The following is a 57,671-nucleotide window of genomic DNA, read 5'->3' as shown; positions in this document are numbered from 1 at the left end:
AGGGTGAAGTATACTACGGATACCAACAGCAGCTGACTGCCGGCGAGCGCAAGTCGCTCGAGCGGCTGAGCGGCGAAAAGTTCGAGGTCAACCTCGAGGAGGCCGAGATCAAAGTCGCGGCCCGCACGGTGCTGGGCGAGGTGCTGGGGATCAGCTACTCGCTCGACCCCAGAATCGCGGGCAAGGTATCGATCACGACGTCGAAGCCTACGCCGGCCGCGGAAATCCTCACCATGTTCGAGTCCGCGCTGCACAGCAGCGGCGTGGCCATGATGCGCGAAAGCGACCGTCTGCGGCTGATACCTGCGAACGAAGCGTTCGGAGCCGCCCAACTCGATCCGGGCACCACCATCCAGCCTGGCTACGCCGTCACGGTGTTTCCCCTGAAAAACGTTTCCGCCAGCACGATCCTGCCGCTGCTCGAAAACTTCGTCGCCCGTCCCGGCATGGTGCGCGAGGATCCCAGCCGCAACGCGCTGATCTTCCAGGGGACGGCGGCGGAGCGGACTGCGGCGATCGAAGCAGCGCGCTCTTTCGACCAGGACTGGCTGGCCGACCAGTCAGTCGGCATTTTCCCTGTCAACAATTCCAGCGCGGCCACCATGATGCCCGAGCTGACCCGCGTGCTCGACATCGGGGAGGGCGGTCGCGGACGCAACACGATCAGGGTCGAGCCGATCGAGCGCAGCAATGCGATTCTGGTGGTGGCGAAGACGCGCAACCAGTTGCAGCGCGCGGCGAGCTGGATCGAGCGGCTCGACCGGATCGACGCGTCTGCCTCCAATTTGCGGGTGTACAAGGTCCAGCACCTGGAGCCACGGCGCCTTGCATCGATGGTCAACGAAATATTCAACGGCGCCCCGGCATCGTCGGCTTCAGAAGACCCGGCCTCGCAGTTTCCGCCCGGCTCGCAGGCTGACGGCCAGAATCAGGGCGCAAACGGTTCGCAGGCGGCCACTGCGACGCCGGATCAGCGCATGGCGGATAGCCTGCCGGCCCCCGCTGGCGAAACCGACCAGCCTATCCCGGGCGGTGGTGGGTCGCAAAGCGGCGTGCGCATCGCCGCGAACCCCGAAAACAACACCATTCTCATCTACGGGCGGCCCGACCAGCAACGGCTGATCGAACAGGCGATCACCGCACTCGACCGGCCGCAAGAGCAGGTCGCTATCGAAGCGACGATAGCCGAGGTCACCCTGACCAACGAGCTGCGCTATGGCGTGCAGTTCTTCCTGAAATCCAATGATATCGGCGTGGGCGGCAACCACGGATCGGTCGGTCTGTTCCAGGAAGCCAGCAAGGCCGTGCTGTCGCGAACGCTTCCGGGCTTCAACCTGCTGCTTGGCCCCGACACCGAGCCGCGCGTTGTCATCGATGCGCTGCGCGGCGTTACCGAGGTCAAGGTGCTTTCCTCGCCCTCGGTAGTGGTGCTCGACAACAAACCCGCCTTGCTGCAGGTCGGTGATGAAATACCGATCGTCACCCGCACCGCGCAGTCCGTCACCGATCCCGAAGCGCCGGTCGTCAACAACGTCGAGTTCCGCGATACCGGCGTGATCCTGAAGGTTCTGCCCCGGATCACCGGGAACGGCACGATCAGCCTCGTCATCGAACAGGAGATCAGCTCGGTCCAGCGCAGCCAGGCCCAGTCCCTGACGCCGACCATATCGCAACGAAAGGTCAGCTCGACCGTATCGGTCACCAGCGGCCAGACCGTGATGCTCGGCGGACTGATCAGCGAACGCCAGCAGCGCGGCCGCGACGGTGTGCCGGTGCTTGGCGATCTGCCCGTCATCGGCGACGCCTTCCGGAGCAACCAGAACTCCGCGACGCGGACGGAGCTGATCATCCTGATCCGGCCTCAGGTCATGAAGGACGGCATGGATGCGCAACATGTGGCGGAGGAGATGCGGTCGCAATTGCGGCTGATGAACGAGCCATCCAGAAACGTGCCGCTTCGGCGGCCGGCCAAGACGATGATCGAATGAAGATTCTGAGGGCGCGGCGTCGGTCTACCGCCGCCGTCGCAGTCGCGCTCGCCGCCGCTACCGTGCCGGCTGTCATGGGAAGCCCCGCATTCGTCGTCGCTTCGGCGCTTGCGCTATGCCTTCTGGCCGCGGCAATCGCGGTCCATGATCTTGCGTCTTTGCTCATTCCTGACCGCTACACGGCCGGCATCTTGGTCGTCGCGCTCGCCGACTGGTGGTTCGAGGCGAACGATTTCGCCGCGCTGGCCTGGCGCATCGGGCCGGGGGGCGCCCTGATGCTCCTGCTGTGTCTGTTCGACGTTACGTATGGGAGGCTGCGCGGCCGCGACGGCATAGGCTTCGGCGACATCAAGCTGATCGGTGTATCCACCGTCTTGGCCGGGCTGGCCGGCGTCGGCGCCCAGATCCTGCTTGCTTCGGTCGCGGCTTTCATCTTCAGCGTCATCCGCGCGGTTCGCTTGCGCCGCCCGCTCCGTGCCGCGGCGCGCGTTCCGTTCGGAACGTTCCTCGCGCCGGCACTGGTCATCATCTGGGCGTGGCTGCCCGCCGCATGGTGACCACATTGCTTGAGCCGGGGAGCGAAGTCTTGATTTCGACGGGATCGTGGCGTCACCTTTGGTGGCGAAGCATGGGGCCGAAATGGGCCTTGCGGCAGTGGGCATGAGCTCGGCAACGAGCCGGCGGGGTGCAATCCTCGTCAGCGTCCTGTGGATCATGATTTTTCTGGGATTCCTTGCCGTCATACTTCGCGTGCAGATGACCGGGGTCGTGGCCAGTGTGCGCGTCACGGAGGACAAGGCGTCGGCGCGCATTCTGGCTGAAGCCGGGCTGTCGCAGGCCGCGGCCGAGATCCGCGCCGGCCCGCCCGACGGTGTAGTCACGCTGAGCGATCAGATATTGTCCACGATCACCCTGCCGGCCGGGGTCGCTTCCATCTCTGCGAGAAATGAAGCGTTGCGGATCGATCTCAACACCGCCGAGCGGCCGCTGATCGTTGGCGCGTTGCGAGCCGCCGGCGCCGCTCCCGGAACCGCGGAGGATCTGGCGACAAAGATCATCGACCACCGCGCCCGGCCGACTCCGCCGAACGGACAGCCGGCCGGTTCCGCTCCGCAGCAGGCTGGAAACGACACAAAGCTGTTTCAGACGGTCTCCGAATTGGCCGCCTTCCCGGGAATAACGCCCGACATGGCCATCGCCATCGAACCCTATGTCACCGTCTCCTCCGGATTGGCCGGCGTTCGCCTGGAAGCGCTCGATGATGGACTGCTGGGCGACATTCCTGGCCTGCCGCCGTCGGTGCGAAAGGCGATCAAGGATTTCCACGCCGGCCGTCTGTCGCGCGAGCAACTCGATCAGTCGCTGGCGGGGGTGACCTTCAACACGCTGAAACCGGCACCGAGCTGGCGCGTCGATCTCAGGACGACCCTGCGGTCCGGCTACAGCGAATCTTTCGAGGCATTGATACTTGTATCGAACGCGGACGAGGCACCTTACAGAGTGCTTGACTGGCGTCGCGCGGCAATTGAGCTGGAATGAATGCCCGTGGATGGGGCGCGACCGGTCTCAGCAGGAGTGCCAGGCCAGCCTGGCACTCCCAGCGGAATATCCCGACCGCGGAGCATCAGAGCCCCCCGGACACCGTGATCAGGGTGCCTGTCATGAACCCCGCGCCAGGAGACGCAAGCATCAGGGCCGCGCGCGCGATGTCTTCAGGCTCCGCGATGCGCCCCATGGGGGTTGCCGCCGCAATCCTCGCTGGTCGCTCGGGGTTTCCGCCTTGTGTGTGTATCCGCGTGTTGGTGGTCCCAACACGTATGGCATTCACACGGATGCCCTCCGGCGCCAGTTCTTTCCCCGCGCCGATGGAGATGGATTCCACTGCACCCTTGCTTGCGGCATAATGCACATATTCGTTCGGGCTGCCGAGGAAGGCGGCGAGCGAAGACATGTTGATAATCGTCCCGCCTCTGCCGCCCTTGCGGTTGGACATGCGTTTCGCGGCCTCCTGTATACAGTACATGACGGCGAAGACGTTGGTCCTGAAGGTGTTTTCCAGCACCGCGGGCTGCAACTCATCGATTCTGCAGGCTTTCCCAATGATCCCGGCATTATTGACCAGGCAGGTCACTCGCCCCAGTGCATCGTCGCAGGCACTGAACAGGGCCTCGATGTCCTCCCTCTTGCCCACGTCTCCCTGTACCGCGATGGCGCGGGCGCCTGCGGCGTTGCAGTGCTCAACGACTTCGGATGCAGCGGCAGCATCCGAAAGATAGTTTATGCAAACATCGTAGCCTTCAACGGCGAACAGCCGCGCCGTTGCGGCACCGATGCCGTGGCTTGCGCCCGTTACGATCACGATCGGTCTCACGGAATTACCTCCTCGCTCCTCCTTTGAGGGCATTCGCAGCCTAGAAAACGGTCTCAAGGATCGCGGCGTAGTCTTCCTTGGTCAGCGAACGTGGATTTGTGGGATGGCTGTGGTCTGCAATGGCTCGCTCACACACCCAATCGATGACGTGCCGGGGAACCCCCAGTTCGGACAATCTGGGCGTAATGCCAAGACTACGGTTCAACGCGTCCAGTGCATCTGCGAGCGTTGTATGTTCAAGTCCCGCCAGGCGCTCGAGGTAGTCGACCTTCTGAGCCACGGCTTCAACTTCCACGTTCCACCGAAGGACGGTCGGCATCAGGATGGCGTTGAGCGTCCCATGATGGAGCTTAGCCTCCTTGAGACCGCCCAATGCATGGCTAAGCGCATGGACGGCGCCAAGCCCCTTCTGAAACGTCATGCCCCCTTCGAGGGCACCCATCATGAGTTCGGTCCGCGCCTCCGCGTTCGCGCCGTCTGCGTAAGCGACAGGCAAAGCCTTCCAGATCCGTTGGAAGCCGTCGGTGGCAATTGCCTCGGCAGGCGGATTATAGCGGGGGGAAAGGTACGTCTCGATACAATGCGACAGTGCGTCGAGCCCTGTCGAGGCCGTCAGAGCCGGGGGGAGCCCCATCGTCAACCCCGGGTCACAGATCGCCCTGCGCGGGATGAGGTGCGGGCTGATAAATCCGAGCTTCCGGCCGTCATCCAGTGTGATCAGTGCCGCGCGTCCAACTTCGGACCCCGTACCCGCCGTTGTCGGGATGGCCACAAGCGGCGCTACCGCGCCGGTGATGCGTGCCAGCCCGCCCAGGATCGCTGCATAACGCTCAAGTTCACCATCGTGCGTGGCAAGCAGCGCCACGCCCTTTGCCAGGTCGATCGGAGAGCCTCCGCCAATCGCCACTACCCCATCGCAGCCGCCTCGCCTGTATAGCGCGAGACCGGCAGCAACTGCGCTCTCAGTCGGGTTGGAGGGAACGTCCAGGAAGATCGGCGCTGTTCTCAGGAACTCGAATACCGGACGCTCAAGCAAACCAGCGGATTTGATGCCGTGATCGCTGATCACCAAAGGGCGGGACACGCCGAGTTCGCCCAAAATTTCTGCCAGTGACTCGGCCGCTCCAAGCCCGAAATTGATATTTGTAAGGTAGTTTATGTTGTTCACGCTGCCACTCTCCTTGACATTCCGCACATGCATCGCTGCAGCCACCGCCTGGCATTCGGCACATTCGTGCAGCCGGTGAATGCGAACGCGCGACCTTTTTGGAATCGCTTCGTCCATAATATGGACAATATGCCCAAGCATTGGGTGGAACTGCACACTTGTCAAGCTCCCCCTTTTGGTTGCGGCGTTCCCGCCGCCTTGACAAAGAGGTCGCGGGCCCCTATCAAAGTTTTGGGCAGGTTGACCACATTATGGTCACATCGATGGCGACCTTGGAGGACGTGGTACAGGAACCGCTGACATGCCGATTGCGCTGGAGAAACTGGCCAGCCGCCGCGAACTCGAAGCCAAAATCAAGTCCGCGGCTCACTATCGGCGCATTGCGCAATCCAAAGGCCTCCCGTGCGAAAACCCTGATTCACCTGCGGCCATTCGTGCCGGCAGTGACACCCCGAACCGGAAGGAAAGCCTTTGTCGAAACCCGCCGCCACCGTGTTGATACCAGGCTGGATGCACGAGCATGCCCGCTGCATGCTCGGAACGCATTTCAGCCTGGTCGAAACCCCTGACTGTGACATTCACGCCCGTTTGTCCCCGGAGGTGCGGGCGTCAATTCGTGGCGTGGCCTGTCGCGCCAGAATCGATCGGCAGTTCATAGACGCCCTTCCCAACCTTGAGATCATCGCCAGCTACGGCGTTGGCTACGACGCGGTGGATGCTGCCTACGCACGAAGCAAGAATATCGTCGTCACGAACACCCCTGATGTCCTGAACGAGGAGGTCGCCGATCTCACGTTGGGGCTCCTTATCAGCGTCGTGCGTGAGATACCCAGGGCGGCAGCCTTCGTTCGCGGGGGCCACTGGAAAGCATCGGACTACCCGCTTAGCCGTCTGACACTGCGGAACCGCAGGGTCGGCATCTACGGAATGGGGCGGATCGGTCGCTGCATCGCCCGACGAGTTGAAGCGTTTGGGCTTCCTGTTGCCTATCACAGCCGGCGCCCGGCGGAGGGGGTCGCGTATGATTACTTTCCTTCACTGCTGGAACTTGCCAGTGCCGTCGATGTGCTCATCTCCATCGTGCCGGGCGACCCGTCGACCGCAAACAGCGTGAATGCCGAGGTGCTGTCCGCCCTCGGGCCCGAGGGCGTGTTCATCAATGTAGGCCGCGGAACCGTCGTGGACGAGGATGCACTGATCGGCGCCCTGCGCACAGGAGCCATTGCGGCGGCCGGCCTCGACGTGCTCGCGGATGAACCCAATGTCTCCGAAGACCTGCTGGCGCTCGATAACCTGACGATCCTGCCGCATATCGGGTCCGCGTCGGTCAGTACGCGCACCGCAATGGCGGACCTCGTGGCCCAGAACGTGATCGCCTGGTTCCAGAGTGGAGCGGCGATCACACCCGTACCCTAGACAGCCTCCGATCAGCCGCCGAGGCCTCCTGCACTGTCAGCGGACGTTATGATCCATGCACGTTAACCCAACAGGCAAGCATCCGATCGACAGGCCCTGAAGCGCCGCGGTGAGGCGTTGACAACCCATTAATAGTCTGCCCAATATGCATTGTTGGACATCGCGTCCACATTGTGGATTTTTCTGATCGGTCGATGCTTGGGGTTTCGGTCAGATTCGCGGTGTCACCATCGGTCAAGCAGAAAACGGAGGAGTGACTCTCATGAACCTATGGAAAGGCGGATTGGCCGTGGTGGCCGCGCTGGCGATCGGGGCGGTATCGTCCACCGCGGCGCTCGCACAGACGGTGTTCACCTGGACGCCAAAGCCGGTGGCGCTGGCACCATACAAGGCCCCGAACAAGCCACACACGACGATAGCCGACGTGCGCGCCAAGATTTCTCCCGCCAATCAGTCCAAGACTTGGCACCAGGAGATCGTCAGCGACGCGCACCTGCGGGCTTCATGGGTTCAGTTGGCGGTCGGTGATCAGTCGCCGGCCATGTTCATATCGGATACCCGCGCGGCCTTCATTGTCTGGGAAGGTTCGGTCGAGTTCACGATCGGGAGCGAGGCGCCGTTTACGGCCACCAAAGGCTTTATGGTCCAGGTTCCCGCGCGTACGCAGTTCCAGATGAAGAACGTCGGCGCGGTGCCGTCCTTGCACTTCGAGGTCTTCACCGCGGACGCCAAGATCACTTACCCGCAGGCGGCGGCAACCTTGCCTAAGCCGCAGCCGGGGATGACCTGGGCGTTGACGCGACAGGATCCGGGTGCAGAAGCCCTTGGGACGGGCAATTCTACTTTCAGGGATTTCCTTGCTTCGCCCTCGGGCGGCGCGTTCGTAACCGCCCCTGGCTTGTTCGTTAACGCCATCCGCGGCCAGGCGTTCAACTGCAATATGCAGTCCCCCACGGCGCTCGGACACAGGCACATCAACTATGGTGAATTCTGGTTCATCATGGAAGGTCAGATCCAATACAACCTCGAAGGCCTGCCGGGCTTCGTCTCGGAGGCCGGCGACATTGTCTATGTCCCGGCCGGCCGGTGGCACTCGGCGGCGAACTATTGTCCGGGGAGTGACACGCGGATTGCCATCAATCCCTTCCCGACCGGTACGCATAACTGGCCGCCGACTGCCAGCCAGCCCAACCCACCGATGCCCCCGATCTCGGGCAAGGGATGGCTTGATTGATGTTGCCGGTGGCCCGTCCTCATCGTGAGGGCGGGCCGTTGGTCTGACCTGACTTTGGCGCGGGGGAGCATCGGCCGGGGTGTATTCGCGGGGGCGCGTTCATCGTGGCCGTAGAATTGATCACACCGCCCGTCGGAGGCTCGTCGGCGCCGTAGCAGAAGCGGCGTACCGTCCGCTTCAGCAGCCAGGGACGCCATATCGTTAGTCTTGGCCGAATAGGCCATTCTCGTACCGCCGGTCCTGTTCCTTAGTGGTTGCAGTTCCTGCATTCTGGTTCCTTTGAACCAATTCTTGGGAGGTTGAACTATGAAGAAAGTATTGTTTCTGACTGCGGCGCTGCTGGGAGGGCTCTTGGCCGCCGCTCCGGCCATGGCTCAGAACCCGCGCCTGGGCTACGTGCCTACGGAAGACCATCCGGTCGGACAGGCTTCGCGCTATTTTGCGAAGCTGGTGGAAGAGAAGACGGGCGGGCGCATCAAGATCGACACGTTCGGAAATGGCGTGCTCGGCAGCGAGCCCGAGATGCAGGCGTCGGTTCAGGCCGGCTTCATCGATATCATGGTTGGCCCCACGCCCAACCTGGTCGGCGTCGTTCCGCAATTCATGATCTACGATCTTCCGTTTTTCTACAAGGACTTCGCCGCGGTCGATGCCGTCATGGACGGCGCGGTCGGCGAGCAGCTGTTTGCACAGCTGAAGGAAAAGACCGGCATCGTCGGTCTGGCGTGGTGGGACAACGGCTTCCGCCACATGACCAACAAGGTTCGTCCCGTCAAAACGGTGGACGATATGGCAGGGATCAACATCCGCGTCATACCCAACCCGTTGTTCATTGCGACCTGGACGGCTTTGGGAACCAATCCGACGCCGCTTCCTTGGCCTGAGCTGTACAGCGCGCTCGAAAATGGCGCCGTCGATGCCCAGGAGACGCCGTACGCTCTTATCTACACCGCAAGGTTCTATGAGGTGCAGAAGTATCTGACCAAGACGGGCCATGTCTATACGCCGTTTGTTCTTCTCGCGAGCCAGAAATGGTTTGGAAGCCTCTCCGAGGAGGACAAGGCAGCCGTCATGGAAGCTGCGAAGGAATCGGCAGCCTTCCAACGGGATCTTTCTCGCAAGGAGGCAGGGAAATTGGAGGCGGAGCTCGCGGCGAAGGGCTTCGAGATTTCCCAACCCACGCCTGAAGCGCTCGCAGCCATGACCGAACGCGTTGCGCCTGTCGTGAAAGAGTACAGCGAAAAGATCGGCGTCGATCTGGTCGAGCAGGCGCGCGCCGCTATGGCGGCAGTTGCCAAGCCATAGAGGTCTTATGGCGCCGGAGCCAGGTTCGCCTGCTCCGGCGTCCATTTGCAGAAGCATCGTGCGTCCGAGTCAGTTTGAAGCCGCAAGCAGTGTGCGCGGCTTACGACACGTCGCAGACGCCAAGGTTCAACAAATTGACGATGCCCCCGCGCTCCAATCCGGCTTCCGGCATCCGGCGCGACCGGCATCGATATCTCTCACCTCTAGTTGGGGACAATCAAAATGAAGAAGACGGCACTACTCTCATCCAAACGTTTCGCTTCGACACTTCTGGCCGCGACGGCGATGGCGCTGGTGTCTGCGCCGGCCTGGGCCGACGACAACTTCGCTAACGTCTCGCAGACGGGCAGCGGCAACACTGGCATGGTGGTCCAGGGTCCCGGCGACGAGAACGAAGTCGGCACCGCGACGGACGCGGCCAGCCAGAACGGCTCGGGTAACAACCTCGATGTCGGGCAGGCCGGCAACCGCAACCAGGTGGGTACCCGCGGCACCGGCCTCGACCAGACAGGCGACGGCAATGTGCTGGTCATCGACCAGCTTTCCGACGGCAACCGCGTCAACCAGATCAACCAGAGCAGCGCAAGCGGCTCGGGGAGGCTCAACAGCGCGACCGTCACCCAGCAGACCGCTTCGGGCGAGCCTGTGGATGGGCTCTCCACCGTCACCGGCATCGCACAGACGCATGTCTCGGGTGCTGCCAACACTGTGGCGATCACCCAGACCAGCGAAGGCGCCGGCGGCAACATCATCGGCACCGGCAACGCTGACTCCGTCAGCGGCGGAGTCACGCAGACCGGCGGCGGCAACGACGCCAACCTGAGCCAGACCGGGGCAGGCAACCGCATCGGCGCCTCGGTCCAAGACGGTCAGGGCAATGCGACGGCCATGAGCCAGGATGGCGACGGCAACGCGATCGACGGATCGCAGGTCGGCGATGGCAACACCGCGGACGCGTCGCAGGTCGGCAACTCGAACGGCACGACCGGCTTCGGCACCTTCGTCACCACCTCGTCCTCGGTGACGCAGGGCCTGATCAAGCAGGAAGGCAACGGCAACAGCCTGCTGCTCGACATTCTTGGTGACGGCAACCAGTTCGGCATCGACCAGTCCGGCTCGGGGAACGACGCGGTGGCTCGGGCGACCGGCAACGCCAACGAGTTCGCGGTGGGCCAGACGGGCGACGCGAATATCGGTCGGATCGCGATCGGAGACCGGGACGGCGCCAGCGACGAGAACCTGGTGGTCCTGAACCAGGACACCGGCTCCTCGTTCGGCAATGAAGCCGAGATCCTGGTCGACGGAAACGGCAACACGGTGTCGGTCGATCAGCTCGGCGCGACCGGCTACAATGATGCGGGCGTCGACATCCAGGGCGACGACAACGACGTGGCTGTCGACCAGAACGGCAGCAATCAGGGCGACGTGTACGTCGTAGGAAACGCCAACGACGCAACGCTGGACCAGGACGGAGCCGTCAACAGCGCGCTGCTCGAGATCATCGGGCACGACAACGAGTTCGACGGTGACCAGTCCGGCGATTACAACGAGGCGACGGCGCGGGCGACCGGCAACGCCAACGACGTCACGATGAGCCAGACAGGAGGCACCAATATCGGCCAGATCCTGATCGGCGACCGGAACGGGGGCAGCGACGACAATGTCATGGCTCTGAACCAGGACAGCGGCGCCTCGCTCGGCAATCAAGCCGAGATTCTCGTCGATGGAAACACCAACACGATTTCCGTCGACCAGCTCGGCGTGACCAGTCTCGATTACGGCAACAACGTGCTCGTCGATGTCTTCGGCGACACGAACCAGGTGACGGTCGACCAGGTCGGCAGGAACGAGGGCTTGGTGTCGGTGGTCGGAAACCTCAACACCGCATCGCTCGACCAGACCGCCGACTTCAACAACGGGCAGATCGAGATCCTCGGAGACAGCAACGAGCTGGCCGTGGTCCAGTCCGGCACGTTGAACGATGCACTGGCTCTGGCGACCGGCAATGGCAACGAAGCGCTGATCAGCCAGATTGGCAGCTTCAACACGGCCCTCATCACCTTCCAGGGTGACACGAACGGCGCCAACGGCTTGACTGGCGTTGCGGGAGCTCTGGCCGGCAGTTCGGGCGGCCTCCTCGTGGCGGGCAGAGCTCTTCAGGACTCGTCCTCGGCCCTGACGGGGAACAGCCTGACCTATGAGGCCATCGGCAATCTGAACCAGTTCGCCTTTGCTCAGATCGGTGGCGGCAACTCCATCACCGGCCTCGTCGGCAACGCCGGCGCATCCAATGGAAACCAGGTCGCCGTGTTGCAGAACGGGTCGAACAACGTGACGTCGTTCACCCAGAACGGTGGCGGCTCGAACAGCCTCTCAGTCTCGCAGTAAGCACTATCGGCCGGGCGGGAAGCCGCCCGGCCGACGTCTTCGAGCAACATTCAACCGCGTGACAGGGGTTACACGATGACATTCAAGCTGACACTTGCGACCACCACGGCGGTCGGACTTCTCATGGGGGCGGCACTCGCAGGCGAGAACGAGGCCTATATCGACCAGGTCGGCGACGGTAACTCGGCCTCCATCGTCCAGGGCCAGTCGAACGGTTCAGCCGTCGGCAACAGAGCCGGACATACGACGCAGCGAATCCGGCAGGACGGCACCGACAACGAGCTGATCATCAACCAGACGCATGACTCGAACGTGAACAGCCCGCCGCGCAACCAGATCAACCGGGCAGGAGCGCCGGGCGACCAGGCGGGTCTTGGCATCGACCAGATCGGAAACTCCAACTATCTGCGAATCGATCAGACGGGTGCCAACCAGGCCGTCTTCGAGGTGCAGCAGAATGGCGGCACGTCTGCGACGACCTCTTCCAACAACGCAACGATCACCCAGAACGGCGGCTGGTCGGCACGCGTCTCCAACTTGCGGCAGACCTTCACCGGCGGCGCCGCGGACGGTTCCAACGACGTCACCATCACCCAGACCGGCCAGTCTTCGCGCGTGGGCAACACCAGCAGCGGCCCGCGCAATGACGGCAGTGGCGCGCACCAGACCGGCTTCGGCAACCAGCTGACCGTCAACCAGACTGGCAATTCCCAGCTCGTCTACACGGCGACGCAGATCAACAGCGCCTCGAGCGGCGGCACGAACGTCGGGTCGGTGACCCAGGGCGGCGGCAATGGCAACCAGATTCGCGAGCTGAGCCAGACCAACACCGGCGCCCTGGACAACACCGCGAGGCTGACCTTCTCGGGTGCCGGCAACGGGGTGACGTCCGGCGTCTTCACCGGGGTGGCGCTGGGCGTGGGGATCTCCCAGTCGCGCATTCGCCAGACCGGGGAAGGCAACGACCTGAGCTATGTCGCGACCGGCGACGGCAACCTGTTCGGCTTCGTCCAGGACGGGCTGGGTAACCGGATCGTCGGCACTGTGGACGGAAGTGCCAATCAGGTCGCGGTATCGCAGGAAGGCGACGTCAACAGCGCCGAACTCGAGATCCGCGGAGACAGCAACCAGTTCGGCATTGCCCAGATTGGCGAGGCAAACGAGGCGCTGGCGTTTGCGAACGGCAACTCCAACGAACTTACACTGAGCCAGATCGGAATCGCCAATCTCGGCGAGGTCCTGATCGGATCCCGGACCGCCGGCAGCAGCGACGACAATGCGGTGGTCCTGAACCAGGACAGCCTCGCTTCGTTCGGCAATGTCGGCGAGATCGACGTCGACGGGAACGCCAACACGATTTCGCTCGACCAGCTGGGCGTGATCGGCAGCAACTACGGGACCGTCGACATTCTCGGCGACGAGAACGCCGTGGCGGTGGACCAGGACGGCAGCAATACGGGCGAGGTGTTCGTCACCGGAAACCTCAACGTCGTTTCGCTCGACCAGGAAGCCATCTCCTCCTTCGGTAATGAAGCCGGGATCCGCGTCGATGGAAACAGCAACAACCTTGTCGTCGATCAACTCGGCGCGGCCGGCTCCAACGAAGCGACAGTCGACATCCAGGGCGACCAGAACGACGTGGCGGTCGACCAGGAGGGCAGCAATACGGGCGGGATGGTCGTCACCGGAAACCTCAACGGCGCAACGCTCGCCCAGGACGGCGCCATCAACAGCGCGCTCATCGAGATCTACGGGGACGGCAACCAGTTCGACGTCGATCAGGACGGCACCTTCAACGACGCGGTGGCGCTGGCGAACGGCAATGCCAACGAGGTCACGCTGAGTCAGACAGGAGACGTGAATACCGGCTCTGTCGACATCTTCGGCGACCAGAACGATGTAGCGATCGACCAGAACGGCAGCTTCAATACGGTCAGCATGACCTTCCAGGGGGACTCGAACGGCAGTGGCAGCCTGACCGGCGCCGCGGGATTGCTGGTCAGCACGTCTGGCGGTCAACTCGTGGCGGGCAGGGCGCTTCAGGACTCGTCCTCGGCGCTGTCGGGCAACAGCCTGACCTATGACGTCGTCGGCAATCTGAACGAGTTCGCCTTCGCCCAGATCGGCGGCGGCAACACGATCGACGGGTCGGTCATGGGAACCGGCAACGAGGTCGCGATCGTCCAGGCGGGGAACAGCAACTATGCATCGTTCAGCCAGATCGGCAGCTCAAACAGCATCGGCGTCTCGCAGTAGGGTTGCCAGGCCGCCCCGCCAGCACGTCCCGTAAAAGCGCAGTGAGGCCGGGCGCAGGCGTAATAGCGATCCTGTCATGTACGTGGGGGAAAGCGGCAGGGTGGCGGAAACGGTGCCTGGAAGTGTTTGCAAGAAACGCCGTTATGGCGGTTTTCATTCGCAAGGTGTTGGGGGAGATGAGATGATGAAGACTGCTTGTGCGGCGCTTCTGACCGCTGGCGTTGTTCTGGCTGCCGCGGGCGGTTCGGTCGCTCAGGATATGGTCTACACTCCGGTCAACCCCTCCTTCGGCGGCAGCCCGCTGAATTCGTCTCACCTGCTCGGCCTCGCCAACGCCCAGCGTACGGCCACGGCCCGCACGCCAGGCCCGGGCACGGATTCGACGGATCCGAGCGATCCGGGCTCCACCGACGCGGACCTCTTTATCCGCCAGCTCCAGAGCCGCCTGCTTTCGGGGCTCGCGAGTCAGGTTACCGAGGCGATCTTCGGTGACAATCCCCAGGACTCGGGTACGGTCCGTTTCGGTGAGACGACCGTCACCTTCGAGCGGACCGTCGATTCGATCCGGCTGATCATCACTGACCCGACCGGCGTCACCGAGATCGTGGTGCCCCTGCTGGTCGCGACAAACAACACCGTGAATTCCCTCATGCAGGGCGCTGGTGGCCTGGAGTCGGGCAACGCTCTGTCCGGCGGATTGAACACCGGCGCCCTGAGCGGCGACCTGACGTCGAGCACGTCGCTCAGCCCGGGGCTCAATTGATTTCGATGCGGGATGGATCAGTGCGAGTGCGGGCAGCGGCCTCACGGGAGGCCGACATGCCGAAAAGCCGGCGCTTTGGGACAAAGATCGCAAGGGTCGCCGTCGTAGGCGCACTCGTGTCAGTGCTTGGCGGATGCCAGGCGGTGCCGACCGAAGGCGTTCTGCAGCCTGTTTATACGCCTGTGACGAAGCAGAGCCACAGCCTGCGCACCATCCCGGCCCCTTCGAAGCGAATTACCGTCGCCGTCTACGATTTCCCCGATCTCACCGGCCAGTACAAGGAACGCGAGAACGTCCAGACCCTGTCGCGGGCTGTCACCCAGGGCGGTGCGCCCATGCTGATCAAGGCCTTGCAGGATGCTGGCGAGAAGCGCTGGTTCACTGTGCTCGACCGTGCCCGCCTTGACGACCTGCTCAAGGAACGGCAGATCGTCACCGAGATGCGGCGGCTCTACCGCAACGAGCAGCGTATCGACGCGCGGGTCCTGCCGCCGCTCGATCACGCGGGCATCATCCTCCAGGGCGGAATCACCGGTTACGACACCAACACCATGACGGGCGGCATCGGCGCGCGCTACCTGGGCATCGGCGGCGATGTGAAGTGGCAGCAGGACACTGTGACCGTCACTTTGCGGGCCGTTTCGACGAACACGGGCGAGGTGCTGTCCAGCGTGGCGGTCCACAAGATGATCGCCTCCTACGCGCTGCAGGGCGGTGCATTCCGCTATGTCGCCCTGGACAAGATCCTCGAGGCTGAGGCGGGCGTCACCCAGAACGAGCCCAAGCAGATCGCCGTGCAGCAGGCCATCGAGAAGGCGGTGATGGGTATGATCATCGAGGGCGCCGAACTCGGTGTCTGGTCGTTCGAGGACCGGGATGCAGGACGCGAGCTGATAGCCGACTACCGCAACGAGAAGTATGGCACCAAGCTGACCGCGGCCGCTGAAATCGTGCCGCCGCCCAAGACACGCAACGCCGCGGACGTCGTCGAGACGACAGCCGCATGGCCGCGCGCGGCGGCTGCGCCGCGACGCACGACTCCGGCTCTGGCGGCTCCGCCGCCGGGCGCGCCCGTCCCCGCGGCTCCGCCTCCCGCAGCGCCGGACGAAACCGTCGGCTCGCTTGAGCCGGGCGTGGCCGTTCCCGAGGCTTCGCCTGCGGTCGCCGGCGCGGCGACGGCGCCAAACCCTGCCGCGACTCCGAAGGCGGCCCGGCAACGTGACTATGTGGCCTCGATAGCGCCGGTGCGTTGACGATGCTCATGGGCCCTCTCAATCCGTTCTCCAACGCAAAGGGCGGTGTGGCGCTTACCCTCCTGGCGTCGGTGCACGGCGACAGCAACCAGTTCGGTGGCGTGGCGCCTCAGGCTGGTTCTGGCAGAGCGCCGTCGTGCTCCAGCAATGACCTTGTCTTCGGTCGGACCGGAGAAAGCGACGTTGCTTCAACTTTGATCGATCCCGAGGCCCGAATATTAGGCAGCACTTGCGATGATCTCCCCACATTACGAGGGGACTGTAACAATGAATCTGCATTCTGTCTTTGTTGCGGGCGTCGTCTTGGCGTCGGCGCCTGCCCAGGCCGGCAACGAACTGGTTATCCTGGCCCAGCACGGGTTGTCCAATTCGCTCATGCTCGGCGTGAGCGGCAGCCTCAATGCGGTGTCCGTTCTTCAGGCCCACCACGGTCTCGGCGCGGCGAACGTGATCGACGTCAACATCGAGAGCGATTTCAACGGCGGCCCGCTTGGCCCGTCCTTCATCGGAGCGATCCTCTCGGCTGGCCTCACGCCCGGTTCGATCACACAGAGCGGATTCGACGACCACATCATCGCCAGCGTAACCGGCAGCTACAATCTCTTCGCTTTCGCGCAGGAGGGCAGCGGCGACCGGCTTACAGCCTCGATCTCGGGCATGGCAAATCAGGCAGCCGTCACCCAATCCGGAAGAAATAACGTCGTGGGATTTTCACAGTCCGGAAACGGCAATACGGTCAGCGTCTCGCAGACATCCTGGTGACGCAACACAGGGAGCTTGTTCGCATCATGCGCAAATCTACGGCTGTTCTGGCGAGCGCTCTCGTCTTATGTTCCTCTCCGGCCTTTGCTGGCGACAATAACGTCCTGAAGATCATCCAGACCAGCCCTCCTGGCGCGCTCGAGGGAAACGTCCTGTCGTCAGACCAGTCGCGCGCCACCGGTTCGCTTGTCGCCGGCCCGACGCAGCAGATGATCGATAACGCGCTCGGCGGCACGCTTGCTGTCGGCGACCTGTACCGGATGGACCAGGCGACTGCGCCGTCCGCGCTTCAGACAGGCCAGGGCAACACCGCAACGCTGACCATCGAAGGCGATGGTGGTCAGTTGTTTCTTCTCCAGGACAATTCGGCTGGCGGGACGTTGGGCAATTCGGCTCAGTTGAGCGCATTTGGAGCCGATTCCCTTGGCGCCGTCCTGCAGCTCGGCGATGGCAACGATGCATCGCTGACCGTAGGCGGTGGCGCAACCGGTCTGATCGTGCAGAACGGCAGCGGCAATGCCAACTCACTCACCGTGGGTTCTGGTGGCAGCGGCGAGATAGTTCAGAACGGCAACGGCAACACCTTCTCCACGTCCGTGGCGGCCAACACCGCCGTGACCATCACGCAGAACGGCAACAATCTTAGCCCGGTAGGCGTGACAGGCATGCAGGTGTTCTCGACGGCGCCGGGAACAGTTTCGATCACCCAGACCGGTTTCTAGCGATGCGCGGCGCGGCTGCACTCGTCGTGGGTCTTGCCGCCGCCTGCGGTGCAGGCGGCGCGGTGGCGCAGCACGGAGGCGCCGTCGCGGTCCCCTCCATCGCCATCGTGCCCACGGGCGCCGGGGTCCAGATCACTGCATCGGCCGTCGGCCTTGGCGTTGTGGAGATCGAGGGCTCGGTTGAGATCGACCGGACGGGCGGCTCGGGCACGATGACCACGCGCCAGAACCGCACACTGAGGCTCTCCGCCGGCCAATCCCAGGACATAGCCAGGACTGCGCTGTCTCTCGCCAAGGGCGACCACATCTCCATCAGGGTTGTTCTCCGGCAGGACGGCAGGGTCGTCGGCCAGGCCGAGGTTTCGGCGGGCGAGCCCTGAGGAAGTCGCTAGCTCCCTAATTTTCGACTTTCGCGCAGCGGAGAGGGCATCATGAAGGTTGCGAGATTTTTGACCGTCGTTCTGGCCGTGGCGGGCATGTCGTTCCCGGCCACGGTGGTACGGGCGCAGTCCGTGGACCAGTTCGTTCAGGCATTCAGCGGCACCTGGCAGCTCGTTGATGCGCGCTATTCCAACCTTCCCTCAACTTGCCACATGGCGCTGGGGTCGACAGCCGATGCGAACGGCCGCTTCGCCATTAAGGGGCTGGGCTGCCGCGGCGATGCCGCTCTGGTCAGTTCCTGGGGCGTGAGCGAGGGTCAGATGGCCCTGTTCGATGCGGCCGGAGCGGTGATCGCCCGTCTTGGCGGCAACCAGCGGCGGATCAGCGGCACCAGCGTATCGGGCGCTCCGCTGATCTTCGAGAAGGTCGGTGTTGCCGGAACGGCGGCCATGCTCAAGACTGCCAAGCGGGCCGGGGGCTGCTTCTATTCGGGCTTCACCGGCAAGTGCGCGGATGCGGCACAGGCCGCGCCTCCCGCGCCGGAAGGCGCCAGCGTCCAGGTCCTGGTTAACCTGAACGTCCGCGCCGAGGCGCGCGACGACGCCGAGGTGGTCGGCGTGGTTCCGTCGCAAACCTGCGTCACGACCGAACTGTGCATGACGGCGACCGACGGCGCCTGGTGCCGCGCCAAGTTCGGGGAGAGGACCGGATGGATGCGCAAGTTGGCCTTGCGCCAGAACCGCTGGGCCATCGTCACCTTCGACAACTCTTGCCCCAAGCAGGGCGGCTAACTCTCTATGAGGTCTTTCGGTACGCGGACGTGAACATAGTAGATGCCATTTCGGATGATTGTGTTTGGTATCTTGCGCATGTCGTCCATTCCTCGACTGTATCACAGCGTGTGTGACAGTCGAGGTGGGTCAAACCCTTGGAAAATAACGCTTCAGGAAAATCAGCGGCTTAGTGAGCGACCCGAGACATAGGTGACGTTTTGTACCGGACACATGGGTAACACTTTTGGCTTTTGGCCGGAGGTGTTGATGCCGTGGAGAGAGTGTTCGGTGATGGAGGAACGTCTACGCTTCGTGGCCCGTCTTCTGGACGGGGAAGGCATGAGCGATGTGTGCCGGGAGTTCGGCATCTCGCGCAAGACGGGCTACAAGATCTTCAATCGCTACAAGGATGAGGGCCTTGAGGCACTGACGGACCGCTCTCGGCGGCCGGTGCGCTATGCCAACCAACTGCCGGTCCAGATCGAGCGGATGATTGTGGAAAACAAGCAAGAGAAGCCGCACTGGGGCGCCAGGAAGATCAGGGAGTTGCTGATCAGGAAACTGGCCGGCGACGTGCGCATTCCGGCCAAGAGCACGGTTCATGCCGTGCTCGACCGCCACGGCCTTGTGAGCCAGGCCCGCAAGAGGAACCGGGCGAACAAGGCCGCGGGCACGCAACTGTCACAGGCGATGCGGCCCAACGATCTCTGGTGCGCCGATTTCAAGGGCGAGTTCAAGCTCGGCAACGGCCGCTACTGTTACCCCCTGACCGTCACCGACCAGGCTTCACGCTATCTGCTGGCCTGCGAAGCCCTTGAAGCGACAAAGGAGGTTCCAGTCATCGAGGCTTTCGTCCGGCTGTTCAAGGAACGTGGCCTGCCGGAAGCGATTAGAAGCGACAATGGCCTTCCCTTCGCAAGCCCCAACGGCCTCTACAATCTATCGAGGCTGTCGGTGTTCTGGCTGAGGCTCGGCATCGCCATCGAGCGCATCCGGCCTGGCAACCCGCACGAGAACGCTCGCCATGAGCGCATGCACCGCACGCTCAAGGCCGAAACGACCCGGCCGCCGGGCATGAACACCCTCCAGCAGCAGGCCAGGTTCGATGCTTTCATGAGCGAATTCAATGACGAGAGGCCCCACGAGGCCATCGGCATGAAGGTGCCAGCCGAGCTCTACAGAGGCTCTTCAAGAGCCTATCAAGGTCTACCCGAGCTGGAATATCCCTTCCATGACAAGGACATCCTCGTCACCGCCTGCGGCCGCATCTGCATGCACAGGAAGAAGATAAACATCTCCACCGTGCTCGCCCGCCAAAGGCTCGGCATCAGCGAAGTCGACGACGGCATTTGGCTCGTCTCCTTCATGCACTATGATCTGGGGTATATCGACTTGGAACAGAGGACCTTGCAGACCATCGACAACCCGTTCGGCACGAGGTTGTCACCCATGTCTTAGGTACATTCTGTTACCTATGTCTCCGGGCCGTACATAGGGGGAAATGGTGCCAGAGGCGGAATCGAAGTGTAAGCTATGTATTTGATTTTAATTAGAAATCGTCAGTAAGGGTATTGATCGATACCCTCAAAATTACCCAATCTAAAATCATACCGGTGCTTCGGTTCCATTATCCACAGAAAAAGCATGGCAAGATGATATAGATGCTATCATTTCACCAGCTCTCGCAATCGGATTTAATCACCCTCTCGCCTCGGCCTCCAAGATACCGGATCCTCCACCCACCGATTGATATCGGATTCGCGCCATCCCGCACCGTTTAAGCTGATCTTGACTTGGGCCGGGAACGTGCCTTCGGCGATCTTGCGATACATGGTTGAACGGGACAGGCCGGTCCGGGCAAGGACAGTTCTGCTGCGGATGATGCGATCGGGTTCGGGCATGGCTCGCCTGTCTCCTCCTGAGTGCCTCTGATATTTGATGGTTCACACGAAACAGGCTGCATCGGTCAGGCAAGACGCATTCCCGCCCCACCGCGATGTGGCGTGGAAACGGAGGCAAATCGGATGGTCAGATTCCGATGCCTTTGCCTCGGCCGAGCCCGATGCCATAGTTAAAGGCGAGTTCCGCCCCGAGACGACGGCCGGATTCGATCCGAATGCCGAGCGCCTTCTTATGATTGGCCAATAGGGATTCAAGCTGAGGATCGCGTTCGAGGCTCTTGGCCATATCGGACATGGCCGAACGCGTTGACTTGTAGCCGGACATGTCGCCGGCCTGATATTGCTCCTGTCCCGTCCGATCGAGCTTTTGCCAACGTTCCACAAACCGGTCGGCGCGGCGGCCTGGGTCGATGTCCATCCCGGTGCGGATTTCCGTTTCAAGCTGGAGAGCGAGCACGATGCGGTTGACGCGGCCGGCCCCCGCCTCGCGGACAAGTTCGGGATTCTTCACATAAGCCGCTTCGGCATCGCGCCAGCCATGTGGCCGCACCTTCTCGAAAGCGGTACGGGCATCCCTCAATTCGCGCATCTGCTCGGGACTGGCCTGGCCATCCGCATTTCGAGTAGTGAGGATCGCGTCGATAGCGCGCGCGTGACGAACAAGCGACTGGGTGCGAGCGCTGCGCAACGCCGCTTCCGCGTCCACCGGCATATCCGTGTCGCGCGACACTCCCGTGGCGGGAGTTCTCCTTTCGGGCGTGGCGCCAACATCTCCGATCCGCGCCCCAACATTTTCCCTTCCCGGCCCAGATCCACGGTCCTGCCTGGGCTCGCCGTCTCCGGGCGAGTGCAACCCGTCGACCAGCCCGCCGATCCTGTCGCGCAACTTCTCCGGAATGATCCGGCGCATGATCTCGACCACGCGCTCGCGGAACGTGATGCCGCGCCGCTCGGCATAGTGTTGCGCCGGGTCGAGCTGCTCGTAATCCGACGCCATGTCCTTGGCGCGGTCGCGTGACAGCGTCTGGACGAGGCGTTCGTGGGTTGTAAAGTCATCGCCACCATAATGCAGGTCCATGATGTCCCGATGCCGCGACAGGGCGACGTAACTGCCATGCGCATCCATGCCCGGCGTGGCGAGCACATGGGTGCGGTCGACGGTCATGCCCTGCGCCTTGTGAATGGTTGCGGCATAGCCGTGGTCGATGTGCGCGTAGTCTTTCAGGTCGAACCGTACCGAGCTGCCGTCGTCGGTCCGCACGGCCATACTCTGTGTGCTGACTTCCTCCACGATGCCCAGCGTACCGTTCTTGACGCCGAGCCCGCGCTCGTTGCGCAGGAACATGACACGGTCGCCGCTCGCGAAGGCCCTTGCACCGCGTTCCACATTCACCTGAACCTCGTCGCCGAGATCGCCAGCAGCGCGCATGCGATCGCGCGCGGCCTGGTTGAGGGCGCGCACCTCGTCGTTTGTGTGGGTGAGGATAATCCGGCTTGCCTCTGGATGCGCCCGCCTGTCGCGATCCCAGCGCTCGACGAGTTCCCCTCGCGCTTCGTCGCGCGTTGCAGCTTGATGCACCATGCCTTGCGCGTCGTAGGCGCTGACCGCAGCGCCGATCCTGCCGGTTGCCAGATCGCGCGTTGCATCGCGCTGCCAGTCCTCGCGCTGCCGGCGCACCTGGCCGATTTCGACGCCGCCGTGTCGCTCGTGGATAGAGCGGAATGCAGCGCCGGCTTCGATTGCCTGTAGCTGCTGCGGATCGCCGACGAGGACGACTTTTGCGCCAACGTCAGCCGCATGGGAGAGCACGCGCTCCAACTGGCGCGTGCCGACCATGCCGGCTTCATCGATCACCAGGACATCGCGCGCGGTGAGCAGATCCCTGCCCTGTCCCCAGCCATGCTCCATGCTGGCGATGGTGCGTGACGGGATGCCTGATCCGCCTTCCAGATTCTCGGCGGCAATGCCGGAGAGTGCGGCACCTCGAACCTCGTAGCCCCCCGCTGCCCATGCCTGGCGCGCAACGCCCAGCATGGCGCTCTTGCCCGTTCCGGCAAAGCCGACGACGACACCAAGACCGCGACCGTCGGTGATATGCGCCAGCGCATCGCTCTGCTCGCCCGTAAGGACAAGCCCGCGTTGCGCAGCCTGCGCCAGTGCTGCCTCGCGATGTACGTCATTCACCGCATGACGCTCGTCCAAATCGATACGCTCTGCCGCGCGATGCAGGCGCTGTTCGGTGTCGATCATCTGCCTTGTGGTGAAACGGTCTTCGCCGCGTCCGTCCTTGCCGAGTTCGACCAGATCGGGCGCGTTGCTGATGGCTGCCACCACCTCGTTGAACTGCTCCATTCCGTCGCTGTGGCGATGCGAGAACTTCGCAATGTCTTTTCGGATAAAGGTCGACTGCTGATGCGTGATGGCATCCAGCGCCACGGATGGATCGGCAATGATGCGCGCACCATTGTTGCGCGCGATCTCGCGATGCAGTTCGGCGCGATCCGCTTCAATGTCGCCAGCAGCAAGGCCACTGCCCTCGATGCGTTGGGCCGGTGCACCAATCTGGGTTTGCGGCTCGAGCGCAATGCCCTGCGCTTCCAGACTGCGATGATCGATGCGGGCGTCGATGTCGAGTTCGGCCAGACGCTCATTGGCCAGCTCGGCCCACCGCTCGCGCCAGCGCTCGACCAGTTCGGTGCGGTTCCAGTCTCGAACCTTTGGACCAAAACCATTCTGGTCCACGGCCCGCATGGTGAGCATGACATGAGCATGAGGTTTGGGGCTGCCATCCTCCGCCCTGTCCCAATGCACATTGAGATCGGCGACCATGCCCTGGCTGACAAACTCGGCTTGAACAAAGTCGCGCGCCAGTTCGATGCCTTGCGCCTGGCTGAGTTCGCGCGGGAGGGCAAACTCCACCTCACGAGCCAACTGCGCGTCGTTGCGCACCTCGAACGCCTCGACATCGTTCCACAGCCTCTCGCGGTCGCGCCAGGCCTCCGGTGCATCCTCCGGCAGCATCACCTCGGAATGGAGGACACCGCGCTTGGCCGAGAAGTCATGCGTGCGATCAATGCGCTCGTCGCGCAGCCGCGAAGCCGAGCGGTAGGCGGCGGACGCGACAGCGCTTGAGCCTGCCTTGCGGCCAATGACCTTGACGTGAAGATGATAGATCGCCATCGCGACCAGATCATTTGCACGGCAAAGCGTACGTCGGCACGACGTATAAGCGCGCCCTCCCTCGAAAAAATCTCGGGATGGACCAGCCCGTCCCGGGCTGTCTCGGCAACCCTGAAGCCTTCCGGTGGACGCTCAACTATCATCCAGAGATCGACAATCAATGGAGGTAGACATGCGCAAACCACGGAACTTCGACGCGGAACTGAAGGCACTGGAAGACAAAGCGCGGGAACTCAAAACGCGAAAGGTGCAGCAGCTTGGCGAACTGGTGATCGCCACCGGCGCCGATCAGCTCAATACCGACGAACTGGCCGGCGCATTGGTCGCAATTGCCGAGACGAAAGACACCGCAAAGCGTGAGGCGTGGGCCAAGCGTGGGGTGATGTTTTTCGAGAGCCGACCAAGGCGAATTGCTCCGGCATCTGAAAGCAACCGGCGCAGCGCTCCAGCGCAACCGGGCGGCACTCAATCGACGGCAAGCGGCACTGGCTCGGCATGACATGCGCACGTGTCAGATCGAGCGTCGCAAGCGCACACGGCAGCTCATCGAACTCGGCGGTCTCGTCGTCAAGGCCGGGATAGTCGATCTGACCGGTGACGATCGCGCCATGATGTTCGGCGCGCTCATCTGGATGGCGGACAAGCTCCAGAGTGAGGACGGTCAACGGGCGCGCGAACTGTGGGCCGGAAAGGGGAAAGCGACGTTCGCAGTGGTAGAACGGAATGAAAAGCTGGTGGGCTAGCGAACTTAGCGGTTTTTGCCGCAAGAGGCGGGCGGCGCTACGATATTTGAGGTCTCCGCACCGCCCGGTTGGTGCCAGCGGTCGATTTTGCGATGCATCATCTTGAAGGTCTCGATGGGGCCGAAACGGACGGTCGCCTTTAGAGGAAGGTTTTCGATTGGCTGCCATTCGCACCTGCACTGAATTTCGCGGCCAGAGCGGAAATGAGACATAACGGGAACATACTACTCGCTAAACTTGTGCAGTCCTTTATTATCGGACCGGTCTGACAGCCATTGCTGTCGAGAATTTTACGAGTGGTCCATGGAACGCGAAGCTCCCGATATTCCGCCACTGTTCGAACAGATGCTCAACTCGCAACCAATGTTTGGGTTCGGCGGGATGAATCTTGCCAATGTTGCTAAAGAGCACGAGATCGCGCTGGGAAAGCTCTCGCAGTTTCAGCCAGTCCAACTGGCCGCAATCTTTGGGGGGTTGCTCACACAGCCGATCCTGCAAGCCAACTGCGTCCGGCTGGAAGCGCTGGTGCATCTTTCACTAGCGATAGGCAATGGCTCCAAAAAGCCTTCATCCAAGGTTGTCGGGCCCATTTTCGCAGAACTCGGGCGAGGTATGACCGGTCGGCTAGAAGACCCGGCAGAAGATATTTTTGTTTCTCTGATCGTGACCCCTAGGGGAGATTTCAGGCTCCTTGAAGGTGTCTGGGAATCAGCTGGCTTTTATACCCAACGTCTATTGAACACGCTGGAGCGTTTGCCAGACAACGGTGTTTTCCGTCTCCTTCGAAACCGTGTGTACGCGCTCCTCGCTTTGTCGGAAGCTGTGTGTCAGCGCGCGGGACTGAAGCGATATGCAATCGGCGATGAAAACCCCCATCTGCTGCTGCCGCGCACTCTACGAGATCGGCTTGGCGCGGTATCGCAAATCGTCAGATTTTCGCGGGAGGATTTGTCGGCGCTAGGCATCAGCCCCGACGATCTCGCCGAATTTGGCTTTGATCCGCGTCGCAGGCTCGATCTGCAATCGGACCAAATCGGAAACTCGCTGCTGGAGCGGTATCCCGTAGTCTTCTCCGAAGCCGATACCTACCTGATCCTGCCCAGTGCGGTTAGCGCTTCCTTGCGCCGCTATGTCATCGAGACGATGGAGCTCTTCGAACTACGTGAAGCATTCGCTGCGACACTGGCGCACGAATTCGCCGATGCATTTGCAGAATTGCCTCTATTAGGCGGTGGTTCAGGTGCTGAGCTTGAATTTCGAAAAACCGAGAATGGGATGTTGGCTGGTGTAACCATGCGCGCCGATGCTGGACGCTTTATCAACCTCATCTTCTTCTCCGACACGCTGGATGAATTTGCGGAGGGCGGCCTAGTCGGAATTTTCCCTCAGAAAGAGAAACGCGATGGCTTGGCGTCCGATGTCGATCAATGGATTGACTTTGCGTGGCAACAGGCAAGCGCTAGCGAAGGGTTCAAAGGGGGCGTCACGTTCCTTGTCCCATGCGGCCTCGGGAGAGGAGTCGTCGACTTCTTCAGCGAAAAGGCGAGAGAGAATTGGCCCGTCGAGTTTGTCGGGGCGTCGGATTTATTCACGCTGAGTTGGATTCCCGATTTCAAACCCCTGTCGTTGTGGCGCCTGCTGGACGGGCGGAATCGCCTGGCTGAAATGGGCGTAGAGCTGCAAAACATAAACGGCCTGTTGAATCTGGTCGCGTGGGTTCGACAGCTAGGCGGCCACCTTGTCCCTCATGCCAGCCTGCCTATCGAATTCGGCTTAGGAGACGGGCGCAACTTCGTGATGATCGAGCAAAACGGTCTGCTGAAGACGCGCAAGGAAGTCGCGGAAATCTGGGATGTGCACTCATGTCGGGACATTGAGGGCCACTGGATTCCAATCCGCAAAGAACGAGCCTCTATGTTTGCTGAAGACAACGAGAAGTCGTTCTATGTTGCGGTCACTGACACAACATCTCGCTGGCCGCTCGGGGTCTTCGAAACGGCTCAGCGTGCTTGGTGGATTCGCCTTGTGACCGACGAGGGCGTGGCCGGGTCGATGGCCTTCCAGCACTTTCAAACGCTTCGGACTTGGATTTGCCTAATCGCGCCAGTTCTTGAAGTGGCGTTCGAGACGATTCCATCTGGTCCAGTTTTGCTGAGAGCGGCGTTCAAGGGATCCCTCGGTGATCGCCGAGCGGGGATACCAGATGAATTCATGACGTTGGAGGCGACGTTGGGCCTCATAAGTTCATCAGCGCATGGGTCCACTGTCGACCTCGAAATCGCTGACGGATTTGACCATGCAGTTTTCAACCCGGAAAACGTGGCCGAAACTGCCTTCGTTCAACGCATTGTCGAAGGGTTTGCTTCCCTCTCAGGCATCAGTCTTGACCAAGCTCGCTGTGGAGCACTCTTAAGCGAGATAATACCGGGACCTGACGCACGTCAGAGCCACCCATTCCCTGCACGAAATTTCCGCGACTTTGTTCAAAGGTCAGCTGGACGGCCCCCCCTTACTATCGACAATGATGACGGCGCGTTGATTAAGCTCGGGCTTGGATGGCGCGTTCGCGCGCGAAGCGAAGGCGGCGACATCACTGGACGAGAGGCCTGTACGTCATTCCTCAACAGGCTGGTGAAAGTGCTGGAAGACGATCTTTGCGCGAAGCTGAGATCATTCGATCGAAAATCTTTGATCCGATTTGCGCTCTTAAACCACGAACGTGCAGCGCTTGATCGAGAACGATGGCATCGGACGGCCGCAGCTGTTTTAGCTCTTCACAAAGATCGTGACGCTACGCTGGAAGGCATTCTGCACCATGAGGCCGAGCTTAACGCTGTCTTCCAAGCATCCCGCCTGTTGGTTGAATTCGCGATTTGCGAATGTCCGCTTGACGGCGGAGCTATAGCTGGCCGCTTAGATGTGTCGCGAATGATGGCGACGATAATGATGATCGGAGGTATGGGCGGCTGGTCCGACGCAATTCGGTGGGATGCGATGGAACCTAGAATTCAGGTTACAGCGCTGGGTGACGTCCAAGCGAATGTGTCCTTCCAAGAAAATGTACTTCAGCCGTTCGGACGTGCAACCACTCGATCTCGGATCGACAAACGGGTTCGCGATTACGCGCGCAATCTGAAGGAACCGGAATTTCAGGAAACCGACGATCTTGAACTTGCATCCAATTTCTTGGTTGCCCTCGAAGAGCAGTTTGGCGCGTCACTAGATACGATACGCAAGTTCGTCGATTTCGTAGAAAATCTAGGGATTCGTAGAACCCAAGCCGTCCTCGAATTGCGGCGTAGCGACGTGTTGAACGCGGAGTTAGATGGTGTCGATCTGAATCGGACCCAAGTCGAAAATCTGGTCGCGTTTCTCACGTTTAAGAGTCGCTCGTCATGGCGTGAAATACCGGACGGCTACCATGCCAAGGACCTCTTTCCTTGGCGATTTCGACGGCGGCTTTCGATACTGCGAAAGCCACTGATCCAAGTCGATGACGAAGCTGATCCTACGTTCTTGGTCGCTCCAGGAATCCTACGAGACTCATTCGTCTACATGTTCGGTAACTACCACCGAGGAGATTTCCCGATATGGCAGTTGTCGCCCGCTATGAAGCGATGGGCTGGGGCATCGCGAGACCGGCAAGGGTCTGAGTTTGCTCAAGAGGTATCGGCGCGGCTCAAGGAACTTGGCTGGCAGACGGAAACAGAAGTTCCTGTAACGAAACTGCTTGCGAAAGGGTTCGAACGCGACTTTGGCGATGTCGACGTCTTGGCGTGGCGCGATGACTCTCCCAGGACTCTGTTGATTGAGTGCAAAGACGTTCAGTTTCGCAAGACAGAAGGCGAGATTGCCGAGCAGTTGTCCGATTTCCGTGGGGTGACCCGATCTGACGGAAAACCGGACCTGCTCCGTAAGCATCTTGATCGCGTCGATCTGATTTCGAAGGAGCACAAAGCGCTCGAGCGATACGTGAACCAGAGTGGGAGCTCCAAAATCGAAGGACACCTAGTGTTCAAGCACATGGTCCCGATGGAGTATGCCTGGGAGCACATGAGGGAGCGGATCGCTCTGCATGTGTTCGATGATCTCGATAAACTTTGAGGATTTGCGGAAGACGAAGTCGTGGTCCGCTGCGGGTGCAGCGGGAAAGCTCCGGATCCGACGAGTGGGTCAGGGGAGGCGCGATAATTGGCTCATTACGGAGTTTCGGTCTGGTTGTCACCGACGTTGAGGACGCCTGCCGGCGCCTGAAACTCTTCGCGCATGCTGACCGTCCGCAATTGGAGATAATGCAACGAGAAGGGGAAGTACCGCCGATGGAAGCCTACAGCTGGAGGGTCCCGTTTAGACCAAGCTTGAGGCTGGCGAAATATCGTTTCATGTTCCAACATGAAATCAGCGCGACTCAGTGGCATCAATCGCTGCTGGCGCTAGTCGAAGCCAGTAGCGTTTTTGACAAGAAAGGGCTTGGCGAAGGGGCACGCCTCTTATCGGGGCCGGTCGATCGGGAGGGTTTAGTTGCCACGAATATTCGACAACATAGAATCTGGCCTCCTTCCCGCTCTTCGTCAAACTCTGCAGATTTCCGCCCGCGGTGACTTCTGCGTAGGCTATTTCAATCTACGCGGCTGGAAATCGATCGACGACTTGATTTCCGCGTGGTCAGGCGGCGACGGCAACCAATGCCGCTTGCTTGTAGGAATGCAGCGCCTTCCGCAGGATGAATTGCGGGTTGGATTAGGCACAGGCAAGGAACAGCAGCCCCTCGATAACCAGACCGCGCTACGCCTTAAGAAGAAGCTAGCCGAGGAATTCCGGGTTCAATTGACCCTAGGCATGCCGAACAACGCCGACGAAGCCGGCTTGCGTCGGTTGGCCGAGCAACTGAAATCTAAGCAGGTCACGGTTCGGCTTTTCCTGAAGCATCCGCTACACGCGAAGCTTTACCTTCTATTCCGCCCTGACCCTAATAACCCGATCACCGGCTTTTTGGGTAGCAGCAACCTCACTCTTTCCGGCCTATCCAAGCAGGGCGAGTTGAACGTCGATGTGCTTGACCATGATGCCACGACCAAGCTCTCCAAGTGGTTCGATGATCGTTGGTCCGACCGCTGGTGCATCGACATCACCGATGAATTGATCGAGGTCATTGAGGAAAGTTGGGCGCGTGAAGAACCGCTCGAACCCTACATGATCTACGTGAAGATGGCCTACCATCTCGCCCAGGAAGCGCGTGCCGGCCTCAACGAGTTTCGAATTCCACCGGAGTTTGGGAAGCGCCTCTTCGCTTATCAGGAGGCCGCGGTAAAGATCGCGGCGCATCACCTTAACAAGCGTGGCGGCGTCCTGATTGGCGACGTGGTCGGCCTCGGCAAGACGCTTATGGCTACCGCTTTGGCAAAAATCTTCCAGGACGATCACTTCACAGAGACGTTGATCATCTGCCCGAAGAACCTCGTGAAGATGTGGGAGGATTACGTCTCGGAATACCGCCTGATCGCCAAGGTGCTTTCGGTAACACGGGCCACCCGCGAACTGCCGGATCTTCGCCGCTACCGCGTTGTGCTGATCGACGAGAGCCACAACTTGCGAAACCGAGAAGGACGCCGGTATCGGGCGATTCAAGAGTATCTGGCGGAGAACGAAAGCCGCTGCATCCTTCTTTCCGCCACTCCCTACAACAAGACTTACGGCGACCTTTCAAGCCAATTGCGCCTGTTTATTCCCGATGATCGCGACATCGGCGTGCGCCCAGAGCGCCTGCTTCAGGACATCGGCGAAACCGAGTTCATCCGGCGGCACCAATGTCCGGTTAGATCTCTCGCGGCTTTCGAGAAGAGTGCTTACACGGACGATTGGCGCGAGCTGATGCGCCTCTACATGGTTCGTCGCACACGCACTTTCATCCAGGATAACTATGCACAGACCGATCCTGTAAATGGGCGAAAGTTCCTCACGTTTGAAGATGGGTCACGTTCCTATTTCCCGGAACGCGTGCCTCGCACGCTTCGGTTCAAGATCGACGACAAGGATGCCGCCGATCAGTACGCAAGGCTTTACGCTGCCCCGGTCGTTAATGCGATCAATGCCATGCACTTGCCACGCTACGGCATGGGAAACTACGTTGCGGCAAAACCCCACAAACCGCCCACTCCAAACGAGGCAAAGCAGCTGGATGATCTTTCTCGCGCCGGCAAGCGCCTAATGGGGTTCTGTCGCACCAACCTCTTCAAGCGGTTGGAAAGCAGTGGTGAGGCCTTTCAGCAATCGCTAGAACGCCATGTCCTTCGAAACTACATCTTCCTGCACGCTATCGAGAACGATCTTCCTTTGCCGCTTGGGACACAAGACGCAGGGCTCTTAGACACCGCCAACTACGACGAAGATGTGGATGACCAAAGCGCCGACGCTGAACTGTTTGCCGAGGGGGAAGACGAGAAAACGCAGGACTCGGAAACACTTAATCTGCGCGACGAGGCTGCCTTCCTGGCGCGAGCTGCGGAAACCTATCGCCTCTATGCAGGCCAGTTCAAGCGGCGGTTCAAGTGGCTTCGGCCCGACCTGTTCGTAGCGCAGCTGAAGAAGGACCTGACGACCGACAGCGCTCGGCTTCTGAAGATACTCGATGATTGCGGCGATTGGGACCACGCAAAAGATACCAAGCTCGCCGCCTTGCTCGAATTGCTGACCAAGAAGCACCCGAAAGAAAAAGTGCTGATCTTCTCGCAGTTTGCAGACACCGTTCGTTATCTTGAGCGGCGGCTTAAGGGGGCCGGTCTGAAGGCAATGGCGGCCGTCTCTGGGGAGACTTCGGACCCGACGAGCTTCGCCTGGCGGTTCAGCCCGAGCAGCAACAACAAGCGCGACAAGATCAAGCCGGACGACGAACTCCGAGTGCTAATTGCCACTGATGTGCTTAGCGAAGGCCAGAACCTTCAGGACGGCGCAATCCTCGTGAACTACGATCTCCCGTGGGCAATCATCCGGCTCATCCAGCGTGCGGGCCGTGTAGATCGCATCGGGCAGAAGGCCGAGAAAATTCTCTGCTACTCATTCTTGCCGGCTGATGGCGTGGAGCGCCTGATCCAGTTGCGCTCCCGCGTCCGCCAGCGCCTGAAGGAAAACGCCGAGGTGGTGGGAACCGATGAAGCGTTCTTCGAGGATGAAGGAGAGCACGACGAGCTTGTCGATCTCTACAACGAGAAGTCCGGCATTCTCGAAGGCGAAGCGGAGGGAGAGGTCGATCTGGCTTCCTACGCCTATCAGATCTGGAAAAACGCGATCGACGCAAATCCGGCTTTGCAGAAGTCTGTCCCGGAACTCCCTTCGGTCGTCTATTCCACCAAAAGCTACACGCCACAGGACGGGCGCCCCAATGGCGCTCTCGTCTATCTGCGCACAGCCCAGGGCAACGACGCTCTGGCGTGGGTGGACAAGGACGGCAAGAGTGTCACCCAATCTCAATTCGAAATACTGAAAGTCGCGGCTTGCGAGCCGAACACACCGGTTGTCCGACGGCAGGAAGAACACCACGCCATGGTGTCAAAGGGCGTCGAGCATATATCTGCCGAGGAGAAGCAGGTCGGCGGGCAGCTCGGTCGCCCATCCGGTGCGCGTTTTCGAACCTACGAACGGCTCAAGCGTCACGCTGACAAGGTTAAGGGCACGCTGTTTGATCTGCCTGAACTCGGCAGAGCCATCGAAGAGGTATACCGCTTCCCGTTGCGCCAGTCGGCAACCGATACCTTGAACCGGCAGATGAAGACCGGCATTAGCGATGACAAGTTGGCCGAGCTGGTCTTGGCGCTTCGCGAGGAAGATCGGCTTTGCCTGATCCAGGATGAAGAAAACTCTGGCGAACCGCAGATCATCTGCTCGCTCGGGCTAGCGCGGCTGACGGTGTGATGAAAGGGGCTGGGGATGGACTTCAACGCCGGTAAAGCAAGGAAGCTGCTGGAGCAGTTCGACTTCGCGAAGCTCTTCATCGAGGAGTTGGGCTGGGATCGGCACAGCGCCGACCTCTCAGTCCCTATCAGCGGTGCGACCTACACGCTTCGTGCGGTCGCCGAAAAGCGCGGGATGGTGGCTTGGGTGTGTCAGGCGCCGACCGGGCAGCAAATCCCGGATCGGGCCGCCCGAAAGAAGATCGAAACGCAAGTCGCCAAGACGACGCTCGAGCATCTCATCATCTTCACGGACTCGAAGCACGCCGAGCAGATCTGGTGCTGGGCGCGGCGTGAGGCCGGCAAGCCGGCTTCGGTGCCGGAACACTTCTGGTACGCCTCATCGGGCAATCGCGGCTTCCTGCAAAAGCTCGAAGCCATCGCGTTCTCACTTTCGGAAGAAAACACCCTTACGCTCGTCGATGTGACAGCGCGAGCGCGCGCCGCCTTCGATGTCGAGCGCGTTACGAAGCGCTTCTATGACCAGTTCAAGGCCGAGCATAAAGCCTTCCTCGATTTCATCAGCGGCATCACGGAGTTGGCGGACAAGGAATGGTACGCGTCACTGATGCTCAACCGGCTGATGTTCATCTATTTCATGCAGCGGAAGGGCTTCTTGAACGCCGAGCGCGACTATCTCCGTGACCGGCTTGCCCGCTGTCAGAAGGAAAAGGGCCAGGACAAATTCTACTCGTTTTACCGATACTTCCTGCTGCGCCTCTTCCATGAGGGGCTTGGTGGCAAAGCGCGCAACCTGGAACTCGACAAGCTGCTCGGCCGCATTCCCTATCTGAATGGCGGCCTGTTCGAAAAGCACCCGATCGAGGAGCGCTGCCCCGACATCAAGATTCCGGACGAGGCCTTCACTCGCATCTTCGCCTATTTCGACCGCTATCAGTGGCATCTCGACGAGCGCCCGCTGCGCAACGACAACGAGATCAATCCGGACGTTCTCGGCTACATCTTCGAAAAATACATCAACCAGAAGCAGATGGGCGCCTACTACACGAAGGAGGACATCACCGAATATATTTCGAAGAATACGGTGATCCCCTTCCTGTTCGACGCTGCAAAAACAAAGTGCAAGGTCGCCTTCGAGAATCCGGGCGGGCCGACGATCTGGGATCATCTGCGCGACGATCCCGACCGCTATATCTACACCGCCGTTAAGCACGGCGCACAACAGGCGCTGCCACCTGCGATCGCAGCCGGCATCGAGGACGTTTCAGCGCGAACGCAATGGAACCAGAAGGCGCCTGCCGACTTCGGCTTGCCCACCGAGATCTGGCGCGAAGTCGTCGCGCGGCGCACCCGCTATGCCGAAGTCCGGGCGAAATTGGCGACGGGCGGGGTCCGTGAGATCAACGATCTCATCACGCTCAATCTCGACATCCGGCAATTCGCCCAGGACGTGATCGAGCGCTGCGAAGGGCCAGACTTGCTGCGCGCCTTCTGGAAGGCGATCGAAGGCGTCACTGTTCTCGATCCGACCTGCGGCTCCGGCGCGTTCTTGTTTGCCGCGCTCAATATTCTCGAACCGCTTTATGAGACGTGCCTGGACCGGATGGAAGCATTTGTCGCCGATCTTGAACGGTCGGGCGAAGTCCACGCGCCGAAGAAGTTCGAAGACTTCAAGGCGACGCTGACGAAAGTCGGCGCGCACCCGAACGCCCGCTATTTCACGCTGAAGAGTATCATCCTGAACAACCTCTTCGGCGTCGATATCATGGAAGAGGCAGTCGAGATCTGTAAGCTCCGCCTGTTCCTGAAACTTGCCGCCCAGGTCGATCCCGATCAGAAGCACGAGAACCTCGGCATCGAGCCATTGCCGGATATCGATTTCAACATCCGCGCTGGAAACACGCTTGTTGGTTATGCGACGCTTGCGGAACTGAAGAAGTCATTGACGAGTAAACTCGACTTCGATGATGCGCTTGGAAAAATCATAAAGAGCGCAGCCGATCTGCAGCAGACGTTTGATGCTTTCCGGGCACGACAGATCCAAGGTGATGGCACAGTTCCTCTTGATGATAAAATTGCCCTCAGGATGCGTCTGGCAACGCTGGAAGGCGATGTAAATCGAAACCTTGCAATAGAAGCGGGAGTTAAGATTTCTGACGTTTCATCTTATAGGACGTGGCTGAAGGCGCACAACCCCTTCCACTGGTTTCTCGAATTTTACAGGATCATGGAGAGCGGGGGGTTCGATGTAATTATAGGAAATCCGCCGTATGCGGAAATACCCCGTGACATAGATCGTCCCCTGTTGAGACGTACATTTCGAAGTGCGTTAGAGCGATGGAGCCGAGACGAAGACCTTTATACTCTGGTTGTCGAGAGAAGCCTAAAATTGCTTCGGTCGGACTCTGGCCAGTTTGGCATGATACTGCCACTTTCAGTTGCATTTTCGACCAAGCGGCCATTCATAGAACTAAGGAAAATACTGAGTGCCGAAGGGACACTGGCAACGTGGTCGCATTTTGATCGCATACCTAGTGCTCTTTTTGGTAATGAGGTCAGAACGCGATGTTCAATCACGCTCTTCTCACGGGCATCGTCCTCAAGACCTCATCGAAATGCGACAACAGCGCTTCAGCGGTGGAATGCTGAATCCCGGGATGCTTTGTTTTCTGTGCTTCGATATGCAGAATTCGACGTTGAGACTCTAACGCGCGTGCCGAAAATCGGGAGCGACGTGCAAGCGAAGACATTAGCACATCTCACCTCGCGACAGTTGCCGCTTGGGATTGAACTTAGGGACTCAATCTCGTTCCCCACGCTTTCATCTGTGGCACCAAAGTTTCCACAGCCCGCCGTCTATGTTGGTGGTACAGCGTATAACTGGTTTCCGGCTTGGCGAGACATTCCGGAAACGACAGATATGAATGGGAAGCCATCTCTTCCTGCACGAACTGCCGGCTACCGATTCAGGACGCACGAAGAGGCGAACATTGTATTTGCGTTGCTTTGCAGTTCCCTAGGGTATTGGTGGTGGTCTGTCGCATCAGATGGCTTCAATCTTAAAAAGTGGCTGCTCGACTGCTTCCCGGTGTCATCGACTTTATTCTCACCCAAGTATAAGGCGGAACTGGCCGTGCTTGGTGCTGTTTTGCGAACTGAACTAAGGAAAAACTACGTTTACAAAGACAACCGTGGTCGGATTGGGAATTATTTTCTTCCTGGATGTGCCGCCCAAATAGTGGCCATTGATGACGCTATCGAACGTTCGGGTATTGGCATAGTTCCAGGCTTTTTTGCTGACATTAGAGAGCACAACGCCATTTTCGCTCGGTCAGGACTGGCCGACGATGGAAGTGACGACGAGACAGACTACGAATGAGGATCGCGATTTTCGCATGGGGATCGCTGATCTAGAACCGCCGAGAGCTTGCGATCATGGAAGACTTCAAACTGGGCGGACCGCTTCTCCCCGGTGAATTCTGTCGCGTGTCGGGCGACCGGCGGCTGACGCTGGTGATCAACTAAGCCTTAGGCACTCCTTGACCGACCTACGTCGCCGAGAGCGCTTGCGGTGACCTCGATGCGGCGCTGAAGAACCTATGGGTACGGGAGGGTTCGCAGGATGAAGTGCTGCCAAAGAACGTGCGAACGCACGGGCGGGTAGGCTTTGTCGAAGTCGCGTCGGGCCATAGCAGCGGCAAGGCCATTGACCGCCATCCAAAGGCCATCACCGCGCGAGTCCTACAACTGCCTCCTCGTGCCCATTAGGCACCCAGCTTGCCAACCTGGCTTCCGATTTCGATCCGCGAACGTTCGGCTTCCGAAAATTGAGAGATCTGGTGCATAAAACTAATGCATTCGACATCGACCCACCCGGAAGGCGGCAGTATGCGAATTCGCATCAAGCCTTCCGTCAGCAACCGATCCTCAACGAAGACGTCTGCGGGATCACGGTCCAGGGGTTGAAATCGCGGGGGGTGGTATCACTGGGGAACCGAATGCTCCTTCGTGATCGCGAGGAGTATGGTGTTTCTCAGGCGTGTCACCATGTCCTTTCCTTCGGCCACGTCGACGCTTGCAGTCTCGAGGACCGTCTCCAGACCCGTGATCAGGAACTGCGCCTGAACGCCCTCTTTGTCGCCGAGCCCCTCGTGATGGGGATAGAGCAGAGTCAGCCGGGGTGCCTTGTAGAGATGGGCATACGCCATCATCTGGTAGACGTCACTTTGAGAAACATCCTGCTTCCGATCGTCAATTCGCGCAGATATCCGCTTCCATTTTGTGTCGATGACATGAGCGACCTGTCCAGCGCGCCAGATTAGGATGTCGGGTATGGTTTGGAAAACCTCACGGCCGTCATCCAAGGAGGTTAGGCAGTATTTTCTCCCACTCTGCCGCGTAACGCGAAATTCGGTCCCGGCTAGGGCACGCGTGACAAGTCGACCTACGTATTCCTCGAAAAGCGCGTTCATCTCGAACAGGAGCGCCGTGCCTTGCCCTGCACCGCTGTTGGTCCTTTGGTACCTGTTCCGTAGAAATAGCTGTGCGATCCCGAAAAGATCCTGCCACGCGCGATTGGTGCGGTCGGTTAGGACTTCCCCCCATTTCAATGCCGATGCTGGAATCTTCATGATATCCGCATACACGAAGGCCAACTCACGCAGGCGCTGTTGATTTGCCGTATTGCGCGACATTCGGGATAGGTGCGCAACAGCTGCCTTCATGATGCGGTTGAGGGCTATGTCTTCCGACAGCTCATCGAAGCGACATGCAAGCCGCCCTGGGTTCGCCGCGTGGCAGGTGAATTGACGCGCCACATCGAGTGTGCCGCGTAGGGCCGGTAGGTCATCCTCCTGGCTGATATATCGCCGGGGCATGCCACGGCGGACCGCTTCGGTCAGCTTGTCGCAAAAGATCCGGATCAGGATCTCGAGAAGCGTCTCACGCTGCCAGTCGAGATCAGTGATGCGCCCTGTCTCGATCTTAAGATCCCGTGCAACCGCGAGCATGTGAACAAGACGCTTGCGGATTTCGCCTTTCTCCTGCGTGGACCCTTCGGTCATTCCGACATCGATCTTGGGTAGGATCTCGAGACTGCAATCCTGAGCAGCCAGCACTCCAACCACGCCACGCGCCCGCAATTCATTTCGTCGATCTTCCAGCACCCCGCTGCTGCCTCGGCCCGAGAAGGGTGAAGCTTTGGCTTGTGAGACCAGCCGGCTGGCAAGTTGTGCTGGAATGCAGCCCTCCCCATCACCATGAGGCAGTGCCTTCCATTCAAGCACAGTATAGGAAGGCATCAGACGCTGAACTCCGAGAAATCGAACTGATCCCTCACCTTCCAGCGCAGCTTAGGGCCGGAAAAATCGTCTATTTCCAAGCCAAAGGGCGCCTTCAGCTCCTCTCGCGTTAAGAACCTCCCTGGGCTGGAGCCTGAATCCCCCAGAACCGTGGCAACTTTCGACCAATCTTCATAGAAATATTCTGCCAGTAACGGGATGACCTTGTGACGCATAACCTCTTCGACAGCGTCGCGCGTAGCGCAACCAGTGAAGTAGGCGTGTCCGATCTGATGTTCGCGGTCGAATAGATATTCAATGCGGTTGTTGATCGTCATCAGGAGCTTCTGCAGGTCGATCCCGCCTACATTCGTCGAAAGGACCAGCGGGTTCGGCATCAGTTCGCGGAAATCGAAGCGGCGGCGTAGCGCGGTGTCCAGAAGGGCAATAGATCGGTCGGCCGTGTTCATAGTGCCGATGATGTGCAGGTTCGCCGGCACGCCAAATGGCTTCTTCGAATAGGGCAACACCAGGCGGATCTCGTTCTGCATGCCCAGCCGCTTGTCGGGCTCCAGAAGCGTGATCAACTCACCAAAGACCTTGGAGATGTTTGCACGGTTGATTTCGTCGATGATCAGGACATGATCCCGTGCTGACTGGCTTGCGCGAGGTGTCTCCTCACCGAAAACGATTGCTTCCAGTGCGTCCCAGTCCACGAGCGACTGGTTCAGCTTATAAACTGAATGGCGTCTGAAGGCATTCGAGTAGAAGCGACTGCGCTCAGTCCCTTCGTCGTTGCGCCAAAGCCACTCCACATGACGCCGGTGCGGATGGAATGCAGCATCCGGATCGTAGAAATATCCGCCGGCAACTTTGCCAAATGCTTGAACCCGGTCCCGTCCATCAGAGACGACGACGTAGTCACCAACCTGCATGTCGGCCCTGAACGAGAAGGTGATCACGACGTTTCCATCATTGCCGGTCGCTTCAGGATCCTTCTTCGTTCTCCATTCCGAGAAGATTTCGTTGAAATCGTCGAACCGTTCGTCTGACCAGTCAATGTCCCCGCCCCAACCAACATGGATCAAGCCGTGATCCAAACCGAAGCGGATCCTGTCATCCTCGACTTGCCGTCTTCCAAGCGCGACCTTGAACACCCGGGCGGAACGGTCAAGCCGTGCTGATGTACCCCCATCCGGCCGGTCAAGCCTTGCCCGCTCGCTGACTCGCTTGAACACGCCGTCATGGGGTTTCAGACGGAAACCAGTGCTGATTTCCACCTCCTCGGGCCCCTCACCAGCTTCGTCTCCGGTGCTTGGCCGTAGGCCTTCGACGAATTCCTCGTAAGACATCGATTGGTGGAAGGTCACGAACTCGATCCGTCCTTCGCTCACCAGCCTCCGATACTCGGCCATCAGCGCGTCACGCTTTTCGTCGCCCTGAAACGACGCCGCAAATTGCTCGCCCAGACAAAGCCGGACTGCTTCCCAAGCCGTCCGATAGGTCTTGCCCGTTCCGGGTGGTCCGTAGAGGAGCAGGTTGGTTGCCCAAGGCGTTGGCTTTGTTGTTGCTTCTGTCACGGTGTCCGCCTGCGCTTGTGATCCGAGCTTGTAGGTGAAAATGGTCGAGCTGCTGGGGTTCGGCTCGGTATGGGTTGGGGGCGGCACCTTGGCCAATTGCTGGAACTTCTCGCCACCAAGCGCGCTGCAGATGTTCGGGAATGCGTCTCGCAGGCCCATTGCTTCGGCGATCTGGCTGGCGCGAAGCGTCACCTCGGGAGCATCGCGCTCTCGTGCAGGCTCTATGAAGTAATTCAGCGCGCAAAGACGTATGCGATCTGCGTCGCGTATAAGGTGATCATAGCGTTCGGGAGGAGGAACGGGCCTGTCATCTTCGTCCACAATAATGAAGCCAGCGTTGTGAAGCCGCGCGGCTGCATCTGTCTTCTGACCCCAGCCCCCGTTGAGTTCGGTTTTCTTCAGTAGGAAACCGACAACTGGCTTGGTCGGATACACACGACTGTCGCGCTCGCGCGTGGAGCGCACCCAATAGTCGCGCGGATCACCAAAACGACCGAAGACCTCTTCGCCCTCGCCATGGAGGCGATAGCGGTCAAATGCATCCATCGCCCCTTCGACTGCATGGCGCGAGACGACAACGGCCATGTCGCCAGCGCTCCCATTGGCTGGAATACCTAGCGCTTGAGCAATCTCCTCGCCGATTTCGTAGCGTTGCAGTTTTTCTGCGCCGTAGCGCAGGTAATTCACGTCTCCACCGGCCAAGGCTTGGCACCGTGCGGCAAGCCCGTCAATCAACATGGCACGAGCAACCACAAGGATATCCTCAGTCTGAAGTGCATCTTCGGCGCGGTTGCTCGCCCCTTTGGGCTTGATTTTGAAAACCGATCTGCGCGTAGCCCGGTCGCCGTGCCGCACAGGCTGATAGGGCGCGCCTTCAGAGTCGTAAAACACAACGCGGCGGGACTGTGTAAGTGCGCTCATGGCATATCCCCTAGAGCACAAAGCGTGTTCACTAGCCGCATCTGTTCGACAGTCTCGCACTTCGCCTCGCGCAGGCGCGGCGCACCGAAGACCAGCGCCAGGCCCTTGGCGCGAGACACTGCCACATTGATACGGTTGAGCGAGAACAAGAAGTCCATGCCGCGTGGCGTTTCTTCGGCCGATGATGCGGTCATCGAGACCAGGCAGACGGGCGCTTCCTGCCCCTGGAACTTGTCCACGGTGCCGACGCGGATGCCCTCGGGCAATGCGTCGCGCAGGGCGTTCACCTGTGCGTTGTAGGGTGCGACGACGATAATGTCCGACTGACGTATGCGTTGCGTTGTGCCGTCTTTGTCCGTCCATGTGCCCGACAAGAGGTCATGCGCAGCAGCCTTGATGGCAGCGACTTCGTTCGGCGCGATCTGGGCATTGCCCTCATGGGGCACCGACACCCAGAACGCACCTGCCGTAGGGAACGACGTGTTTGTGACGGACTGACGCGCGGTGTCGGGGTGGCTCGTCAGCCGTCCCTCATAGACCTGATCGGAAATGAAGCGACAGACCTCAGGATGCATTCGCCGCGAGGCTGGCAGGAAAATGCCACGATCAGGCGGAACCGTCGCATGATCGCCCAGCATCCAGTCGAGGCATGACAGGTTCGCCGGCTCAGGATGTGCCCCTTGAATGACCTGGGGCAGTTGACGAGGGTCGCCGACCATCACGATGTTACGGGCTGCTCGCCCCATCGCGATCATGTTGGCAAGACCTACCTGTCCCGCCTCATCCACGAACAGCCAGTCGAAGGCCTGCACGTTCTCGTCGCGAGCGAAAAAGAAGGCAGTGCCGCCCACGACATGTCCGCTGCCTGAGGCTTCGGCATTGTCGGTGGTGCGGCGGATGGCACAGCCGTCGGGGTAGCCGTCGTCGACGCCAGAGACTTTATGGACCAGGTCGAGGGTGATCGGCAGGCCCTGGTCCTCGAGCGCACTGAGACAGCCCATCAGCACGTTGCGGATGGCCTCATGACTGTTCGAGGCGACGCCGACGCGATGCCCATTTCGCACCAGCGACAAGATTGCACGAGCGGTGACGTAGGTCTTGCCAGTGCCGGGCGGTCCCTGGATCGGCAGGACAGTGCCGTCCATCGCGGCCACGACCGCCATCGTGCCTGCGATCGGATCGGCGCCGTTCAGAAGGTTGGGCGTCGCGCCGGTCAGGCGTGGTGCCGCGCGGGATAACAGATCGTCGACAGCCGTGAGCCGGCGGGCCCCGCATTGATCGGCGATCACACCGCGCAGGGCGGCGGCAATCACGTTGGTGTCCAATGGCCAGTCCGGGTGTAGCGTCAGACGATCCGTCAAGAGATGCGCCTTCGCTGCACCCACCTTGACCGTGATGACGCGCGCGGCCAGGTCGAGAGCCTCGATGCTGATCGTCGCGGGCGGTCCGTCATGGACTGGCACCGTCGCGCTCTTGCCATCCCGCAATTTCGTCTCCTGCGGCGGGAAGCGGTAAGTACGCGCCATAGAGCGCTTGACGGGTTCAGCTGCGCCCAAGGCTTCCAATCCGGCGAGGGCGTCGAGGTCGTCGATCAGATCATCCTCATCCTTCCCCACGCTGTCGAACACTGCCCACTTCGCGGGCTTCGCTTCGCGCTTGTGGAAGAGGCCGAGGTTGAACAGCATCTCCTGCCGGTCTTGCGGCAAGCCAGAGGCTGCGAGAGCAGAATGCAGCGCCTCAGTGTCAGCATCATCTTCGGCTTCCTTGGCGTCCGCGTCCTGGCCGAACGTCGGCCAGCGAGTTGCGGGTCGAATGCTGACCAGCCAATCCCGCAGTTCCTCCGTCGAGATGCAGTCGACGCGATTATAGTCCTCTATCTCGTCGAGGATCTGCTGATCGCTCGTCTCGCGCCAGCGCTCATAGGCGACGACCGAGCCCCCAGCCGTCTTCACCTCGCCATCACGCTTGCGGCCATAGAAGGCCTCCATCGACTTGATGGAATAGTTGGCTTCGGATCCTATCAGCGCTCCGCGCACGACGGCGAACAGATCGACGAAGCGGCGCTCACGCAGAAGGCGATCAAGGAATGCTTCGCCAATCCCATACTTCGTGCTCAGCCGACGAAGCGCAGTGGTCTCGTAGGACGCGTAGTGATAGATGCGCGCATCCGGATATGCCGCAAGACGCGTCCGGAAGAATTCAAGCAGTTCGGCCAACGCCTCCGCCTCGGCAGCGTGATCGTGCCCCCAGAACGCGCGGAATTGTCCGTCGAACCAAACGCCATGCAGGTACTCCAGACCACCTTCAAAATGCGGATCGCCCTCGATGTCGTAGAAGATATCGCCCGCCTGCGGCGCGGGCAGCAGATCAAACCCCTTGCCGAGCTCCGGGGTACGCAGTTCGAACGCGGGTGCGCCAGACTTCCGGGCATGTTGCAGTCGGGCTTGGGTCGCGAGGCGAACACGCGTGTTTTCCGCCATGCCGCGGATCAGATGATCGAGGCTGGCGAGGGCTTCCATGGTTTTGATGCCTGCCGCTTCCAGCTTCTTCACCTGGCCACGGCTGATGTTGGCTACGTTGAACAGGCTGTCTTCCGCATCCCAAGTGTTGGTGCAATGATCTCCCCAACGGCAAAGGCTACAATCAGCGCAGGGAGTCGGACGTGTCGGCTGCGGTTCGGCCACGAATCCTTCGAGCCTTGTCCGCGCCATGCGGGCATAGGCGGCGTAGTCAGACAGCCGCAAGGTTGCGCGGGTCCTGTCACCTAGCTCGACATGGGCGAACTTGGGCGCCACACCCTGAATTTCAGTCAGCAGGTCCGAATAGAGCACCAATTGCAGCACGTGCTTGGGGTGTGGTCGGCGCTTGAGCTTGGTGTCGGTCACCTCATAGCTGAACGAGCCGAGCGCCGAAGGCTGCTCGACGCGTTCCAGGAAATCAGACCAGCCACCCCAGTTGCCTGACAGGAAAGCCCCCTGAAAGACAACCTCCGGCCCGGCCGCCAGCGCTGCACGCGTGGTCTCGGCGTCGTGGGCAAGATTGCCCCGCGCAATTTCCACGACACTGCGACCCGTTGTGTTAAGTCGCGCGAGATGCGCCGCCTCGTGAGCATCGCCCTGCTTTTGCAACAGCGCTGCATCCTCGGTGTCCTCGCGCGGCGTCGGTCCAGCGCCGCGCATATAAGCCAGATCCAGCGTGGTCGCGTGCGCGCAACCCATAAAACGCATGAGATCTGACGCCGACAGCAAGGTGCGGTCGTCGAGATTCCTCATTCAAGCCCCAATCATATCGCCCGCAGATCCCCCCAAGGAGTCTCCTCGACAGATCGCACCTTCATCAATAGTTTATGACGGTGTCAATTGCTGACATGGGGGATTGATGTCTTTTGCAAAAGCGCAAGACTTACTCCGGCTTGCTCAAATTGCTGCATCGCGACGCGGCGGCATCTGCCTGGAGGAAATCTGTAGCGAATTCGGTATCTCGCATCGCACAGCCCAACGCATGACCGAGGCGCTCGACGCAACCTTCGCGAATGTGCAAACGGAGGATCGCGAGGACCGGCGGCGGTATTGGCGCCTGGACGCGCGCCCACCCGAGCGGCTGCAACCGCGACAGGAAACCATCATAGAGGCACTTGAAATCGCCGCACGACTTGCGCGCGACCAAGGGCGACTGCGTCATGCGCGCGCGCTGGAGGATATGCGCGACGGGCTATTGGCACGCCTGACACCCCGCGATGCCCGACGATCCGAGGCCGATGCTGAGGCCGTACTGGCCAGTCTTGGTCAGGTGATGCGCCCAGGCCCGACGGTCGCCTTGCGGCCTGATGTAACCGATGCGGTGATCGAGGCGTTGCGCGGACCGTTTCGCCTCCGCGTGATCTACGGCCCTGCGGACGCCGAGCCCCGGGTAATTGAGCCGCACGGCCTGCTTTTGGGCCACCGAAGCTACCTTGTGGCACGGCAGCCTGCGCGCGGCGAGACGATGCTGAACTTCCGCATGGACAGGATCCATGCCGCTGAGGTGCTGGACGAGAGCTTCGGATTTGCGACTGGGTTTGGCCTCGATGACTATGCAGCCCAAGCTTTCGGCGTCTACCAGGATCCTGAGCAGTACGGTGAAGTCATCTGGCGCTTTGCCCCGGTGGCCGCCGAACGCGCCGCCGAATTCCGCTTTCACCCGACGCAGGTCATGGAGCCGCAGGAGGACGGTAGCTTGATCGTCCGGTTTTACGCGGCGGGTTGGCTGGAGATGGCCTGGCATCTTTATCAGTGGGGCGACAAGGTCGAGGTGGTTGCGCCGGACAGGCTGCGGGCATTGGTCGACGGTCATCGGCGGCCGGATTTCGACGCCTTGCCATGATCGGATTTTTGAGGGGGACTGGGCGATGAAGGATGTTCTCAACCATGCAGCTTTGAAAACCAAGCAGCGCGCCATCCGTGAGGGTTTTCCTGAAACCATGGGCTTGCGTGCACATCGCGCTATCAGTTGGATCGGACGGTCCGAAGCTTGTGACGACGACGATGATGCCCGCTTCATCTTTCTCTGGATTGCGTTCAATGCCGCGTATGCGGATGAGCGGGAATTTCAGTTGGTAGCGCCTGGCGAACGTGCAGCCTTTGTCGACTATTTCGGCATGCTGGTGGCGCGCGACGGGGGTCGACGCATCTACAAGGCGCTGTGGCAGCGATTCTCGGGCCCGGTGCGAATGCTCATGGAGAATCGATACGTCTTCAATCCGTTCTGGCAGCATCACAACGGAATCGACGGGTTCCAAGATTGGGAGGAAAAGTTCAAGGCCTCATCGCGGAGCTTCGCGCAGGCATTCCAGGCGGGCGATAGCGTCCGCGTCCTGAGCTTCGTGTTTGACCGGATGTATGTCCTGCGCAATCAACTGGTCCATGGCGGCTCGACCTGGAACAGTGGTGTCAACCGGACACAAGTGCGAGATGGTGCCGCAATCCTCGCCTTCCTGATGCCGGTCTTCGTGGACTTGATGATGGACAATCCTCAGGAGGATTGGGGACGGCCATTCTACCCGGTTGTCGAGTAGAGTGCGATGCTGCGGCCATGTCGTGGTCGGTTACTTCGCAGATATAGCGGCCATGCAATGTCGGGAAGCCAAGGCGGCATCTGTCATGGGCCGGTGCAGGCAACGCTGCCCGACAACTGGAGTGCGTCCCTGAGGTCGAATACGCCTTTCACCATTGTTCCTTTGGCACCCCATGCTGCCTAGTCGCATTGGGCAGCCTGGAAGCGGCCGATATGGCCAGCTTTGAGTGGAACACCGCGCCGATCAAAGTAAACGTGCTTTTTCCTGGGGATACATGACAGGATTTGGCACCCACCCCCGTTAGACATGCGACCGTGCGGTTCCTTGGGGAATCGTCGGCGGATGATTGGGAGCGGGAGGCTGGGCTAGTGGCGTATCGATTTGTTCACGCGGCGGACATCCATTTGGATTCTCCGCTCCGGTCTTTGGCAATGCGGAGCTCGGAACTCGCCGAATTGATCGGGAATGCGACCCGGCAGGCATTTGTGCGCGTCATCGATCTGTGCCTTCGAGAACAGGTCGACGCGCTGCTGTTGGCTGGCGATCTCTACGACGGCGAACAGACCTCGATGAAGACGGCCCGGTTCCTCGCCGAGCAGGTTCGTCGGCTTCATGAAGCGGGCATTCGCGTTTTCATAATCAGGGGGAATCACGACGCTGTCTCCCAGATCACAAAGGAACTGGTCTTTCCGGAGACGGTGAAGGTGTTCAACGGGCGCGCCGAAGCGATAGCGATCGACCGAGCGCGAGGCGATTTTCCGGTCGTTGTCCATGGACTGAGCTTTGCCGAGCCACACGCGCCGGAAAGCCTCGTGGGCAAGTACAAGCCCGTGATCGACGGCGCCTTCAACATCGGTATCCTTCACAGCAGCCTCTCGGGATCAAGCGGCCACAATCCTTATGCTCCATGCAGCCTTGCCGACCTCCATGCGACGGGCTTCCACTACTGGGCGTTGGGTCACATCCACAAACGATCGGTATTCGAAGGAAAGTGCACCGTGGTCATGCCGGGCATGCCACAGGGACGAGATATCAACGAAGCCGGCGTCAAGTCGGTATCGCTCGTAACCGTTGCTGACGACCTGTCAGTCCGGACCGAAGAGCGCTTCACGAGCGTCGCGCAGTTCGAGCGGGTCGAAGTCGATACGAGCCAGATCGAAGACTGGGCCGGCCTTGTTCGCGAAATCGGAAAGGCGCTCGAATGCACCCGGACGCATGCCGCTTCCGATCAGCTGGTTGCGCGTGTCCGCCTAACGGGTATCACTCCCCTTGCGTGGCGCATGCAGCGCGACTTCGATCTCCTTAGAGCCGAAGCCGATGACCGAGCATCCACGATTGGCCACTGTTGGGTCGAAAAACTCGAGGTCCAGTGCCAGCCGCCATCGGCTTCGCAGTTCGTTTCCGGAGATCCGCTGACGGAGCTGCGACGCCTGATCTCGAACGAAGTAGCAGGCTCGGATGCGTTCAAGGCTACGGCATTCGAGATCGCGGAGGAACTAAGAGGACAGCTGCCTCCCGAATGCCGTCACATACTCGGAGAGGACGAAGCCGCCTTCGACATCATCGTTGCTGATCTGCTGAATGAGGGCGCGGACAACGTAGTCGCACGCCTGCATGCCGACTCGGACGTGGAGGCCACCTGATGCGTATTCGTCGTCTTGATCTCACCCGCTACGGCAAATTCACCGATCACACGATCGATTTTGGTGAGCGCACCAAAGACACCCCAGACCTGCACATCGTGTACGGTCCGAACGAAGCCGGGAAGTCGACCGCACTTGCGGGCGTGCTGGACCTCCTGTTCGGCATTGAGATGCGCAGCTCCTATGGCTTCCTGCATTCTCATCCGTCGATGCGGCTCGGCGCGGCCTTGGACCTGACGACGGGCGAGCGGGAAATCGCTCGCATCAAACGCCCACAGAACAGCCTCCTCGACGCGGATGACCAGCCGATTTCCGAGGCCGTGCTGCGTGGAGACCTCGGAGGCATCGATCGGGAGTCCTACCGCACGATGTTTTCGCTCGACGACGACACGCTCGAGGCCGGCGGCGAAAGCATCCTGGCGAGCGAGGGCGACCTTGGCGAACTCCTGTTTTCGGCCAGCGCGGGCCTGGCCGACCTGAGCCACCGGCTTGGCGACCTAAGAACGGAAGCCGACAGCTTCTACAAGAAGCGTGCTCGGAGTGGAGAACTCGGTGAGCTAAAAAGCCAGCTAGATGCCCTCAAAGACGAGCGGACAAAGATCGACACGCTGGCCAGCCGATATGCCCAGTTGGTCGGCGCGCGAGAAAGTGCGTCGTCACGGTATGAAGAAACGATTGCCGTCCGCGGCCGCATTCAGTCGCGTATCGACGAGATCCAACGTCTACTAGCGGCGCTACCGCGCCTGACGATTCTGCGAGCCGTCCGTGAGAAGCTTGCCCCGCTTGCTTCTCTGCCTGAGGCCACGTCCGGGATGGTAGAGGAGCTTGCGACGCTGCAGAAGGATGACATCGAGTTGGCGACGCGATCCAGAAGCGCGACCGAGAACATCGATGAACTCGCGTCGGATTTGGAAAAGGATTCAGTCGACGATGTTGCGCTGAGACTTGCTGATCGCGCGTCACGGCTGCCCGACCTGCGGGCTCGCCACCTCACTGCGGCGAAGGACATTCCCGAACGTCGATTGCAGATACGCGAGGCCGACGCCGCGATCACAGGGATTCTGCGTCGGATTGGCCGGGAAGACGAGGCCGATCCAGCACGGCTGGTTCTTCGGCCGTCCGTGATCGGCTCCCTCCGCGAACTTATCGAAAGTCGTTCCGGCGTGACGTCGTCGCGGCAGTCAGCTGAAGGCGAGGTTTCAGGCGCCCGGCGCCATTTGGACGAGGCTCGAGAAAAACTCGAGGCAGCGGGACAAGGAACGGGAACCACGTCCTACACCGACGCGAGCGTGGCAGGTCTTGCGACCGCACTAGCTACGCTGCGAGCCGACGACCACGACGTTCGCCTGAGACTGGCTGATCGCGCGCTTACCTCGCATCAGGAGACGCTCTCCACGAGGTTGCGGGGCCTGACACCATGGATCGGGGATCCACTGCAACTTCTCGACATGGCCGTGCCGGACAAGTTTACCGTCGAACGGTGGAAGGCTGACCTGTCAACGGCTCGAAAGACGGTCGAGCGCCACCAGCAGGAGGTTGAGCGTCTGGCATCGGACCAGAAGCACCTGACCGCCGAACTCGATGCGCTGGAAGCCGTCGCAGGCGTGATCACTGACTACGAAGCTGGCACCGTCCGTGCGGCCCGCGAACAGGCATGGGCAGAGCATCGCCGGAAATTGGACAAGAGCACGGCCGACGTCTTCGAAGATACCCTCCGGCGCGACGACCTCGCAACAAACGCCCGCTTTGTGCATGTCAATGAACTGGCGAGACTTCATCAGGGCCTTCAAGCCGCTGCTGTCTTGGGTTCAGACATTAGCCGTGCCGAAGAGTTCCTGGAAGCCGCGAAAACGCACTTCCAAAGCCTCAGCGACGAAATCGCCGGGGCCTTCTTGCGCATCGCGCCGGGCTTTCAGGGAGACACCTCCCCCGAACGGCTTGAGACTTGGTTGGGGTCGCGCGCTCTGGCTTTGGAAGCGTTGTCCACGGTTCGAGCAGCAGAGCGCGACCGCGACGCGGCGAAGGCCGATGGTGCAGCCGTTTGCGATCGTCTGAAGGCCGCCTTGGCCGTGGCTGGCGTGTCGCAGGATCCGAACGCAAGCTTCGAGGCACTGGCGGCATTGGCACGGGCCCTCGTCGACCGAGCATCCGAAATCAAGCAACTCCTGCGAGACTTGGAGGGCCGTCAGCGGGAATTCGCAGACCGCGAGCGTATCCTTGAACGAGCCACCGCGGACGATCAGCGTTGGACATCCGAATGGACAGTGGCATGCTCTGCATCGTGGCTAGGCGATCAAGGCACGCGGTCAGTCGCGGAAGTACGAGAGATCCTGTCGGCGATCGCCGATCTCGGCTCCTTCATAGAAAAGAAAAGTGCGCTGGCAGATCGTGTCACGAAGATGGAGCGAGATCAGGCAGACTTCACTGCCGAAGTGGTTCGCCTCGCGGATGGACTGAGCATCGCTGCACAACAGTCCGCTTCGCTGGATCTCGCCACCGTGATAGAAAATCGCATTCGCGAGGCCGAAACCGCTCGGGACCGCCGCCTTGTGAGAGAGCAGGCTATCCAGATCGCTAAGGAAAGGCAGCGTGACCTGGCTGACGCCATCGCGATCCATGAACGGCGAAAAAGCGAACTCCTCCAGTTCTTCGGAGTATCTTCGCTTCAGGGCATCAGTGTCGTGCTGCAGCAGCTGGAGCGGCGAGCCGCGCTTGGGGATGAAGCTGATTCTGCCGCGGTGGACATCATGAACGCGGTTGGATCACCAACGCTCGACGAAGCTGAACGGTCCCTCGAGAACACTGACCGGGTGGCCCTTGAAACGGAGGCGGCAGAACTCAAAGGCCGTTTCCAGGATCAGGATCAACGGAGTCGAGAACTGTTCACGGAACACAGCAAGGCGGCTGACGCGGTCAGCGCTATAGGAGATGACGATGCTGCCGCTCGGATCGAAGAGCGTCGCCGGACCGTGTCGCTCGAGATCGAAGAAAAGGCTGTCCGCTATCTCAAGCTACGGATTGGAGCCGCGGCGGCAGAACAAGCGCTTCGCATGTACCGAGACCGCCATCGGAGTTCCATGATGGCTCAAGCGTCTAAGGCGTTCCACACGATCAGCCGGGGCAATTACCGTGGCCTCGCCACCCAGCCCGATAGGGACACGGAGATGCTGGTCGCGGTGAGCGCGGACGGCGGATCGAAAATTGCGTCCGCCCTGTCGAAGGGAACGCGGTTCCAGCTTTATCTGGCGCTTCGTGTCGCTGGATATCATGAGTTCGCTTCGTCGCATCGGCCGGTGCCCTTCCTCGCCGACGATATCATGGAAACCTTTGACGATTTCCGGGCCGAGGAAGCCTTCCGGCTCTTCACGGGAATGGCGAATGTGGGCCAGGTGATCTACTTCACCCATCATCAGCACCTGTGCGACCTCGCGCGGAAGGTGTGTCCGAGCGTGACAATCCACGAGCTGCAGCAGACGCCGACCTCGCTGTATCTGGTGGAGAACGGCCGACAGGTTGCCTAGTAAAACATCGATGAGGACTTTACCCATCTCCTGGGTGTCGTCAAACGGGCCTGAAGGGCGCGAGATAAGCGAGACAGTGTTTGAGATGCTGTCATAATCAAAGGCAATCCGGATGACCAATGCACTGGAAGATGCCCTTGCTGATTTGCGGGGCGAAGTTGAAAGCGGGTGTGAGCTTGGCGCTGCAGTAGAGGAGATCGCAGCTGAACACGGACTCAATTCAATACTCTTGAGACGCAAATTCACTGAACGTTTTGGATCGGTTGCCGCTCTGCTTGAAAAGCAGGATCTCGCCAAATCGTCAGCGCGTCCCGAGATCGACTATGAGAAGGTCAAGGCTCTGGTTGAACACCAGTGCAGGCGATTCCGTGTGAAGCCCGACAAGTTTTTTCCATTGAAGGGTAAGACCGAGGTGACGATTACCTCCAGGATGGTTGGCGACCACATGGTTCACGTAGTCGTGGATTTCCATGAATGCGCGGTCATCGAGAGGTCGCGAAATGTCCGCGACTCACTGGAAATGTGGTGGGAGTCCGCAAGAACCAAGTTATGAAACCGTTCATGGTCTTGCCGCCTCCGGAGGAGCCGCAAGCGCGGTCGCCGACCGTGTGGCGTGGTTCGAATAGCCCCCAAAGGGCATCAAGTCCCCCCGGGTTCGTTCGACTTCCTGAACCTTCGGCAACGCAGCATGTCCGCATTTCCGAACGAGGCGGACATCTAGAGGCAGCGTTTCTTTCGGCAGCATACCGCGACTTCATGCTTCGGTCTTGACCCTCCTGCATCTCTGGACGCGCTTCAGGAGCGCATTCGTTGTCTTGAGGGCGGCAGGCACCACGGTCGATCGGTGCTGCCTTTCGGCGTCGGAGACCTCGATCGATTGACAGTCCGATTTGGGGGCGCGAAGCCGCTGTCTGGCATGAGCGAATCAACGGTAGTTCTTGCTATCGCACATCTCAATCTTCGACCAACCAAGATGAGCCCGAAGCCGACGCGCACCGCCGCCCGCGCTACGGTGTTCCTAAAGGGCGAGCTCGCATGCGGCTTTGCGCACGCCTTACTTCAACACCCCTTGTTCGACGCGCGGATCAGGGCTTCTGGGTCCATTCCGAGCGCGTCCGCGATCCGGCCGAGAACCGTGACACTGGCCGATACACTGGCGCGTTCAATCGCTCCAATATAGCGCGCGCTCAGGCCTGATCGCTCGGCCAATTCCTCTTGCGTTAGATGTCGGCTGTTTCTTGCCCGCCGTAAATTGATAGCCAAGGTTTCCTTGAGGTCCATCCCAAGAGATAACTCGGGAATGGAACGATCATTCCAGGAACGATAGTTCCTATTCGTCATTCAGTATGCTATGGAGGGAAACCCCGTCGTCAACGCAAATGGTCATCCGAAATGAATGGTTTTCGCCAAATTGCAGTCTCTATCGGGAACTCTCCCGATCCCGCTTTGAACTTGTGGGCCGACTGGCACCGCGCTCGGCACGTGTCGCTGGTGCTGTGTCGGGTGCAGCAGCGGTTGGAGACGCGAATGATGGTCAATCCCGGAATTCCGGTATTGACCGATGGACAACAGAAAACGCGTCGAACTTCGGTGGCCGCGTCGGAGGAAGGATCGGAATATGCGGTGGTTCGCGAGGCCGAGGTGTTTGCGATGACCGAGGCACTCCGATTTCAGGATGCGATTCCCAACGTCGCGGCTCAGTCTCTCGTGGGTATCGTGGCAAAACTGGAAATGATTGTCGGAGCCGACCGGGACATTGGCGACCCGACGGATTTTCCATGGCCGCACATCGTGTCCGTTCTGCGCGACCTGAAGGCGATTGCTGGCGATCTGCCGGCCTACCGGTTAAACCGGGCTGCTACCCGCGCGGATGTGGCGCGGCATCGGAAAGAAGCAACCAAGCTCGTCGCGGCCTTGGAGGCGCACGGGTGAACGGCTCAAGTACCTATATCGGCAGCGGTCAACGCCAACACGGAAAACAGCGATCCGATCGTGGAATGCGTTTAAGACTAATGGTTCGCCTTCAACGCGTCTAGCAGATCTCCCCACTCCTGCATTAGCGTGACCCGCTGCTCCCAATAGGTCGCTCGGTTGTAGGTCCGCCGGATGGCGTTCCTGTCCTGGTGCGCCAGGACAGCTTCAATCACGTCTGGATCGTAGTCGCGGGCGTTGAGGATGGTGCTGGCGGTCACCCGGAAACCATGGGCGGTCACTTCGTCCTTTCCGTAGCCCATACGTCGTAGCGCAGCGTTCATGGCGTTCTCGGAAAGCGGCCGTTTTGTGGAGCGGATCGAAGGAAACACCAGGCCGCCGTCCTCTGAGAGCTGCCAGACCCCTTCCAAAACCGAAAGCGCCTGTTTGGACAGTGGTACGTCGTGCGGAGCACGCATCTTCATGCGCTCAGCTGGAATATGCCAGACGGCCTTCTTTCGGTCGAACTCGTCGCGGGTGGCGCCCCGTACTTCGCCGGGACGGACACAGGTGAGGGCGAGAAACTGGAGGGCGGCTTTGATGGTTGGCCAGCCGTCGTATTCGTCGACCGTCATCAGGAGCTTGCCGAATTTCTTTTCATCGGTGATAGCGGCACGACCGTTGACTTTTGGCGGCTGGAGAGCGCCCCGGAGGTGTAGGGTTGGATCGGCCTCTGCCCGTAAGGTGACAATGGCCAAGCGGAAGACGCTGCCTATCACGCCGCGTAAACGCCGCGCTGTCTCTCTTCGACCACTCTTTTCGATCTTCTGGAGGAGTTGGAAAATTTCGGCTGGAGTGATCTCGTTAATAGGGCGTTTGGCGAGTGGGCCAGCCAGATCTTCCAGGAGCCATTTGGTTTTGGTGATGGTAGCCGCCGCAGCATCCCGTTCCTCCATCCGCGTGACGTACTCCTCGGCGACCAAGGCGAAGGTGGTGCGTGCTTCCGTGATGGCGGCAGTCTTCTCCTCTTTGCGTTTGATGGAGGGGTTGATGCCGGCGATCAACAGCCTCTTGGCGTCGTCGCGCTTTCCTCTCGCGTCGAGAAGTGACACCAGCGGGTATTTTCCAAAGGAGAGTATATTTTCCTTCTCCAGGTAGCGGTACCGCAGTTGCCAGAGTCTGGAGCCGTTGGTGCGGACGAGGAGATAAAGCCCGTCGCCATCCGCAAGACGATACGGCTTGTCTTTGGGCCTAGCGTTCTTGCAGGCGAAGTCAGAGAGAGACATGGGTAACGGACCTCCCGGGTAATGGGTAACGCCGAAATCGTTACCCACAAACCGATGCGTTGCAACGGTACGCGGTGGGTCACCATAAACCGCCAAACTGGGCTAAGTCATTGATTTGTATTGACTGGTGAGACGTCGTGAGAAGCGATGGGAAAGTGAAATGGTGCCCAGAGGCGGATTCGAACCACCGACACGCGGATTTTCAGTCCGCTGCTCTACCAACTGAGCTATCTGGGCCTGTTCCGGCTAACGAAAACTCGCGCTCCGGATTTCATGGAAGCGCCGTGGGCGTCCCTTGAAAGCGCGTGGGTTATAGCATGGGAATCCGGCCTGTCCAGCGCCCAGATGTGGATTTCCGGCAGGAAAAGAAGTGCCGCCCGATGCGCTGGTTTCCGCGCCACGCCGCCGCTATCTGGCGCCCGCCAATCCCTTGCGAAAATCCGTAGGTGTCATGCCGGCGAGCTTCCGGAACGACTTGTTGAAGGCGCTGAGCGAACCGAAGCCCGAATCCATCGCGACCCTGAGCACATTGGCATCCTGGTGCATGAGCAGCGCCTGCGCATAGCTCAGCCGCAACAGGTTGACATATTCGTTGAGTGTCATGCCGGTCGATTTCTTGAAGATGCTCATGGCGTATTTGGGATGGAGGTCGGCGGCCGCCGCTATGTTCATGCAATCGATGTCGTAGAGGAAATTCTCGGCGATGAAATCGCACATGCGCCCGACATTGCGCGACGACTGCTGGTCGAACGGACTGCCCGCTTCCTGTCCGGCCGCATTTTCCGGCACCAGCCTGTACGGCTCGAACCGCACCCGCTCGAGCCGCAGCAACAGTTCGTTGACGGCGTGCTCCGCCTTGGCCGGGTCGCCGGAGCGGGCGTAGCGGTTCCAGCGGTGGAAATTATCGTTGTCGGACTGATCGGTGGCGCTGGTCACCAGCGTGGCACCCGTCATCAGCCGGTGACGTATGTCAGCCGGCAGATGCAGCCGGAAGAAATGCACCAGCGGCAGATGCGCGCCGGCATAGATGGCGTCGTCGCTCAAATCGTCCATCTGGTGCGGCAGTCCGCCCCAGAACAGACACATCTCACCGGCCGAAAGCGAGATTTCGTGGTCGTTCATGCGGTAATGCACGCTGCCGCGCACGATGAAGTTCACCTCGACCTGCGCATGCCAATGCGGCTTGAGCATCACCAGGGGAGCGGTGTGGAACATCTGCAACAGCAGCGGCATTCCTTCCACGCTGCTGGCGCCAGGCTGGTAAAACGGCCGGTCCGGCATCTTACTTTCCGCCAATTTCGTATTCCCTTTGTCGGGGACAAGCCTTCCGCGCCGCATAGTCTAGCCCGGCTCGCAGAGAGAGCAAATGAAATGGGAGGATTTCAATGCGCATCACACTGTCCTGCGCCGCGCTCGCGCTTGCCTTGGGTTCAGCCCCGGCCTTCGCGCAATCGGGCGAAATCACCATCTGGAGCTGGAACATCGCCGCCTCGTCGCTGAAGGCGACGATTGCCGGGTTCAACAAGCTGCATCCTGACATCAAGGTCACCGTCCAGGATCTCGGCAACCAGCCGACCTATGACAAATCGATCGCCGGATGCGCCGCCGGTGGCGTCGGCCTGCCTGATGTCGTTACCATCGAGAACGGCGAGGCCGAGAATTACTGGAGCCAATTTCCCGATTGCTTTGTCGACCTGCACACGCTGGGCTACAGCGCCGAGGACCAGGCGAAATTCCCCGATTTCAAGCGCACCGAGCTCGAGGTCGGCGACAAGGCCTATGCGATGCCGTGGGATTCCGGCCCGGTCGCCGCCTTCTACCGCCGCGACTTCTACCAAAAGGCCGGCGTCGATCCGGCGTCGATCAAGACCTGGGACGATTTCATCGCCGCCGGCAAGAAGATCCAGGCCGCCAATCCCGGCGTCACCATGACCAACGCCGACTTCAACGGCGACACCGAATTCTTCCGCATGATCTCCAATGAACAAGGCTGCGGCTATTTCTCCGAGGATGGCCAGTCGATCACGGTGAACCAGCCGAAATGCATCGATACGCTGGCCAAGATCAAGGAGATGAAGGACGCCGGCATCATCTCCTCGGCCGACTGGGGCACCAAGATCACCAACAACACCGCCGGCACCGTTGCCACCCAGGTCTATGGCGGCTGGTATGAAGGCACCATCCGCACCGAATCGGCTGGCGAAAACGGCAAATGGGGCGTCTACCTGATGCCGAGCCTTACCGCCGATGGGCCACGCGCCGCCAATCTCGGCGGCTCGTCGCTGGCCATCACTTCGGGGTCGAAGAACAAGGAAGCGGCTTACGAGTACCTGAAATACACGCTCGAAACCAATGAGGGCCAGATCACCATGCTGAAGGAGTTCGGCCTCGTCCCCTCGCTGGTGTCTGCGTTGAACGACCCTTACGTCTCGGACGGCCTGCCCTATTGGGGCGGCCAGGCGGTGTGGAAAGACATCCTCGCCACTCTGCCCAAGATCGTCCCCAGCCGCGGCACGCAGTTCCAGAGCGACGCGGAGATCATCATGCGCGCCGTGCAGACCAAATATCTCGCCGGCGGCTATCCCGACGCCAAGGCAGCCCTCGACGATGCCGCCAGCCAGATCGCGGCGGCGACCGGGCTGCCGGTCAAGTCATAACCTCCCAGACGGGGTCCGGGCAGGCATGCGCCGCCCGGACCCGACCGCGGCCCGCGGGGCTTCCTCGCGGGACGTGTGAAATGTCGCATGTCCCGACCAACCGGTTGCCGCTGCGCGCGGGACCACAGCTTGAAACGCCGACGAGAGAAGGAGGAGCACGATGCGCAACCGCAACGCCACGGCCTATCGTTTCCTCGCGCCCTATTTGCTGATCTTCTCCGTCTTCTGGGTATGGCCGATCATCTCTTCGTTCCTGATCTCGTTCCAGGCGACGCGCACCGTGCCATGGCGCTTTGCACCCGGCTTCAACTGGGGCCGGCTGATCGGCGATCCGGCCTTCTTCAATGCGCTGAAGAACACGCTGCTCATCCTCGTCATCCAGGTGCCCGTGATGATCGCGTTGGCGATGGTGATGGCCGTGCTTTTGAATTCGCCGCTCCTGAGGGCGAGGGGACTTTACCGCTTTGCCTTCTTCGCTCCCGTGGTGGTCGGCGAGGTCGCCTACTCCGCGGTGTTCCGGCTGATGTTCAACCTCGATTTCGGCATCATCAACAAGCTCCTGAACAGCGTCGGGCTGCCAAAGATCGACTGGTTCTCCAATGTCACCCCGGCCATGGCGCTGATCATGATCGCGGTCACCTGGCGCTGGGCCGGCTACAACGCCATCATCCTTCTGGCCGGCATGCAATCCATCCCCGAGGACGTCTACGAGGCGGCGACGCTCGACCGGGTCAGCAAGCTCAAGCAGTTCTTCTTCATCACCTTGCCGCTGTTGAAGCCGGTCATCGTGTTCTGCACCGTGCTGTCGATCATCGGCACCATGCAGCTGTTCACCGAGCCGTTCCTGATCACCGAACGCGGCGGACCTGGCGGCGGCACCGAGACGCTCGGCCTGCTGCTCTATCGCCAGGGCTTCCGGTCGCTCAATTTCGGCTACGCCTCGGCCGTCGCCTACACCATGGCGGGGCTGGCGATCGCCATCACGCTGGTGCAACTGTGGCTGACGAGGGAACCGAAATGAGCTCGCTCGCCTCGGCCAGGCTGAAGCGCAGCCTTTTGCTGCATCTCTTTCTCACGCCACTGGCGCTGATCTGGCTGTTTCCGCTGTGGATGATGGTCGTGTTCTCGACCATGCCGGACAACGGCATCTTCAGCCCCGGCATCGAGTTGCTGCCGCATGGCAATTTCGTGGACAATTTCAACAACCTGCAGCGCGACACCGACTTTGTCGGCGCGATTTTCATCTCCGTCTCGGTGGCGGTCACCTACACTTTTCTGTCGGTGCTGCTGACGTCGATGGCCGGCTGG

Annotated in this window: 40 protein-coding genes, 1 tRNA gene and 1 pseudogene (2 of these 42 running past the window's edge); 31 read left to right on the top strand and 11 right to left on the bottom strand. The window is 60.5% G+C overall.

Annotated features, from left to right (window positions below; genetic code table 11):
* From gspD to FJ972_RS26975, 3 genes are all read left to right on the top strand, one after another.
* Positions 1–1,988: the 3' portion of a type II secretion system secretin GspD gene (gene gspD / locus FJ972_RS26985; RefSeq protein WP_224519202.1), read on the top strand. Its footprint begins 157 nt before the window's first position; only the last 1,988 of its 2,145 coding nucleotides appear in the window; the start codon falls outside the window, past its left edge; its stop codon occupies positions 1,986–1,988.
* Complete coding sequence (locus FJ972_RS26980) at positions 1,985–2,545, top strand: prepilin peptidase (protein ID WP_140525788.1); 561 nt, start codon at positions 1,985–1,987, stop codon at positions 2,543–2,545. The genes gspD and FJ972_RS26980 overlap by 4 nt, the downstream gene beginning before the upstream one ends.
* A gap of 103 nt (positions 2,546–2,648) precedes the next feature.
* Entirely contained in the window at positions 2,649–3,527 is an 879-nt protein-coding gene (locus FJ972_RS26975) for a type II secretion system protein GspK (RefSeq protein WP_181173513.1), read from the top strand.
* Between the two features lie 85 nt (positions 3,528–3,612).
* Here FJ972_RS26975 and FJ972_RS26970 read toward each other — a convergent pair whose 3' ends face one another.
* Together FJ972_RS26970 and FJ972_RS26965 are read right to left on the bottom strand one after the other, a co-directional pair.
* Positions 3,613–4,359 (bottom strand): SDR family oxidoreductase, encoded by a 747-nt coding sequence (locus FJ972_RS26970; protein WP_140525786.1) that lies wholly within the window; start codon positions 4,357–4,359, stop codon positions 3,613–3,615.
* Between the two features lie 40 nt (positions 4,360–4,399).
* Positions 4,400–5,527, bottom strand: a complete 1,128-nt coding sequence (locus FJ972_RS26965) for an iron-containing alcohol dehydrogenase (protein WP_181173516.1) — start codon at positions 5,525–5,527, stop codon at positions 4,400–4,402.
* Positions 5,528–5,828: 301 nt separating this feature from the next.
* Here FJ972_RS26965 and FJ972_RS26960 point away from each other — a divergent pair, with 301 nt between their 5' ends.
* The 13 genes from FJ972_RS26960 (at position 5,829) to FJ972_RS26900 (ending at position 20,238) form a co-directional block, all read left to right on the top strand.
* Positions 5,829–6,026, top strand: a complete 198-nt coding sequence (locus tag FJ972_RS26960; RefSeq protein WP_140646492.1) for a hypothetical protein — start codon at positions 5,829–5,831, stop codon at positions 6,024–6,026.
* The gene (locus tag FJ972_RS26955) at positions 5,999–6,943 is read left to right on the top strand and encodes a 2-hydroxyacid dehydrogenase (RefSeq protein ID WP_224519200.1); all 945 of its coding nucleotides are present in this window, start codon (positions 5,999–6,001) and stop codon (positions 6,941–6,943) included. The genes FJ972_RS26960 and FJ972_RS26955 overlap by 28 nt, the downstream gene beginning before the upstream one ends.
* 262 nt (positions 6,944–7,205) lie before the next feature.
* Positions 7,206–8,177 (top strand): cupin domain-containing protein, encoded by a 972-nt coding sequence (locus FJ972_RS26950; RefSeq protein WP_140500993.1) that lies wholly within the window; start codon positions 7,206–7,208, stop codon positions 8,175–8,177.
* 306 nt (positions 8,178–8,483) lie between these two features.
* The gene (locus FJ972_RS26945) at positions 8,484–9,482 is read left to right on the top strand and encodes a TRAP transporter substrate-binding protein (protein WP_140525785.1); all 999 of its coding nucleotides are present in this window, start codon (positions 8,484–8,486) and stop codon (positions 9,480–9,482) included.
* Between the two features lie 222 nt (positions 9,483–9,704).
* Positions 9,705–11,870, top strand: coding sequence for a beta strand repeat-containing protein (locus FJ972_RS26940; RefSeq protein WP_140525784.1), 2,166 nt, complete (start codon positions 9,705–9,707; stop codon positions 11,868–11,870).
* Positions 11,871–11,945: 75 nt separating this feature from the next.
* Positions 11,946–14,126 carry a beta strand repeat-containing protein gene (locus tag FJ972_RS26935; protein ID WP_140525783.1) on the top strand — a complete coding sequence of 727 codons (2,181 nt, stop codon included), beginning with the start codon at positions 11,946–11,948 and terminating at the stop codon, positions 14,124–14,126.
* A 181-nt stretch (positions 14,127–14,307) separates the two neighbouring features.
* The gene (locus FJ972_RS26930; protein WP_210239494.1) at positions 14,308–14,889 is read left to right on the top strand and encodes a curli assembly protein CsgF; all 582 of its coding nucleotides are present in this window, start codon (positions 14,308–14,310) and stop codon (positions 14,887–14,889) included.
* Positions 14,890–14,945: 56 nt separating this feature from the next.
* Entirely contained in the window at positions 14,946–16,142 is a 1,197-nt protein-coding gene (locus tag FJ972_RS26925) for a CsgG/HfaB family protein (protein WP_181173514.1), read from the top strand.
* Positions 16,143–16,409: 267 nt separating this feature from the next.
* Entirely contained in the window at positions 16,410–16,904 is a 495-nt protein-coding gene (locus tag FJ972_RS26920; protein ID WP_181165453.1) for a hypothetical protein, read from the top strand.
* A 26-nt stretch (positions 16,905–16,930) separates the two neighbouring features.
* The gene (locus FJ972_RS26915; protein ID WP_140525781.1) at positions 16,931–17,626 is read left to right on the top strand and encodes a hypothetical protein; all 696 of its coding nucleotides are present in this window, start codon (positions 16,931–16,933) and stop codon (positions 17,624–17,626) included.
* Positions 17,627–17,628: 2 nt separating this feature from the next.
* Positions 17,629–18,006 (top strand): curli-like amyloid fiber formation chaperone CsgH, encoded by a 378-nt coding sequence (gene csgH / locus FJ972_RS26910; protein WP_140501008.1) that lies wholly within the window; start codon positions 17,629–17,631, stop codon positions 18,004–18,006.
* 51 nt (positions 18,007–18,057) lie between these two features.
* Positions 18,058–18,798 (top strand): AprI/Inh family metalloprotease inhibitor, encoded by a 741-nt coding sequence (locus FJ972_RS26905; RefSeq protein WP_140525780.1) that lies wholly within the window; start codon positions 18,058–18,060, stop codon positions 18,796–18,798.
* Positions 18,799–19,047: 249 nt separating this feature from the next.
* The gene (locus tag FJ972_RS26900) at positions 19,048–20,238 is read left to right on the top strand and encodes a DDE-type integrase/transposase/recombinase (protein WP_226880449.1); all 1,191 of its coding nucleotides are present in this window, start codon (positions 19,048–19,050) and stop codon (positions 20,236–20,238) included.
* A 236-nt stretch (positions 20,239–20,474) separates the two neighbouring features.
* On the opposite strand, the gene FJ972_RS26895 is transcribed toward FJ972_RS26900, so the two are convergent.
* Both FJ972_RS26895 and traA read right to left on the bottom strand, forming a co-directional pair.
* On the bottom strand, positions 20,475–20,681 hold the full coding sequence (locus FJ972_RS26895; RefSeq protein WP_140525535.1) for a helix-turn-helix transcriptional regulator: 207 nt from the start codon (positions 20,679–20,681) through the stop codon (positions 20,475–20,477).
* Between the two features lie 127 nt (positions 20,682–20,808).
* Positions 20,809–23,862, bottom strand: a complete 3,054-nt coding sequence (gene traA, locus FJ972_RS26890; RefSeq protein ID WP_140525536.1) for a Ti-type conjugative transfer relaxase TraA — start codon at positions 23,860–23,862, stop codon at positions 20,809–20,811.
* A 172-nt stretch (positions 23,863–24,034) separates the two neighbouring features.
* Between traA and FJ972_RS26885 the strand changes: the two genes are divergently transcribed.
* The 6 genes and pseudogenes from FJ972_RS26885 to FJ972_RS30385 all read left to right on the top strand — a co-directional run.
* Positions 24,035–24,361 carry a conjugal transfer protein TraD gene (locus tag FJ972_RS26885; protein ID WP_140525580.1) on the top strand — a complete coding sequence of 109 codons (327 nt, stop codon included), beginning with the start codon at positions 24,035–24,037 and terminating at the stop codon, positions 24,359–24,361.
* A 1-nt stretch (position 24,362) separates the two neighbouring features.
* Positions 24,363–24,605 (top strand): conjugal transfer protein TraD, encoded by a 243-nt coding sequence (locus FJ972_RS26880; RefSeq protein WP_140525537.1) that lies wholly within the window; start codon positions 24,363–24,365, stop codon positions 24,603–24,605.
* A 303-nt stretch (positions 24,606–24,908) separates the two neighbouring features.
* Positions 24,909–28,709, top strand: coding sequence for a zinc chelation protein SecC (locus tag FJ972_RS26875; protein WP_140525538.1), 3,801 nt, complete (start codon positions 24,909–24,911; stop codon positions 28,707–28,709).
* A 417-nt stretch (positions 28,710–29,126) separates the two neighbouring features.
* Positions 29,127–32,513, top strand: a complete 3,387-nt coding sequence (locus tag FJ972_RS26870; protein WP_140525539.1) for a helicase-related protein — start codon at positions 29,127–29,129, stop codon at positions 32,511–32,513.
* A 15-nt stretch (positions 32,514–32,528) separates the two neighbouring features.
* On the top strand, positions 32,529–35,891 hold the full coding sequence (locus tag FJ972_RS26865; RefSeq protein ID WP_140525540.1) for an Eco57I restriction-modification methylase domain-containing protein: 3,363 nt from the start codon (positions 32,529–32,531) through the stop codon (positions 35,889–35,891).
* Positions 35,892–36,276: 385 nt separating this feature from the next.
* Positions 36,277–36,478 (top strand): annotated as a pseudogene (locus tag FJ972_RS30385) (OST-HTH/LOTUS domain-containing protein); the annotation flags it as partial.
* A gap of 17 nt (positions 36,479–36,495) precedes the next feature.
* Here FJ972_RS30385 and FJ972_RS26855 read toward each other — a convergent pair.
* From FJ972_RS26855 to FJ972_RS26845, 3 genes are read right to left on the bottom strand one after another with little or no spacing between them, the layout of a single operon-like run.
* Positions 36,496–37,812, bottom strand: coding sequence for an McrC family protein (locus FJ972_RS26855; protein ID WP_140525541.1), 1,317 nt, complete (start codon positions 37,810–37,812; stop codon positions 36,496–36,498).
* On the bottom strand, positions 37,812–40,292 hold the full coding sequence (locus FJ972_RS26850) for an AAA family ATPase (RefSeq protein ID WP_140525542.1): 2,481 nt from the start codon (positions 40,290–40,292) through the stop codon (positions 37,812–37,814). Before FJ972_RS26850 ends, FJ972_RS26855 begins: the two co-directional genes overlap by 1 nt.
* On the bottom strand, positions 40,289–43,564 hold the full coding sequence (locus FJ972_RS26845) for a TM0106 family RecB-like putative nuclease (protein WP_140525543.1): 3,276 nt from the start codon (positions 43,562–43,564) through the stop codon (positions 40,289–40,291). The genes FJ972_RS26850 and FJ972_RS26845 overlap by 4 nt, the downstream gene beginning before the upstream one ends.
* Before the next feature lie 106 nt (positions 43,565–43,670).
* On the opposite strand from FJ972_RS26845, the gene FJ972_RS26840 reads away from it, so the two are divergent.
* The 5 genes from FJ972_RS26840 (at position 43,671) to FJ972_RS26820 (ending at position 51,062) form a co-directional block, all read left to right on the top strand.
* Positions 43,671–44,654, top strand: a complete 984-nt coding sequence (locus FJ972_RS26840; protein ID WP_140525544.1) for a helix-turn-helix transcriptional regulator — start codon at positions 43,671–43,673, stop codon at positions 44,652–44,654.
* A gap of 25 nt (positions 44,655–44,679) precedes the next feature.
* Entirely contained in the window at positions 44,680–45,345 is a 666-nt protein-coding gene (locus FJ972_RS26835; RefSeq protein ID WP_181173499.1) for a HEPN domain-containing protein, read from the top strand.
* Between the two features lie 368 nt (positions 45,346–45,713).
* Positions 45,714–46,988: a metallophosphoesterase family protein gene (locus tag FJ972_RS26830; protein ID WP_140525545.1), complete on the top strand. Its 1,275-nt coding sequence runs from the start codon at positions 45,714–45,716 to the stop codon at positions 46,986–46,988.
* Entirely contained in the window at positions 46,988–50,509 is a 3,522-nt protein-coding gene (locus FJ972_RS26825; protein WP_140525546.1) for an AAA family ATPase, read from the top strand. The genes FJ972_RS26830 and FJ972_RS26825 overlap by 1 nt, the downstream gene beginning before the upstream one ends.
* Positions 50,510–50,621: 112 nt before the next feature.
* Positions 50,622–51,062 carry a hypothetical protein gene (locus FJ972_RS26820; protein WP_140525547.1) on the top strand — a complete coding sequence of 147 codons (441 nt, stop codon included), beginning with the start codon at positions 50,622–50,624 and terminating at the stop codon, positions 51,060–51,062.
* A 506-nt stretch (positions 51,063–51,568) separates the two neighbouring features.
* Here FJ972_RS26820 and FJ972_RS26815 read toward each other — a convergent pair.
* A complete protein-coding gene (locus FJ972_RS26815) occupies positions 51,569–51,790 on the bottom strand; it encodes a helix-turn-helix domain-containing protein (RefSeq protein ID WP_140525582.1) in 222 nt (73 codons plus the stop codon).
* A 246-nt stretch (positions 51,791–52,036) separates the two neighbouring features.
* Between FJ972_RS26815 and FJ972_RS26810 the strand changes: the two genes are divergently transcribed.
* Complete coding sequence (locus FJ972_RS26810) at positions 52,037–52,441, top strand: hypothetical protein (RefSeq protein WP_140525548.1); 405 nt, start codon at positions 52,037–52,039, stop codon at positions 52,439–52,441.
* Positions 52,442–52,518: 77 nt separating this feature from the next.
* Here FJ972_RS26810 and FJ972_RS26805 read toward each other — a convergent pair whose 3' ends face one another.
* The 3 genes from FJ972_RS26805 to FJ972_RS26795 all read right to left on the bottom strand — a co-directional run bounded on the left by FJ972_RS26805 (position 52,519) and on the right by FJ972_RS26795 (position 54,987).
* Positions 52,519–53,706, bottom strand: coding sequence for a tyrosine-type recombinase/integrase (locus FJ972_RS26805; protein ID WP_140525549.1), 1,188 nt, complete (start codon positions 53,704–53,706; stop codon positions 52,519–52,521).
* A 161-nt stretch (positions 53,707–53,867) separates the two neighbouring features.
* Positions 53,868–53,943, bottom strand: a tRNA-Phe gene (locus FJ972_RS26800).
* Between the two features lie 171 nt (positions 53,944–54,114).
* Positions 54,115–54,987, bottom strand: coding sequence for a helix-turn-helix domain-containing protein (locus FJ972_RS26795; RefSeq protein WP_140525550.1), 873 nt, complete (start codon positions 54,985–54,987; stop codon positions 54,115–54,117).
* Between the two features lie 104 nt (positions 54,988–55,091).
* Here FJ972_RS26795 and FJ972_RS26790 point away from each other — a divergent pair, with 104 nt between their 5' ends.
* From FJ972_RS26790 to FJ972_RS26780, 3 genes are all read left to right on the top strand, one after another.
* On the top strand, positions 55,092–56,363 hold the full coding sequence (locus FJ972_RS26790) for an extracellular solute-binding protein (protein ID WP_140525551.1): 1,272 nt from the start codon (positions 55,092–55,094) through the stop codon (positions 56,361–56,363).
* Between the two features lie 160 nt (positions 56,364–56,523).
* On the top strand, positions 56,524–57,384 hold the full coding sequence (locus FJ972_RS26785; RefSeq protein ID WP_140525552.1) for a carbohydrate ABC transporter permease: 861 nt from the start codon (positions 56,524–56,526) through the stop codon (positions 57,382–57,384).
* Positions 57,381–57,671 carry the 5' portion of a carbohydrate ABC transporter permease gene (locus FJ972_RS26780; protein ID WP_140513329.1) on the top strand. The gene runs 546 nt beyond the window's last position, so only the first 291 of its 837 coding nucleotides appear in the window; the start codon lies at positions 57,381–57,383; the stop codon falls past the right edge of the window. Before FJ972_RS26785 ends, FJ972_RS26780 begins: the two co-directional genes overlap by 4 nt.

The organism is Mesorhizobium sp. B2-1-1 (assembly GCF_006442975.2).
Lineage (GTDB): Bacteria > Pseudomonadota > Alphaproteobacteria > Rhizobiales > Rhizobiaceae > Mesorhizobium.
This window is presented reverse-complemented; position numbering and strand designations above follow the sequence as displayed.

Excerpts from the sequence above, each read along its gene's own strand:
- FJ972_RS26940 (WP_140525784.1), top strand. The coding sequence starts at position 9,705 with ATGAAGAAGACGGCACTACTCTCATCCAAACGTTTCGCTTCGACACTT.
- FJ972_RS26885 (WP_140525580.1), top strand. The coding sequence starts at position 24,035 with ATGCGCAAACCACGGAACTTCGACGCGGAACTGAAGGCACTGGAAGAC.
- FJ972_RS26980 (WP_140525788.1), top strand. The coding sequence starts at position 1,985 with ATGAAGATTCTGAGGGCGCGGCGTCGGTCTACCGCCGCCGTCGCAGTC.
- FJ972_RS26825 (WP_140525546.1), top strand. The coding sequence starts at position 46,988 with ATGCGTATTCGTCGTCTTGATCTCACCCGCTACGGCAAATTCACCGAT.
- FJ972_RS26880 (WP_140525537.1), top strand. The coding sequence starts at position 24,363 with ATGCGCACGTGTCAGATCGAGCGTCGCAAGCGCACACGGCAGCTCATC.
- FJ972_RS26820 (WP_140525547.1), top strand. The coding sequence starts at position 50,622 with ATGACCAATGCACTGGAAGATGCCCTTGCTGATTTGCGGGGCGAAGTT.
- FJ972_RS26975 (WP_181173513.1), top strand. The coding sequence starts at position 2,649 with ATGAGCTCGGCAACGAGCCGGCGGGGTGCAATCCTCGTCAGCGTCCTG.
- FJ972_RS26950 (WP_140500993.1), top strand. The coding sequence starts at position 7,206 with ATGAACCTATGGAAAGGCGGATTGGCCGTGGTGGCCGCGCTGGCGATC.
- FJ972_RS26850 (WP_140525542.1), bottom strand. The coding sequence starts at position 40,292 with ATGAGCGCACTTACACAGTCCCGCCGCGTTGTGTTTTACGACTCTGAA.
- FJ972_RS26960 (WP_140646492.1), top strand. The coding sequence starts at position 5,829 with ATGCCGATTGCGCTGGAGAAACTGGCCAGCCGCCGCGAACTCGAAGCC.
- FJ972_RS26790 (WP_140525551.1), top strand. The coding sequence starts at position 55,092 with ATGCGCATCACACTGTCCTGCGCCGCGCTCGCGCTTGCCTTGGGTTCA.
- FJ972_RS26905 (WP_140525780.1), top strand. The coding sequence starts at position 18,058 with ATGAAGGTTGCGAGATTTTTGACCGTCGTTCTGGCCGTGGCGGGCATG.
- FJ972_RS26785 (WP_140525552.1), top strand. The coding sequence starts at position 56,524 with ATGCGCAACCGCAACGCCACGGCCTATCGTTTCCTCGCGCCCTATTTG.
- FJ972_RS26930 (WP_210239494.1), top strand. The coding sequence starts at position 14,308 with ATGATGAAGACTGCTTGTGCGGCGCTTCTGACCGCTGGCGTTGTTCTG.
- csgH (WP_140501008.1), top strand. The coding sequence starts at position 17,629 with ATGCGCGGCGCGGCTGCACTCGTCGTGGGTCTTGCCGCCGCCTGCGGT.
- FJ972_RS26845 (WP_140525543.1), bottom strand. The coding sequence starts at position 43,564 with ATGAGGAATCTCGACGACCGCACCTTGCTGTCGGCGTCAGATCTCATG.
- FJ972_RS26895 (WP_140525535.1), bottom strand. The coding sequence starts at position 20,681 with ATGCCCGAACCCGATCGCATCATCCGCAGCAGAACTGTCCTTGCCCGG.
- FJ972_RS26840 (WP_140525544.1), top strand. The coding sequence starts at position 43,671 with ATGTCTTTTGCAAAAGCGCAAGACTTACTCCGGCTTGCTCAAATTGCT.
- FJ972_RS26935 (WP_140525783.1), top strand. The coding sequence starts at position 11,946 with ATGACATTCAAGCTGACACTTGCGACCACCACGGCGGTCGGACTTCTC.
- FJ972_RS26865 (WP_140525540.1), top strand. The coding sequence starts at position 32,529 with ATGGACTTCAACGCCGGTAAAGCAAGGAAGCTGCTGGAGCAGTTCGAC.
- FJ972_RS26925 (WP_181173514.1), top strand. The coding sequence starts at position 14,946 with ATGCCGAAAAGCCGGCGCTTTGGGACAAAGATCGCAAGGGTCGCCGTC.
- FJ972_RS26805 (WP_140525549.1), bottom strand. The coding sequence starts at position 53,706 with ATGTCTCTCTCTGACTTCGCCTGCAAGAACGCTAGGCCCAAAGACAAG.
- FJ972_RS26815 (WP_140525582.1), bottom strand. The coding sequence starts at position 51,790 with ATGGACCTCAAGGAAACCTTGGCTATCAATTTACGGCGGGCAAGAAAC.
- FJ972_RS26875 (WP_140525538.1), top strand. The coding sequence starts at position 24,909 with ATGGAACGCGAAGCTCCCGATATTCCGCCACTGTTCGAACAGATGCTC.
- FJ972_RS26810 (WP_140525548.1), top strand. The coding sequence starts at position 52,037 with ATGATGGTCAATCCCGGAATTCCGGTATTGACCGATGGACAACAGAAA.
- FJ972_RS26945 (WP_140525785.1), top strand. The coding sequence starts at position 8,484 with ATGAAGAAAGTATTGTTTCTGACTGCGGCGCTGCTGGGAGGGCTCTTG.
- FJ972_RS26855 (WP_140525541.1), bottom strand. The coding sequence starts at position 37,812 with ATGCCTTCCTATACTGTGCTTGAATGGAAGGCACTGCCTCATGGTGAT.
- FJ972_RS26835 (WP_181173499.1), top strand. The coding sequence starts at position 44,680 with ATGAAGGATGTTCTCAACCATGCAGCTTTGAAAACCAAGCAGCGCGCC.
- FJ972_RS26795 (WP_140525550.1), bottom strand. The coding sequence starts at position 54,987 with ATGCCGGACCGGCCGTTTTACCAGCCTGGCGCCAGCAGCGTGGAAGGA.
- FJ972_RS26900 (WP_226880449.1), top strand. The coding sequence starts at position 19,048 with ATGCCGTGGAGAGAGTGTTCGGTGATGGAGGAACGTCTACGCTTCGTG.
- FJ972_RS26915 (WP_140525781.1), top strand. The coding sequence starts at position 16,931 with ATGCGCAAATCTACGGCTGTTCTGGCGAGCGCTCTCGTCTTATGTTCC.
- FJ972_RS26920 (WP_181165453.1), top strand. The coding sequence starts at position 16,410 with ATGAATCTGCATTCTGTCTTTGTTGCGGGCGTCGTCTTGGCGTCGGCG.
- traA (WP_140525536.1), bottom strand. The coding sequence starts at position 23,862 with ATGGCGATCTATCATCTTCACGTCAAGGTCATTGGCCGCAAGGCAGGC.